This window comes from Streptomyces himalayensis subsp. himalayensis (assembly GCF_013778455.1).
GTDB classification, from domain to species: Bacteria; Actinomycetota; Actinomycetes; order Streptomycetales; family Streptomycetaceae; genus Streptomyces; species Streptomyces himalayensis.
This window is the reverse complement of sequence record NZ_JACEHE010000023.1, coordinates 1-57,671: the sequence shown is the minus strand read 5'-3', so window position 1 is coordinate 57,671 and position 57,671 is coordinate 1. Positions and strand designations below refer to the sequence as shown.

Below are 57,671 nucleotides of genomic sequence, written 5' to 3'. Positions count from 1 at the left end.
GTGACGCGGGGTGTCGACTCGTCGATGAAGGCACCTCCGCGGACAGGGGTACGTGCGTGAGCGCGCCCCTGCCGGCGCGGTGCGGGCGCGGCGACCGCGAGCTCCGCTCCGAACAGCGGCCGCACTCCAGCCCGCGCACACGCCTTGGCGAAGCGGACAGCGCCCGCCACGGTGTCCCGGTCGGTGAGCGCGAGGGCGTCCATGCCCCGCTCGGCGGCGCGCTCGGCCAGCCGCTCCGGGTGCGAGGCTCCGTACCGCACGGAGAACCCCGAAACGGTGTGCAGATGCGTGAACGCTGGCACACGCACCTCCTGATCACACTTGCTCTCGCCACCCCCAGCTCCACCATAGACCATTTTCGAACAGGCGTACGAGGCGACGCGCGGGCTCGGGCGGGCGCGGCCCGTGCAGAAGAGGCGAAGGGCATCCGCGCCCCGGCAGGCGAGGCTCGGGCAGACGAAACAGGCCGACCCGCCACAACGGCGGGCCGGCCCTCGTTCCGCGGCCCCTCACGACTTCGCGGGGGGACCGTCCGCGCCGTCAGCCGATCTCGGCCCCGTACGCGCTCAGCGCCTCCGTGACCGGCTGGAAGAACGTCTCGCCGCCCGAGGTGCAGTCGCCGCTGCCGCCCGAGGTGAGGCCGATCGCGGTGCTGCCGGAGAACAGCGAGCCGCCGGAGTCGCCGGGCTCGGCGCAGACCGTGGTCTGGATGAGCCCGTTGACGATGTCGCCGTTGCCGTAGTTCACGGTCGCGTCGAGCCCCGTGACCTCGCCGTCGTGCACCTGGGTCGTGGAGCCGCTGCGCGTCACCTGCATGCCGACGGTCGCCTCACCTGCCCCGGTGATCTCCTGTGCGCTGCCGTCGTAGAGGTTGACCTCGCTGGGGTGGTCGACGTCGGCGGTGTACTTGACCAGGCCGTAGTCGTTGTCCGGGAAGCTGGAGCCCTCGTTCTCACCGATCACGTTGCCGTCCGAGTCCGACCAGGTGGAGATCGACTCGGTGCAGTGCCCGGCGGTCAGGAAGTACGGCTCCCCGCCCTTGACCACGTTGAAGCCGAGCGAGCAGCGGCCGCCGCCTCCGGTGATCGCGTCGCCGCCGGCGATGAAGGGCTTGAACTCGCCCTTGGTGCGCTTGAGTTCGGCCGTGCCGCCCAGGCTCTCGACGACCTCGGTCAGCTTGTCCAGCTCCGCGCCCTCGACCGTGCGGTCCGCCGTGACGACGACCTTGTTGGACGCCGGGTCGACCGCCCAGGCGGTGCCGGGGATGGTCGCCTTGTCCTTCAGTGTGGTCCGGGCGTTCTTCAGCTCGGCCAGGGAGTTCTGGACGATTCTCGCCACGGCGCCGGCCGCCTCGGCGGTCCCCGCCGCGTCCTCGTCGAGGACGTTCACGACGAGGTGCTTGGCCTTCGCGTCGTAGTACGTGCCCGCCGCGTCGGCGCCGAGCTCCTCGGTGAGCGACGAGGCGAGCTTTCCGGCCGTCGCCACCGAGAGGGTTTCCGGGGTGAGAGTGGGGGTGTCCGTGCTCGCGTTCGCGGTCTGGAAGGTGACGCCCGCGGCGACCAGTGCGGCGATGCCCGCACCTGCCACGGCGGCACGCCGCCTGGGTATGCGTCGGTGCTTCAACTCACGTCCTCCTGTGGGGGGTGGGTCCCGGTTGCCGTGGGGACGCGCGGGACCGGAAGGCGTACGGGCATGGACCCGGCAGACACCAAAAAGCCGCGTCCATGCCAATCGTGACGCCCACTATTCCGAGGCCGTCGGGTAACACACAAGGTCGACTTCTGGACGCGCGCACAGCAAGCGGCCCCCGGTCCACGCGCGTTGAGCGCCGCCCGTATGAGGGGAGCGCCGCTGATCGCGGCACCTCCGCGCCGCGTCGGTTCCCGGTGCAAACACCGCGTGCAAGCGTCGGGTGGGCAGCGTGTGAGGACTAGTCCTGTCCGGATTCCGCTGTTGTCGCACCTCCGCGGTACGGACAAGGGCGAGCCCCCGCACGGCAGTTCCGTACGGGGGCTCTCCTGCTGCTGGCTGCAGGTCTTCCGGTGGTGCGTTGTGGTACGCGCGCGTGCGTGTCGTTACGTGTCGCCGGTGCGCGGGTCAGTAGACGCTGACTCCGTATGCGCTCAGTGCCTCGGTGACGGGCTGGAAGAAGGTCGTGCCGCCGGAGGAGCAGTTGCCACTGCCGCCGGAGGTCAGGCCGTAGGCGATGCCGCTGTTCGAGTAGAGCGGGCCGCCGGAGTCGCCGGGCTCGGCGCAGACCGTGGTCTGGATCATGCCGTAGACGATGTCGCCACCGCCGTAGTTGACGGTCGCGTTGAGGGCGGTGACGCGGCCGCTGTGGGTGCCGGTGGTGGAGCCGCGGCGGTAGACGGTCGTGCCGACGCTCGGGGTGGCGGCACTGGTGATGTCGACGCTGCCGACGGTGCCCGACTTGGCGATCGAGGTGTTGGTGTACCGCACGATGCCGTAGTCGTTGCCCGGGAAGCTGGATCCGGCGGTCGGGCCCAGGACCGTCGTTCGGCCGGAGTTGGAGTACCAGGTGCCGGCGCCGTCGGTGCAGTGACCGGCGGTCAGGAAGTAGTAGGTGCTGCCGCTGCGCACGTTGAAGCCGAGGGAGCAGCGCCAGCTACTCGCATAGACTGCGTCGCCGCCGGAGATCAGCTTGTTGAACTTGCCCGGGGTGCGCTTGATCTGGATGGCGCCGGCGGTGCTGCCCGCCGTCTCCTTGATCTTCGCGATCTCTGCCTGGGAGACCGTGCTGTCGACCGTGACGACAAGACGCTTCGTCTTCTGGTCGACCGCCCAGGCGGTGCCCGGCACATCGGCCTTGAGCACCGAGTCGCCCGCCTTGGTGAGTTGGGACGCGCTGTAGGTCTGGACTTCGCCCGCGTTCGCGGTGGGTACGGCGAAGCCTGCCACGGCCACGAGTCCGGTGGCCACGGCGATCAGCCGCGTCCGTCTCGCAATACCGCTGCGGGGGGTGGTGCGCTTGATCCTCACTGGTCGTTCCTCCCGAGGGGAAGTCGGGGGCCCCTGTGGGGTCGGGGCCCGTGAGGCGCAGCCAAAGAGCCCGGCTGTTCCGGATTCCGGACAAGCCGTGCCCCTGACAAGCGCTGCTCGGGAGTATTCGGCGCGAGGACTGCCCGGCACAAGGGCGCCTTTCGGCCGTCTGCGCATACACGTCAACCGGCCCCGGTAGCTCTGCGTTCCTGCAACAGGCCACCGGGGCTTGGTCATCGGCAACGGTTCTGACGTACGGGCGGCCGAAAGGGTTCCCGCCCGATCGAGTTTCGCTCGAAGGAGTGACCGTGCCTGATTGGGCGTCACCCGACCGGGTTCCACACGGCCAGAAGCACGCCTTTCAGCCGCCGGCGAGCCGCCGCTCCCCCGCTTCGATCGCGGCATCCAGCGCGTTGCCGGGCGGCGGGAAGGGGCACACGAAGTGGTCGGCGAAGGCGCAGGGCGGAAGCAGCGACCGGTTGAAGTCCACGGTCGTACGACCGTCGGGGTCGGGGGCCGTCGGCCGCAGGAACCGGAAGCGGTAGCTTCCGCTACCGCTGGTGGAGTCGGAGAACACCGCCCACAGCGAGCCGTCCTCCTCGACCGCCACCTGGAGGGTGTGGTCCTGTCCGTCGAGGTCGAAGGCCAGGATCCCGCCGAGCCCGAGGCCGCGCCGCCGCCCGTCGGCGTTCGTCACCAGGACGGTGCGGCTCTCTCCGTACGGGGTGAAGTGCCCCGGCACCGACCAGCGCTCGTCGTACTCGGTGACCTCGATGCCGTGGAAGTCACGCCGCGCCTGTGCGCCCGGGTCGAAGTCGCGTACGGCCCACAGCCCTTCGCGCACGATCACGACGAGCCGGCGTTCGCCGCGCCCGACCCTCGCGTCGGCCGCGGGACCGCCGTCCGCGGTGAGCCGTACCTCTCCGGCGAAGGAGTCTCCGTCGAGGGTGAGGCCGTCACCCTCGGTCGCTGTCAGGACGACCGCGTCGCCCTGCGGGGATACGGTCCAGTGACCGGGGATGGCCGGAATTCGACCTTCCGCATGGTCCGCGAGCCAGTACGTGCCGGTGAGTGAGAGCGGCCCGTAGGGCGCCGTCACGGACTCCGTGCGCCGGTCGCGCCAGAGCTTCCAGTCCCGCAGAGCCGCGCCGACGGCGTCCGGCGCGAACTCCTGCTGTGCGTCAGTACTCATGTCCGACATGTTTTCAGCCCTTTACTGCGGGTGCGTGCAGCCGAGAATCGACCGCGACGTCGCGCCGGGCCGACGTCAGCAGTCGCACCCGCAGTCTCAGCAGTCGCAGCCGCAGTCGCAGCCGTCGCAGCAGTTGCCGCAGCAGTCACAACAGTTGCAGCAGTCGCCGCACCCGCTGCAGTTGCCGTCGCACTGGCTGCAGAGCCCGCCCTTGGGTTCCCTGGTCCAGGGATCCTCGTACGTTCCGCAGCACATCTGGCACGTGCAGGCCAGACCCGCCCACACCAGGCACCCGGTGATCAGGCCTCGCCGGTTGCGGTGCGGGGGCTCGGGAGGAAGCGGCGGGCCGCCCGGCCCACTGGGGGCGTACGGTCCGCCGGGTGGTGGCCCGTACGCCTCTGCCTGGTGCGAGCAGCTGCTCGTACCGAAGGCCCGGTCCACGGAGAGTCGCAGCTCATGGGCGAGCAGCACATGCGCCAGCCTGCCATTCGTGAAGTCGACTTCACGCAGGGCGAGCCGTATGCCGTGCAGGGCGTCGTCGGCGAGGCGGCGCGCCTCGGCGAGATCCGTGCCGGTGGCGGTCAGGGGATTCCAGGCACCCGACGCGGCGTCAGCTTCCCTGTCCTCGACGGCGTCCAGCAGATGAGCGAGCCGGCCGAAGAGCCGGCCGGCCTCGGCGAGCGGCTCTGCGTTGCCCGGCCGGCCGGCGAGAACGGCGGTGTGCGCGAAGGCCGCCGCGGTGGCGGTCTCGGTCGGTTCGGTGACCGTCAACATGGGCGTGCCGGGCCCTGCGAGGGCCTCGATCCCGGTCTGCCGGTCGACGGCGTCGACGAGGACCGCCGTGTCGAAGCCGACCTCGGCGCCGGTGCGCTGCCCGGCCCGCCCCCAGTTCGCGGCGACGCGCTGCGCGGCGGCCGCCATCGGCCTCCGCGCCAACAGCCCGTCCCCGTCGGCAACGTGATCGCGCACCTTGGCCGAGGCGAGCACCAGCGAGACGGCCGCGGCAAGGCGGGCGCCCTCCCCCTGCGCGACGGAGGCGGTACGCATGCCGCGCAGCGGACACGGGCCGGCCGTTCGCCGCCATCCCGTGGTGCGCCCGGCCTGAGCCTCCGTCAGGACCGAGATGAGCAGGCCGTCGTAGTTCGTGACGACTCTGGCGAACTGCCCGTGATCACCGCGCAGCGCGAGACACAGCCCGCACAGATGCGCCATCCACTGCGTCTTCAGTCCCTCACCGAGACGATGTGCGCAGGGCCTGACTATGCCGAACACGAACGGTCCCCCCGTGAGCCGTACGAGCTGATTCGCCGCAGCCTACCGAACTGCGTCGTTCACCCGGACGCTCCGACCGTCACCCATACGCCGAGAAGAATATTATTTCACTCTCAGTCAGCAGCCTTACACAGCAAGACCCTTGGGAATCAAGGTCACCAACGGGTTTGCTGTGCACCAGAACCGTCACGAAAAACCCGCGCGGCGACTATCCCCTTGGCGCACAGTCAGCATCATGGACGACCATAGGGGTGCGGCACACAGAACGACCGCTGTGAAGACCGCTGTGAGAGGAGGCGTCCATGGGATCGGTGCGCAAGGCGAGTGCCTGGCTTGGCCTCGTCGACGACAACAATGACGAGCGTTACTACGACGGCTATGACGACGACTCGGCCGAGGGCCACGAGCCCGGAGACGTCTGGGTGACCGATCCTCGCGTGAAGGTGGCGACGGAGGAGGCCGAGGAGAAGGGCCGCCGGATCGGCACGATCACGCCGGACAACTTCCGTGACGCCCGTACCATCGGCGAGCTGTTCCGGGAGGGCGTCCCGGTCATCGTCAACCTCACGGCCATGGAGCCCGGCGACGCCAAGCGCATCGTGGACTTCGCGGCCGGGCTGATCTTCGGCCTGCGCGGCTCGATCGACCGCGTCGCACATCGCGTCTTCCTGCTCACCCCCGCGCACACGCAGATCGTCAGCGAGGCGGCCGGCCGCCCGGAGGATGGTTTCTTCAACCAGAGCTGAGGCAAGGCACGCCCGGCGTGCCTTGCCTTCGGCCCGGCCTCGACGTATACCTCGCAACGGCCGCGGCACGACCGGCCACAGGCCGGCAGTCGCGTACATGCCGAAGGTGACGTGCCGGGATGTGCGTCCGCTGGGGGTACCTACCAGGCAGTTGAGGCACTGGGGAGGCTGGCGCAATCGTTCGGCTCCGTCAACCACAAGGGCTCGGCGCCCAGACCGAGAACGTACGTTCCGGCGCGGCCCCGCCCCAGGTGGCCGCCGCCGGCCAGCGGCAGATGGCGCACCCGCCGGTCACCGACCCAGACCCGAGTGCGTATCCCGCATCGCCCTCGGGCTCGTCCTCGAACTCCCCCAGCCAACGCTGGGGATGCTCCCAGGAGGCGCCCCCTGACGGGCTGGAAATGCAGGCGCCCGTCAGCCCGCGGCTTCCGCGCCGATCCGTCCGGCCCTGGCCGTGTCCTGCGGCGACTGCACATTCCGGAGCGCCCTGTCGCGAGGCGCCGCGTCATGGGGCACCGCGTGGTGGGGTTCTGCATGATGGCGTGCCGAATGACGGGGTGTCGAACCACCCGGCGTCGCATCCCGGCGCGGCGCACCACCAGGCGCGGCCGCCGCAGGCGCCGCCGCCGAAGGCGCCGTATCCCGACGCGTCGCATCCCGCGCCGTCGGAACCTCCGCAGGGTTCCTCTCAGTGACCGCCGGGGGCTCCCCGCACTCCATGACCCGCGGCAGCCGCAGCGCCATCAGCGCACCGAGGAGCAGCAGACCCGCGCTGACCAGCAGCGTCACATGAAGACCGTGTACGAACGCGGTGCGCGCCGCCTCGCGCAGGGCCGGGCCCGCGGTGCCGCCGAGGTGGCCGGACACCTCGTACGCCTCGCCGAGCGAGTGGCTCGCGGCGCTGCTCGCCGCGGCCGGGACGCCCGGCACCGCGGAGAGCCCGGGCGCATACGCGGCGTTCATCACGCTGCCCAGCAGCGCTATGCCGATCCCGGCGCCCAGCTGGTACGACGTCTCGCCGATCGCGGCCGCCCCGCCCGCCTGCTCCTGCGGTGCCTCACTGAGCATGGACTCGTAGGCACCGAACAGCGTCGTCTCCAGGCCGAAGCCGAGCAGGACGAATCCTGCGAGCAGCAGCCCGGGGTTGTCGTGGCCGCCCATCGCGGTGAGGGTGATGACGGATGCCGCGGTGAGGCCGAAGCCGAAGCAGACCATCCGGCGCGGCCCGAAGCGGTGCAGCATCTTCGAGCCCGCGAGGCCCGCGGCCATCGCGGCGACGGTGAGCGGCAGCAGCCGCAGTCCCGTCTCCAGGGGGGTGAGGCCGAGGACGAGCTGCAGATACTGCGCGGCGATCAGCTCGAGTCCGACCAGGGCGAGCATCGCGAGGACGATGCAGCCGACGGAGGTGGAGAACGCGGGCCGGGCGAACATCTTCAGATCGACGAGCGGCTGTGTCCGCCGCCGCTGTCTGCGGACGAAGCCGACGAGCAGTGCGGCACCCACCAGCAGCGGCAGCACGGTCATCGGGCTGACCAGCGGCTCGCCGCCGCCCGCGCGCTTCACACCGAGCACGACGCCGAAGAGACCGACCGCCGCCATCAGCGCGCCCGCCACGTCCCATGGTCCCTTGCCGTCGCCGGTGGACTCCGGCAGCAGCCAGCGACCGACGGGCAGGCTGACTAGCATCAGCGGAATGTTGACGAGGAAGACCGAGCCCCACCAGAAGTGCTCGAGGAGGAAGCCGCCGAGCAGCGGTCCTACAGCGGCGCCCACGGCTGCCACCGCGCTCCAGATGCCGATCGCAAGGGCTCGCTCGCGACGGTCGGGGAAGACCTGGCGGAGGATCGACAGCGTGGCCGGCATGATCATGGCGCCGCCGACGCCGAGCAGCGCGCGGGCCGCTATGAGGATCTCCGGGGTGTGGGCGAGCGCTGCCGCCGCGGAGGCCACGCCGAACAGCGCGTACCCGAGGAGCAGGACGCGTCTGCGGCCGATACGGTCACCGAGCGTGCCGAAGAGGATCAGCAGCGAGGCGCAGACGAGCGGATAGATGTCGACTATCCAGAGCAGCTCTATGGCACCGGGTCTCAGGTCCTCTGTCACGGCCGGGACCGCGACATGCAGCACGGTCGCATCGACGGCGACCAACAGCAGGCTGACGCAGAGGACGACGAGGACGAGCCAGCGGTTGGTGTCCTGCGCCCGGCGGTGATGTCGGGGGGCGCCCGCGGGACCGCGCGCAGCGGCCGTGGTCGTCCCGGACATGGCGTACCTCCAATGTTCCCTCGCGCTCGGCGGGCCTGCGGGGTGGGGGACGGATCCCGCAGCTTCGGCACCGGAGGAGCGGCTCCCGGGCCCCGGCTACACAACACGAGTGAGCCGCCAGAGTACGCGAGATCCCACCGATGGCACGTGGCGGACCTCTCATGGATGTACACGACGGCATGTGGCGTACGCCACTCCTCTGTCTGTGCACCACGCCCCCAGCGGCGGCCCGGTTCCCCGAGTCCTCGATAATCGGGTTGATGACTCGATCTTGCTCCGCCCTCTCGCCGACCCGGATCCGCGCCACGCGGGCAGGCGTCCGCCGCGCATGCTGTGCGTACGCGGTCGGGGGCCGCTGACGCCCCTCCGGGCGCTCGCACACCCGGTGAGCGCCGGGGAAATTCCCCGCCAGCACCCGGTGAACAGAATTCGGCCCGTCATAAAACGGCCCCAGCACAGGCCTTGAGGGAATTGCGGGAGAAACGCCGGGCGGATTCCCCAAATGCACTGCATAAAACCCTCGTTGAGAGCAATCCCACATCACATCGTCATCACAAAAGCGAGGATTCGACCAGGTCGGCACCTCACTCGCTGTAACGTCGATTGGGTGCGTACCGAACAAAACCTGACCCGCGTGGACCGGGTCTTCGCCCGGCTCGACCGGGAGCCGGAACGGCCGGCCCATCTCGACATGCCGCATATGAGCCGGCACCGGGTCGTGCTGTTCGGGCTCACTCTGGCCTTCTACGCCGCCATCGTGTGGGCCGTGGTGACCACTTCGTGGCTGGTCCGGTTCGACTGGCAGGTCATGTTCTTCCGCCCGTACCAGCAGTGGCCGGAGATCCACGCCTTCCTCGACTACTACGTGGTCCTGGGCCAGCGCGGGCCGACCGCCGTCATGGTCGCCGCCTGGCTGGGCTGGCGCTCCTGGCGGCAGCACACGCTGCGTCCGCTGCTGACGCTCGGCGCGTCGCTGCTGCTGCTCAATGTGACCGTGGGTGCCGCCAAGCTCGGCATGGGCAGACTCGGCCCGCATTACGCGACGGCGATCGGCTCCAACGAGATGTGGCGGGGCGGCGATATATTTCCCTCCGGACACACCGCGAATGCCGTCGTTACCTGGGGAATCCTGGCCTATATGGCATCGACGCCGCGGGCCAGGCGCTGGCTGTCGGCCCTCTCCGCCGTGATCGCTCTCGGCGTCGGACTGACCACCGTCTACCTCGGTACGCACTGGCTGAGCGACGTCCTGCTCGGCTGGGCCGCGGGTCTGCTGATCCTGCTGGCGCTGCCCTGGTTCGAGCCGCTGATCAACCGGGTCGAGGCCTGGATCTTCGACCTGCGGGACACCTGGCGCAGTCGTCGGGCCGGCACGGCGCCCGTACCTGCCCCGGTCGGCGCCCCGAAGCCGGTCTCGCAGCGTCCCCAGCCGGACGAGGAGACGACGCCGATGCGCGACCCGGTCGCTTCCCCGCGTGTCGGCGCCCAGCGCGGCTCGGTCCACCTGGCGCCGGGACCGCACTCGGCACGGTCGGAGCGCACTCCGGTCACTCCGGTGGGCAGCCGACGCCCGCCCCACCCTGACCGGCCGACGCGCGGCGCGAGTTCGGCCCGCCCGTTGACGGGCAACTGACCGACAGCGGCGGAGTCCCGGTACGCACACCCGCTCCCCGCACCACGAAGGCCCCGGTTCCCGCCCTTTCGGGCAGGTACAGGGGCCTTCGCCATGTCGGCGGTAGTGGGGCTCAGCCCTTCCAGCAGCGGGTCACCGTGCCGTTCGTCACCTCGAAATTGAGACGTCCCGCGCGGTACTCCATGGTGATGATCGCGCCCGGCGGCAGCGACCTGACCGTGGACCAGCCGCGCGCGCGGGCGTGCCGCTCTGCGGACTCGGCGTCGAGGCCCACATACGAGTCGGGGCTGTCCTTGGGCTCTGCGGGCGGAGTGGGAATGGGTGCCATGCCCGCCACGTTAGGCGGCCCGACGCGCAGGCGAAAGGCCGTTCAGGATCACTCTCATAGGTGACCAGGCGTCACTCATTCCCCTCCTGTCACGCTTCTGTCACAGGATCACTACGGGTGTCTCCCTGAACTCCGTTACCCGCAGCGGCGGAATCCGCGTTACTCAGAGCTCGCCTCCGGGCTTCCCGTCGGCATAACCCCGGGGCCTCTTGGCACTGACGGAAATAGGCCATAGGAAAAGACGCCGAGAGCAAGCCGGCGGCCCGTTCCCTTTCCGTGTCAGGTGCTCTTCACGAGCATTTGACCGCTCACGGGAAATCGCGTACGCCGATCGGAACCGCGGAAGCCCTCTGTCGCAGCCGGATGGGGCGCGAGCATCATCTTCTGGACCGACTGGGCGCACCGTCCCGAGTACGCGGCGAGCCGGCGGGAGAGCCGGGCCGCTCCAGAGCCCGGTCGAGGCGGTCACGGAGCGTCCTGATGTGATCGGTGAGTCCGGCCGGTTCGACGACCTCGAAGTCGAAGCCCAGCATCATCACGTGGATCACCATCACGTCGAGGCTCGCGGCCCCGGTGCGCAGCAGGCACGTGCCTTCACTCTCGGCCTCCAGCACCCCGGCCGACGGTGAGATCCGGAGCCTGGCCTCCTCGACCGGTACGAGCAGTCTGATGACGGCATGCGCGGCGTACGCGCGCGTGGAGATGCCCTGGGAGACATAGGCGGCGAGGTCCGCGGCGGGCGGGGTGCGCGGCTCGAAGCGCGGTCCGTGGGGCGGCTTGGGCGTGATGCGATCGACGCGGAACGTACGCCAGTCGTCGCGGTCCAGGTCCCAGGCCACCAGGTACCAGAGCCGCTCGGTGCACACCAGCCGGAGCGGTTCGACGGTGCGCCGGGACGAGGAGCCGCCGTGGTCGCGGTACTCGAAGCGCAGCCGCTCGGAGTCCCGGCAGACAGCCGCCAGTTCTGTGAGGAGGGAGGGGTCCACTGCGGAGGTTCCCGGGCCGCGCAGCATGGGCACCGTGAAGGCGTTCAGCGCGCCGACGCGGCGGCGCAGCCGGCTGGGCAGCACCTGTTCGAGCTTGGCCAGGGCGCGTACCGAGGTCTCGCCGATGCCCTCGATGCCGTGACCGGCGGCGGTGCGCAGGCCCACCGCGACGGCCACGGCCTCGTCGTCGTCAAGCAGCAGCGGCGGCAGTTCCGCGCCCGCGCCGAGCTGGTAGCCGCCGCCGGTGCCGCGGCTCGCGTTGACGGGATAGCCGAGTTCGCGCAGCCGGTCCACGTCCCGCCGGACGGTGCGGGGCGTGACACCGAGGCGATCGGCCAGGTCGGCGCCGGACCATTCGCGGTGGGTCTGCAGGAGGGAGAGCAGACGCAGCAGTCGAGCCGAAGTCTCCAGCATGCGTCCGAGTCTGCCAGCCCTTGCGGACAACCACTGTCCGCAAGGGCTCTCAGCCGTCCTTGCCCGGCCCGGCCGCCCGCACGTGCACCGACAGATCGTTGTCCAGGGTGTAGTACGGGCCGGTCTCGACCGGTCCGTTCTCCGTCTCCATGCGCACGAACGGGTAGGTGAAGATCGCCTTCTTGTCCGGTACATCGTCCAGCAGTCGCGCGATCCGTACGCGCGGCCCGCTCTCACCGGCCGGGCGCAGCCACAGGTTCCACCGGCCTGGGCCGGTATCGGCCAGCATTCCGTGGTGGAGGACGACGGTGAAGTCCCTGCCTTCGACGGTGACTTGGGACCGCTGGACACGGTCAGGATCGGTGCGCGGGACCGCCTCGGCGTAGGCGTCCGGGGTAAGTGGGGTGCCGTATACGCGACCCCTGATGTCGAGCGACGCCTCGCTGATGAGGATCTCGCCCGCTTCGGCGTGCGGGGAGCGCAGCCAGCTGCGCACGGTGAGGTTGCCGTGCTTGGTCGCGTAGGGGATGCGCACGGCGATCTGTTCGCCGGTGCTGTCCGGGGCGCGGTCGACCAGCGAGCGCAGATCGTTGACGCCGGGCGCCAGACGCTGCGGCTCCTCGCCCGCCTGCTGGGCGTAGACGTCCCACCGGCCCTCCGCCAGCCGGACGCTGCTGGGCAGCGCGGCCCGCAGCCGGCAGTCCGCCGCCGGGGTCAGCGGCAGCCGTACCTCCTCGGCGGGATGACCGGAGTCCCGGCGGCGCAGCACCAGATGGACCGGGCCGGGCGTGCCCGGGTCGCTGATGTCGAAGGTCAGTCCACCCGCGGAGTCGGCCTGGCAGTCGACGCGGGGCGACGCGACGTGGTCCGCCTCGGAGTGCCGGTCCCCGGCGGAGTTGGGTGCCAGGGTGGTCATACGACGTGCCCTCTCTTCGGTGCCGGAGTGGTGGTCCGGGCCGTGCCGCTCACGCCGTACGCCCCTTCTTCAGCGCTGCTCGTCCGGCGTCCCGAACGGCGTACGCACCCCCGAGCAGCGCTCCACTGGCACGATGCAGCGAGCCGCGCATCCGGCCCGCGCCGCCCGCGCCGCCGCGTGCGACGAGCGCGGAGAACATCGCGTCGTACCGCTCGGCGATCCGGGCCGGGTCGAAGCGCTGCGAGTCCTCGAGGGCGGCATGGCCCATCTGCTGCCGCAGTTCGTCGTTGTTGATCAGTTCGAGTAAGCCGCCGGCGATGGCGTCGACATTGCCGACCTCGACGAGCCGTCCGTCTACTCCGTTGGCGATGATCTCGCCGGGCCCGTGCGGGCAGTCCGTGGAGACCACGGGCAGGCCGCAGCGCATCGCCTCGACGATGGTCATGCCGAAGGACTCCAGGCTGGAGGTGACGGCGGCGATGGAGCCCTTGGCCCACTCCGGCTCGATGGGGCTGGCGGGCCCCATCAGATAGACGTGGTTGTAGAGGCCGAGTTCGTCTATCAGGGCCCGCAGTGCCTCCTTCTGCTTGCCGCCGCCATAGATCCTCAGGCGCCAGTCGGGCCGCTGGTCGCGTACCTTGTCGAACGCTCTGATCAGCAGGTCGTAACGCTTCACCGGGGCGAGCCGGCCGGCTGCGACGATCCACTTGTGCGAGCCGTCCGCGGGCTCTATACCGGGTTCCGGCACGGGGTTCGGCAGGGCCTGGATGCGCACTCCGGGCAGCCGCATCCTGCGGCGGTACGCCCCCGCGTCCGCCTCCGTGGTCGTCGTCAGCGCGTCGAGCCGCGGATACACCCCACGCAGTCGCGCGCGCAGTGCCTTCGAGTGGCTGTCGAGCGTGAGGTGTTCCTGACCCACCCGCACGGGGCCGGGCCTGGTCTCCAGGGCGAGATGCACATTGAGCCCGGGCCGGGTGCCGACCACCACATCGGACTCGACCGCGGCGAGATGCCCGGCGATACGCCGGTCGGTCAGGGCGCTGTACTGCTCGTAACGGCCCTCCGCACGCGGAAAGGCGCGCGACGGACGCGCATGCTCGGGGTCGTCGCCGTCGTATCCCGGGGCGTCCTCACGAACGTCGACGAGGTGGCGGACACGGACTCCCTCCGCGGGCGTGAAGACCGGCTCGTCGCGGTGGCGGAAGACGGACACGATCTCCACGTCGTGCTGCTGGGCGAGGGCGCCCGCGAGGTTGTACGTCGTCCGGATCGTCCCTCCGATTCCGTAGGCGTTGTGAATCAGGAAAGAGATATGCATACAGCCCCGTATCCCACGCTTCCTCGCGGACAGTCCCGTCTCGTCCGCCTACCGCAGGGTTAGACCCGGGGCGTGGTGCGTGGGTTGGGCATCATCATCATGTTGTGCCCGAACAGTTGCGCCATCGAAAGCAGCATCGGGGAACCATTCGGCGACTTCGCGCATACGTGCAGGTGGAGCGCAGCTGAACAGCGCGTGACCCCGCCGGGCCGGAGCACCGGACGGGGCCACGCGCGCGTGCATCCGCACCAAGGAGGGTCAGAGGTCGAGCCGCTGCCCCGGCACGATCAGGTCCGGGTCGCCTCCGATGACCGCCTTGTTGGCGGCGTAGACCGCACGCCAGGACGTGCCGTGCTTCGCGGCGATGGAGCTCAGGGTGTCGCCGCGCTTGACGGTGTAGTCGGCGCGCGCGGAGCCCCGGTCCGTGTGGCCCGATGAGCGAACCGGCGCCTCCGACGGCTGCTTCGAGGGGGCTGCCTCGGTGGTGGCCGACGCCGCGGGGGCGCTTCCGGACGCCCCGGCGCGCGCCGAACAGGTGGGCCAGGCGCCCCATCCCTGTGCGCGCTGGACCTTCGTGGCGACAGCGATCTGCTGCGCCTTGGAGGCCTTGTCGGCGGTGGCCGCATAGGCCGTACCGCCGTACGCGCGCCACGTGCCGGCGGAGAACTGCAGTCCGCCGTAGTAACCGTTGCCGGTGTTGATGTGCCAGTTCCCGCCGCTCTCGCACTGCGCGATGCGGTCCCACACTCCGCTGTCCGCTGCCTGGGCGGCGCCCGTGGCGGCGGCGAGCAGTCCCAGCGGGGCGAGCAGTGCGGCCCCGACGAGAACTGCCGTCGTACGAGTGGACTCGGGACGTGCGGACATAGAGATCCCTCTCTACGGACCCGGGCTCCCCCAAGGCGGTTCGGCCGCCCGGCGCATACGGCGCCGGGCTGTGCCGCTCCACCCCGTCCGCCGACGGCCGGCTTGCGATCTGGCTGGTGCGGCCGGCGGACGTACCCGAGCGGTGCTCGATGCACACGGCGGAGGAATCTAGGCGGCTGTTCGCCCCGACATCAACCAACTCCTTGTCTTTCGAGGTCAGTTGCCCATTACCAGCGGTATCGGCAATTTTCGGCCACCCACTTCATTCGCCGATTTCCGGATTTGTCGACCTCACCCCACGAGGATCTGTGACTCACTTCACCGGCCCAACTCCCTTGCACATCCCGAGAGTTGGCATGGAGTGACCAATTCCGGGCACGACATCACGCTGCGCTTCGGATGGTTCGATTCCGTTCACATCCGGGCGTGACTCCGGCCACAGATCGTCCGTTGTTCATTCATGAGCCGGGAACCGCCCGGCTCAAGCCGGGAAGCGCCCGGTGTCCGTACCAAGCGAATTCCGAGGAGCCACCCGTGCCGCGCATGCTCGACGTCAGCGACGACGTACGCGCCGAGATCGGCGACGAAGAAGCGAACCGGCTGCTTGCCGGAGAGAACACCCCCGGCGGTTACGACTGCACGTCCTGCCGCACCCCGGGCAACTCGGAGCAGGAACGCACCAGCACCGTCCTGTTCGTCGGCGACGAGACCGCCGTGCTCGCCTTCGCCCACGCCACGTGTCTGCCCTCCCAGGTCGTCCAGGTCAGCGAGGAGCAGCTGCAGGGCGCCGTGCGCTCGATGGCCACAGGCGACGAACTCCTCGGCCCCCGCTCCGCGTCCGAGCCGGCCGTCCTCGGTGTGACCAGCGGTCTGGTCCTCATCGAGGGCGAGCTCCACCCGGCGCTCGTCGTCGAGCCGACCGGCCCCATCGCGCGCCCCGGCGCGACGGGTGGCGGTGACGACTTCCTGCCGCTGCTCATCGAGCAGGGCTTCATGCCGGTCTCCGAGGTGAACACCATGCCGCATGTGCAGCACGGCTGGTCGGTGCTGCTCGCCATGGGCCAGCTGCACGCCGTGCTCCAGCCGGGCGCGGGCGGCGGCTCCCCCGTCGCCTGGTGGCAGGCACACCAGCCGCTCCAGGTCACGGACGGCTGGCGGACGGCGGCCAACAAGCTCCAGCAGGTGCTGGTCTTCGCGGCCCCCGTCGGCACGATCGGCCGCCAGCCCCGCGAGGACCTGCTGCGCGAGGCTCTGGACCGGGCCGCGGCCGCGGGCAGGCTGGTCGCGGCGGCGATGCCTCTCGCCGGCACCTGAGCCTGCGCCGGCATACTTCGACTCCCGACCCGGGCGTCGCGGACGTCGAGTGTCCCTGAGCGACAGCTCTCGGGGGCACCGCGGCAACCATCAATTGAGGCACCACGACGACGAGCAACCAGGTCCGCGAGCGGGGGTACCCCCGGACGGAGTCTGGGGTAGGTGCCGGTTTAGGCATAAAAGGCAGTATCTGTTCGGGTAGGGAGTCGTTGGCACGTACGTGCACACTTACAACCCCTCCCGCCAGCCGTATCAGACCATCCCGTCCATGCGCCCCCCTCAGGACGGTGGGGGCACCTCCCATGCCCTTCAGGCAATGGGGGAGGTCAGCCACTCGGCCACGCCGATCTACGACACGCTGTACGCCGAGTACCGCAGGTCCTTCAGGACACTGCCGGGCGACCGCAGCGGCGAGGAGGACCTGGTGTTCACCGGTTTCGGGACGGGGTCGGGCGCCCGGCGCCATGACACCCGGGGCGCCGGCGGGCACGCCGGAACGACCAGCCCGACGACCGGCGTCTGGCAAGCAGTCGGGCGGCAGCGCGGCTTCGGGAGTCTCCTCCCAGCCGCGCTGCCGCCCGCTCCGCGCAGAGAGCGCTGACTCCGTTTCTCACGGAGAGCGCTGACTCCGTTTCGCGCGGAGAGCGCTGATCTCGGCGCCGCGCTCCCTGCGCTCTACTGCCTGTTTCTTCCGCCTACTTCTTCCTGCCGCGCTTCTCCCGCACCCGCACGGAGATGTGGATCGGCGTCCCCTCGAACCCGAACTCCTCGCGCAGCCGGCGCTCCACAAAGCGCCGGTAGCCGTGCTCGATGAAGCCGGAGGCGAAGAGCACGAACCGCGGCGGCTTGGTCCCGGCCTGCGTACCGAACAGGATGCGCGGCTGCTTGCCGCCGCGGATCGGGTGCGGGTGGGAGGCGACCAGCTCGCCGAGGAAGGCGTTCAGCCGGCCCGTCGGGACGCGGGTCTCCCAGCCCTCCAGCGCCGTCTCGATCGCCGGGACGAGCTTCTCCATATGACGGCCGGTGAGCGCCGAGACGTTGACCCGCGGCGCCCAGGCGACCTGACCGAGTTCGGTCTCGATCTCCCGCTCCAGGTAGTAGCGGCGCTCCTCGTCGAGGGTGTCCCACTTGTTGTACGCGAGGACGAGCGCGCGGCCCGCCTCGACGGCCATCGTGACGATGCGCTGGTCCTGGACGGAGATCGTCTCGGACGCGTCGATGAGGACGACGGCGACCTCGGCCTTCTCGACGGCGGCGGCCGTGCGCAGCGAGGCGTAGTAGTCGGCGCCCTGCTGAAGGTGGACGCGCTTGCGGATGCCCGCCGTGTCCACGAACTTCCAGGTCTTTCCGCCGAGTTCGATCATTTCGTCGACCGGGTCGCGGGTGGTGCCCGCGATCTCGTTGACGACCACGCGCTCCTCGTTCGCGACCTTGTTGAGCAGGGAGGACTTGCCGACGTTCGGGCGGCCGATGAGGGCGATGCGGCGGGGGCCGCCGATCGCGGTGCCGAAGGTCTGGGCCGGGGCCTCGGGCAGCGCCTCCAGGACGGCGTCCAGCATGTCGCCGGTGCCGCGGCCGTGCAGGGCGGAGACCGGGTGCGGCTCGCCGAGGCCGAGCGACCAGAGCGCAGCCGCGTCTGCCTCGCCGCTCGGTCCGTCGACCTTGTTGGCGCACAGCACTACGGGCTTGCCCGCCTTGCGCAGCAGCCGTACGACCGCCTCGTCCGTGTCCGTGGCGCCGACCGTCGAGTCGACGACGAACACGACCGCGTCGGCGGCCTCGATCGCGTACTCCGCCTGCGCGGCGACGGACGCGTCGATGCCGAGGACGTCCTGCTCCCAGCCGCCGGTGTCGACGACCTTGAAGCGGCGGCCCGCCCACTCGGCCTCGTACGTCACACGGTCTCGCGTGACGCCCGGCTTGTCCTCGACGACGGCCTCGCGACGGCCGATGATGCGGTTCACCAGGGTCGACTTGCCGACATTCGGGCGGCCGATGACGGCGAGGACCGGCAGTGGGCCGTGTCCGGCGGCCTCGATCGCGCCTTCGACATCCTCGATGTCGAAGCCCTCTTCCGCGGCGAGCTCCATGAATTCCGCGTACTCGGCGTCGCCAAGCGCCCCGTGCTCGTGCTCCGCCGAGCCCTCGGGCTGGATGTGGTCGTTCATGAAGTCCGTACCTCGTCGTTCATCGTGGTGATCGGTGGACTCCCCGTGGGGTGAACCATGGGTGATCCACTACTCAAGTGTCGCCTAGCGTCCGGTCAGACGCCTGGCGTTTTCCAGGTGGGCGGTGAGCTGTCCCTGGATGCGCACGGTCGCCTCGTCGAGCGCCTTGCGCGTACGCCTGCCGCTGCCGTCGCCCGCCTCGAACGGGTCGCCGAAGACGACGTCGACTCGGCTGCGCAGCGGGGGCAGCCCCCGTATCAACCGTCCGGGCCTCTCGTCGCTTCCCAGCACCGCGACCGGCACGATCGGCGCACCGCTGCGCACCGCGAAGTACGCCAGGCCGGCGCGCAGCGAGGCGAAGTCGCCGCTGCCCCGCGTGCCCTCCGGGAAGATGCCGAGGACTCCGCCGCTCTCGAGGACTCCGAGGGCCTGGGTGATCGCCGTGCGGTCGGTGCTCGTGCGGTCGACCTTCAGCTGGCCGATACCGCGCAGAAACGGGTCGAGTGGACCGACGAACGCCTCTTTCTTGATCAGGAAGTGCGTGGGCCTGGGCGCGACGCCCATGACCATCGGGCCGTCGATGTTGTGGGAGTGGTTCACAGCCAGGATCGCCGGGCCGGTCGCGGGGACCTTCCAGGCACCGAGGACGCGCGGCTTCCACAAGCCGTACATGAGTCCGACGCCGATACGGCGCCCGACCTCGGCCCCCTGCCGGGACGGCATCGCGCTCACCGCCGTGGTCACTTCGCGGCCCGCTTCTCCTCGATGAGGGTGACGACGCACTCGATGACCTGCTGCAGCGTGAGGTCGGAGGTGTCCACCTCGATCGCGTCGTCCGCCTTGGCGAGCGGAGATGTCTTGCGGCTGGAGTCGGCCGCGTCCCGCTTGATCAGCGCCGCCTTGGTGGCGGCGAGGTCGGCGGCCTCCTTGCCCTTGAGCTCACCGTTGCGGCGGGCGGCGCGGGCCTCGGGAGAGGCGGTGAGGAACACCTTGAGGTCCGCGTCGGGCAGCACGGTCGTGCCGATGTCACGGCCCTCGACGACGATGCCCTTCTCGGCGGCGGCGGCGATGGACCGCTGCAGCTCGGTGATGCGGGCGCGCACCTCCGGGACCGCGCTGACCGCGCTCACCTTGGAGGTGACCTCCTGGGTGCGGATGGGACCGGCGACGTCGGTGCCGTCGACGGAGATCGTCGGCGCGGACGGATCCGTACCCGAGATGATGTCGGGCTTGCCGGCCACGGCGGCTATCGCGCCGGGGTCGGTGATGTCGATCCCGTTGTTCACCATCCACCAGGTGATCGCCCGGTACTGGGCGCCGGTGTCCAGATAGCTGAGGCCGAGCTGGGCGGCGACGGCCTTGGACGTGCTCGACTTGCCCGTGCCGGAGGGGCCGTCGATGGCGACGATCACTGCCTGGGCAGTCCGGGCGGCGGTTTCCACGGCGAAGGACACCTTCCTGGTACGGGGTGGTGGGCTGATGCGGGACACGATCGTGCCCCGCACAAGGTTACTGGCTCCCTGGACCCGCCATTACGGACCGGCCTGGGAGCCCGCTCACCCCTGCCGGGGCCCGCGGCTGCTGTGCCGCCGCTGTGGGCAGCCGGCGGCGGGGGCGGCCGGGACGGCGTCCCCGCTGTGGGCAGCTGGGCGGCTGAGGCCGCCGGGACACAGCCGCCGCTGGGGGGCAGTCGTGCCGCCACGCCCCACCGGGACGCAGCCGCTGGCACCGCCGCTGTGGGCATTCGTGCCGCTAAGGGCGGCACGGGTGGGCACAGCGGCACCCCTCAGCTTCGGGCAACCCCACAGGCCGCAGGCACCCCGGTCGCCGAGCCAGGCCGCCGACCGAAGCCAAGCGCCAAGGCCCACGCCCACCGGGACCAGCCCGTGGTGCGGGTCCACAGGCCAGGGCGCCGGCCGCCAGGCCCAGGGCCGCCAGGCCGGGCACCGCCAGGCCGGAGCCTGGCGGGCCTAGGCCCTGTCGTCAAACTCCCGCCGTCCGCCCCAAGGGCGGGCCCCGCGGCGTCTGGTGCGTGCGATCGCAAGGCGCCGGAAAGTCCTCGATGGGGGTACCCCCATGCCCTTAAGGCTATGGGGGAGGAGCTACTAGGGCTTTTCGGCAACGCGGCGTGGGGGCACCTCCCAACGTTAGCTGGGGGAGTGCGTGCCAGGCGTCGCGGGGCTGGGGGCACCTCCCAGCGGTAGCTGGGGGAGGGAGTTTGACGACAGGGCCTAGGGCCGGCTACTGGCGGATCGCCCACCCTCGCTCCCGCAGCGCGGCCGTAAGCACAGGCGCCGCCTTCGGCTCCACCATCAGCTGCACCAGGCCCGCCTGCTGGCCCGTCGCGTGCTCGATGCGGACGTCCTCGATGTTGACCCCGGCCATCCCGGCGTCCGCGAAGATCCGGGCCAGCTGGCCGGGCTGGTCGCTGATCATGACGACGACGCTCTCGTACACGGTCGGGGCGGCGCCGTGCTTGCCCGGGACGCGGATCTGGCCGGTGTTGCCGCGGCGCAGGACGTCCTCGATCCCCGTGACGCCCTCGCGGCGCTTGGCCTCGTCCGAGGACTGGAGTGCGCGCAGCGCCTGCACCGTCTCGTCGAGGTCGGCGGCCACGTCCGCGAGCAGATCGGCGACCGGCCCGGGGTTCGCGGACAGGATGTCGATCCACATCCGGGGATCGGACGCGGCGATGCGCGTCACGTCGCGAATGCCCTGGCCGCACAGGCGTACCGCGGCCTCCTCGGCGTGCTCCAGGCGGGCCGCGACCATGCTGGACACCAGGTGGGGCATGTGCGAGACGAGCGCGACCGCCCGGTCGTGGGAGTCGGCGTCCATGACCACCGGGACGGCGCGGCAGAGCGCGACCAGCTCCAGGGCGAGGTTGAGCACCTCGGTGTCGGTGTCGCGGGTGGGCGTCAGCACCCAGGGGCGCCCCTCGAAGAGGTCGCCGGTGGCGGCGAGCGGCCCGGACTTCTCGCGGCCTGACATGGGGTGCGTACCGATGTACGCGGACAGGTCCAGGCCCAGCGCCTCCAGCTCGCGCCGCGGTCCGCCCTTGACGCTGGCCACGTCGAGGTAGCCGCGGGCCACGCCCCGGCGCATCACGTCGGCGAGCGTCGCGGCGACATGCGCGGGCGGTACGGCCACGATCGCGAGGTCGACGGGGCCCTCGGGAGCGTCGTCCGTACCGGCGCCCAGCGCGGCGGCCGTACGGGCCTGCTCGGGATCGTGGTCGACGAGATGGACGGTGACGCCGCGGCCCGCGAGCGCGAGGCCGGCGGAGGTGCCGATCAGGCCGGTTCCGATGACGAGGGCGGTTCTCACTGGGCGATGTCCTTGCGGAGTGCGGCCGCGGCGCCGAGGTAGACGTGCGCGATCTCGGACCTGGGCTTGTCGGATTCGATGTGCGCGAGGACACGGACGACGCGGGGCATGGCCCCGTCGATGTCGAGCTCCTGCGCACAGATCAGCGGCACGTCCACGATGCCCAGCTTGCGGGCGGCGGCTGCCGGGAAGTCGCTGTGCAGATCCGGGGTGGCCGTGAACCAGACGCTGATCAGATCGTCGGCGGTCAGTCCGTTCCGCTCCAGGATGGCGGTGAGCAGCTCACTGACCTGCTCGTCCATGTGCCCGGCCTCGTCCCGCTCGAGTTGGACGGCGCCCCGGACCGCTCGTACCGCCACGGTGTTGCTCCTTGCTCGCGTACGTACTGCATGCCACGTGCTGCATGCCCGATGCCACCTGCATGCCGTCTGCTGCATGCCTGTGCAGCCAGCCTAGTCAGCGCGGTACGCGCGCGTGCGCGGCGCCCGCGTGCCGAGACGGGCGCGTGCCGAGACGGGCGCGTCCCGAGACGGGCGCGTCCCGAGACGGCGCGGCGCGCTGACCGATGGTCCTACGCACGCGGACGTACGCGGGGTTCGGCGTGTTCCGGACCGGGCCCGGCCCGCTCTGGACGCGGTGGCCGGGGTCCGGTTGCATGGATGAGGTCGCGCACGGTGCGCCTCGGGGGAGGCTGGGATGAAGCGCTCCGGACCCCTTTTCACACTGTTCGCGGGGCTGTTGCTCGCCCTGTTCATGCTGTCGCTCAACGAGACGACGGGGGCGGGGACTTCGTCGTACGGGGGCGCGTCGCCCGGCACGGCGTCGCCGAGCCCGTCCGGCACTCCGCCGTCGCCCTCGGAGACACCGCCCTCCCAGCCGCCGTCGGGAGGGCCCTCCGAGAGCCCGTCGGCGAGCCCCTCCAAGAGCGCCCCGCCGAACGCCGACTACGCGGGCCGTACCGAGGACGACTCCTCGGCGGTCGCCGTCTCGCTGCGGGACGGCAAGGCCATCGCGTACTTCTGCGACGGGCGCGACCAGGAGTCCTGGCTGAAGGGCGATGTCGAGGACGACGGCAGCATGAGGCTGACCGGCAAGCACGGCGCCAAGCTCGAGGGCACCCTGAGCGGCAGGGAGATCCGCGGCACCGTAGAGATCGACAAGCAGCGCTGGACCTTCACGGCCGACAAGGCGATCAAGCCGTCGGGGCTCTACCGCGCGACGGCCGAGGTGCGCGGCGCGCAGATCGACGGCGGCTGGATCGTGCTGCCCGGCGGCCGCCAGGTCGGCATCCTCAAGCGCGACGGCGAGCCCACGCCGGCTCCCGAGATCGACCCGGAGACCGGTGCCGTGACGGTCGACGGACAGCGCCTCACCGCCCGCCCGGTGGTCCCCTGATCTGCCAACTGACCGATCTGTCCCCTTGATCCCCCCGCCCCCGCCCTTCGTCCCCACCGACCCAGGGAGCCGGCATGACCGTCGACCCCAATGCCGTCACACAGGACTTCCCCTCGCCCCATCAGGGGACAGGTCACCGGCGCCCGCACGCGGCGCGTTATCTCGTACCGACGCTGGTCGCCGCGGCGGTCGCGGTGGGCCTCGGGGTGTACGGAAAGGTGCACGACCCGCAGGGCACGGCCTTCAATCTGGCCGGGTTCAGCAGCACAGGTGCGGTCAAGTCATGGCTGGCGACGACGGCGTTCGCCTTCGCGTTGCTGCAGGTCGTGTCGGCGTTCATGGTGTACGGACGACTGCCGGGGCCGTCCTGGGCTCCTGCCCTGCACCGCTGGTCGGGCCGGATCGCGTTCCTGGTCTCCGTGCCCGTCGCCGTGCACTGCCTCTACGCGCTCGGCTACCAGTCGCACGAGCCGCGCGTGCTGTGGCACTCGCTGCTGGGCTGCCTCTTCTTCGGGGCATTCAGCGCCAAGATGCTGCTGCTGCGCTCGGAACGGCTGCCGGGCTGGCTGCTGCCGGTCGTCGGCGGCCTCGTCTTCACCGTGCTGACGGCGGTCTGGCTGACATCGGCGCTGTGGTTCTTCCGGACGTTCGGGGTGACGACATGACGTCGGCACGCGCGCGTGCGTCGCGACGTACCGTCCTCGCGACGGGAGCGCTGGCGGTGGTCACGGCCGGATGCAGCAAGTACGGCGACGAGGGCGGCGGTTCCGGAGCCGACGGCGGCGCGTCGGCCGAGGCCCCGGCCACGTCGCAGGCGCCCGGCCCGTCGCAGCAGAGCCCGCAGCCGTCCGGCGCCTCCCCGTCCGGGCAGCAGTCGGGCGGCGGACAACCGGGGAACAATGCGCCCGACGGAGAGGCACTCGCCAGGACCACCGACATCCCGGTCGGCGGCGGCAAGGTCTTCGCCGACCGGAAGATCGTCGTGACGCAGCCGAGCGAGGGCGACTTCAGGGCCTTCTCGGCGGTCTGCACCCACCAGGGGTGCACGGTCCGCGACGTGACGGGAGGCACCATCAACTGCCCCTGCCATGCCAGCAGGTTCCGCGTCGAGGACGCCTCGGTGGCGGGCGGCCCCGCGCCGAGTCCGCTGGAGCCGCGGAAGATCACGGTGTCGGGAAATTCGATCCACCTCGCGTAGCGGTCGCGCGTACGCTCGCGGGCATGCTCCCCGAGGACCTCGTACGCCACCACACGGTCTACGCCTGTGTGATGGGCTCGCGCGCCTTCGGCCTGGCCACTGACACCAGTGACACGGACCGCCGCGGGGTCTTCCTCGCGCCGACCCGGCTGTTCTGGCGCTTCGAGAAGCCGCCGACGCACGTCGACGGCCCGGCGGAGGAGCAGTTCTCATGGGAGCTGGAGCGTTTCTGCGAGCTCGCGCTGCGCGCCAACCCGAACATCCTGGAGTGCCTGCACTCGCCGCTCGTCGCGTACGCGGACGAGACCGGCCGCGAGCTGCTGTCCCTCCGCGGTGCATTCCTCTCCCGCCGGGCCCACGAGACGTTCACCCGTTATGCCCTCGGCCAGCGCAAGAAGCTCGAGGCGGACGTACGACAGCACGGGGGACCTCGCTGGAAGCACGCGATGCACCTGCTCCGCCTGCTCATGAGCTGCCGCGATCTCCTCCGCACGGGTCAGTTGACCATCGACGTCGGCGCCGAGCGCGATCCTCTGCTCGCGGTGAAGCGCGGCGAGGTCCCGTGGCAGGAGGTCGAGTCCCGCATGGCCCGCCTGGCCGCCGAGGCGGACGAGGCCGCCACCCGCAGCCCGCTCCCGGCGGAGCCGGACCGGGCCAGGGTGGAGGACTTCCTGATACGCGTGCGCCGCGCCTCAGCCCTCCGGACGGACCCGGACGACGAGTTGGTGCGGGGCGTCGTACGCACTCGGCCGTCCGGCAGCGCTGACGCGGCCTGAGCCTCGTCAGGCACCGCGTGCAGCACCTTCTCGAAGAGCCGCCACTGCGTGGCCGCGATCATGCGTCCCAGAGCGCGCCGAGGGTCACCAGTTCGCTCCGGTACTCGATCCGGTCCGCCCACTCCGCCGGCCACGCCTCGGCGCCCAGGTGCGCGCCCGCGAAGGCGCCGGCCAGACAGGCGATCGAGTCGGAGTCGCCGGACGTGCAGGCGGCCCGGCGCAGCGCGGTGACCGGCTCGTCGACGAAGAGCAGGAAGCACAGCAGGCCGGTGGCGAGCGCCTCTTCGGCGATCCAGCCCTCTCCGGTGGCCAGGCACGGGTCCGTCTCGGGCGAGGGGCTGCGCAGGGCGTGCTGGAGGCGTTCCAGGGCCGTCAGGCACTCGTCCCAGCCGCGCGCGATGAAGTGTTCGGGGCTGGGGTCCTGGCTCCGGGTCCACAGTCCGCCGAGCCAGCGCTCGTGGTAGCGGGTGCGGTTCTCGTAGGCGTACGAGCGCAGCAGGCCCACCAGGCCCGTCGGCTCGGCTCCCTGCGCCAGCAGCCGTACGGCGTGCGCGGTGAGGTCGGACGCGGCGAGCGCCGTGGGGTGGCCGTGGGTGAGGGCCGACTGCAACTGGGCGGCGCCCGCGCGCTGTTCGTCGCTGAGCCCCGGTATGAGCCCGAGAGGAGCGACCCGCATGTTGGCACCGCAGCCCTTGGAGTGGATCTGGCTCGCCTCTTGCCAGATACGGTCGCCCGCCCCCAGCAGGCCGCAGGCGACCAGGCACGTGTTGCCCGGGGCGCGGTTGTTCTCCGGCGACCGGTACCAGTCCACGAACTCCTCGCGCACCAGCCGCTCCATCCGCTGCGGAGCGAGCGGGCCGCTGTCCATGGCGGTGCGCAGGCCGCGCCCGAGCGCCAGCGTCATCTGAGTGTCGTCGGTGACGATCGCGGGCTTCGGCAGTTCCATCTCCCGCCAGGGCCCGCATTTGGCGAGGATCGACGGCACGTCGTTGAACTCCGTCGGGAAGCCGAGCGCGTCCCCGAGGGCGAGCCCGATGAGGGACCCGGTCGCGGCGCGCTTCATACCGGTCCTCCGTATCGAGGGGATGGCTGAGGTCATGAAGATCGTCCTTCCGGTCGCAGAAGCGGAGGATGAAGGGTGGTGGCGGCGCCCGCGCGGTAGAGCGCGGCAGGTTTGCCGCGGCCTCCCGTCAGCCGTGCCGCACCGGGGACCGGCTCCACGAAGCCGGGTGTGGCAAGGACTTTGCGCCGGAAGTTGGGCCGGTCGAGCGCGGTGCCCCAGACCGTCTCGTAGATCTGCTGCAGCTCGCCGAGCGTGAACTCGGGTGGGCAGAACGACGTGGCGAGGCATGTGTACTCGAGCTTGGCGCCGACGCGCTCGCGGGCGTCGGCGAGGATCCGGTCGTGGTCGAAGGCGAGCGCCCCGGCGCCGCCATACGGCAGCCACCGGGCCTGCGCCGCGTCACCGCCGCCGCGCGGCTCCGGCAGGTCCGGGACGAGCGCGGTGAAGGCGACCGAGACCACCCGCATCCGGGGATCGCGGCCGGGCTCGCTGTACGTACGCAGCTGCTCAAGATGGAGCCCGGAGACGTCCACGATGCCGGTCTCCTCGGCGAGCTCGCGCCGGGCGGCCGTCTCGGCGGACTCATGGGGCAGTACGAAGCCGCCGGGCAGCGCCCACCGGCCCGCGTACGGGGCCTGTCCGCGCTCGACGAGCAGCACCTGGAGCTCGCCCGCGCGGACGGTGAAGACGGCGAGGTCGACGGTGACGGCGAACGGTTCGAAGGCGTACTTGTCGTAGCCGCGCATCCACCCGCCTCCTTAATAGTCGTAATGACTATAAACAGCGGGGCCGTGCGGGCACAAGAAGGCGGCCGGTTCCCGTCACCACGGGAACCGGCCGCCACATGACCGCAGGAGAAGGACCTACAGGTCGACTTCCTTCATCAGCATGCCGACCTCGGTGTTCGACAGGCGGCGCAGCCAGCCCGACTTCTGGTCGCCCAGCGTGATGGGCCCGAAGGCGACGCGTACGAGCTTGTCGACGGGGAATCCCGCCTCGGCGAGCATGCGGCGCACGATGTGCTTGCGGCCCTCGTGGAGGGTCACCTCGACCAGGTAGTTCTTGCCGGTCTGCTCGACGACGCGGAAGTGGTCCGCGCGCGCGTACCCGTCCTCCAGCTGGATGCCGTCCTTGAGCTGCTTGCCCAGGTCACGCGGGATCGGACCCACGATGTGCGCCAGGTAGGTCTTCTTCACGCCGTACTTCGGGTGCGTGAGTCGGTGGGCCAGCTCGCCGTGGTTGGTGAGCAGGATGACGCCCTCGGTCTCGGTGTCGAGCCGTCCGACGTGGAAGAGTCGCGTCTCGCGGTTGGTGACGTAGTCCCCGAGGCACTGACGGCCCTCCGGGTCCTCCATCGTCGACACGACACCGGCGGGCTTGTTGAGCGAGAAGAACTGGTACGACTGCGTGGCCACGGTCAGCCCGTCGACCTTGATCTCGTCGTGCTCCGGGTCGACGCGCAGGCCCTGCTCGAGGACGATCTCGCCGTTGACCTCGACGCGCGCCTGCTCGATCAGCTCCTCACACGCGCGCCGCGAGCCGTAGCCCGCCCGCGCGAGGACCTTCTGCAGCCGCTCGCCCTCCTGCTCGGCGCCCGGGAAGGTCTTGGGCAGCTTGATGTCCTTCTTGCCCGCGTACCGCTCCCGGTTGCGCTCCTCGGCACGGGTCTCGTACTCACGGGAGCGCGCCGGAGCCGTACGGCCGCCGCGCTGCGGCTGACCCTGCTTGGGGCCGCCCTTGGCGCCTCCGCGGGCCGCCGCGCCCCGGCCCTTCTTGGGCCCGTCGCCGCCCGCGCCGCCGGAACCGCCGGAACCGCCCACGTCGTAGCGGCGCTCCTCGGGACGGGGGCGGCCCGCGCGCTTCTGGTTGTCGTCGCGCTGTCCCCCAGTCTCCGACCGGGAGGTGCCCCCACCGGCCCCCCGGTAGTTGCCGCGTCCCCTGCTGTTACTGCCGCTGCTTCGCATCAAAGTTCCGTCGTCGTCGTGTCGCGTGAGTCTGATTCCGGATCCGGTGCATCCGGATCGAACGACGGGACCCCTTCCTGCGTCTCGGCCTCGATCGCCTCCGCCTCCGGGAGGAAGGGCGCGAGCTCCGGGAGCTCGTCCAGGCCGCGCAGGCCCATCCGCTCCAGAAAGTAGTTCGTCGTCCTGTACAGGATCGCACCTGTTTCGGGTTCCGTGCCCGCCTCCTCGACCAGACCCCGTTGGAGCAGGGTCCGCATCACGCCGTCACAGTTCACGCCGCGGACCGCGGAGACCCGGGAACGGCTGACCGGCTGGCGGTACGCGACGACGGCGAGCGTCTCCAGCGCGGCCTGCGTGAGCCGCGCCTGCTGGCCGTCCAGGACGAAGCCCTCGACGGCCGCGGCGTACTCGGGGCGCGTGTAGAACCGCCAGCCGCCCGCCACCAGCCGCAGCTCGAAGCCTCGGCGCTGCACGGTGTACTCGTCGGCGAGCTCACGCAGCGCGTCGGCGACGGCCCGCCGGGGCCGCTCCAGGATCTTGGCCAGGTGCTCCTCGGTCGCGGGCTCGTCGACGACCATGAGGACGGCCTCGAGGGCGGGCTTGAGATCGAGATCCGCGACGGTGCGCAGGCCGGCCGGGCTCTCGGTCGTCTCCTCGCTCACGTCTTCTCCTCCTTGGCTTCCTCGTCCCCGGCTCGCAGGCCCTTGGCTTCTGCGCCCTTGGCTTCCGCGTCCTTGTCTTTCTCGGGCGGGCGGTCGAACTCGTCCGTCACCCTCGGCTGCTCGTCGCCGTCCCCACCGGTCCAGCGCACCAGCAGCTCCCCGAGGGCGGTCTCCTGTTCCAGCGCCACGGCTTTCTCCCGGTACAGCTCCAGCAGGGCCAGAAAGCGCGCGACGACGGTGAGCGTGTCGTCGGTGTCCTCCACGAGGCTACGGAAGCTGGCCTCGCCGAGCTCCCGCAGCCGCGCCACGACGATCCCGGCCTGCTCCTGCACGCTCACCAGCGGGGCGTGGATGTGGTCGACGTACACCTGCGGCTTGGGCTTGGGCTGCATCGCCTTCACAGCGAGCTTGGCGAAGCCCTCGGCGCCGATGCTGATGACGACGTCGGGCAGCAGCTCGGCGTGGTGCGGCTCGAGGCCGACGGTACGCGGATAGCGCCGCGCCTCGTCGTCGAGCCGCCCGCTGAAGATGTCCGCGATCTGCTTGTACGCGCGGTACTGCAGCAGCCGCGCGAACAGCAGGTCACGAGCCTCGAGCAGTGCGAGGTCGGCCTCGTCCTCGACCTCGGCTGCGGGCAGCAGCCGTGCCGCCTTCAGATCGAGCAGTGTGGCCGCCACGACGAGGAACTCGGTCGTCTGGTCGAGATCCCAGTCCGGCCCCATGGCCCGGATGTGCGCCATGAATTCATCGGTCACCTTGGACAGCGCGACCTCGGTGACATCGAGCTTGTGCTTGGCGATCAACTGCAGAAGCAGATCAAAGGGCCCCTCGAAGTTCGCCAGCCGAACTTTGAACTTCCCGTCCGACGGCTCACTGACGGGAGCCGCAGGAGTGTCGGCGGGCGCCGTGTGGTTGTGGGCAGGCGTTCCGCTGGGCGATGGGGGTACCCCCTGCTCGAGCGAAGCCGAGAGCTTGGGGGAGGGTGGGCACAACCCGCCACGGTCCGCACCGGACCCAGGAACTTCAGCCACAGCCGGACTCTCCGCCGAAGGCGGCGCAGCCTCCGCAGGAGACGCAGCAGCCTCCGTAGGAGGAGCCAAAGGCTCATCAGCTGGAGGCGCCGCCCCCGGCCCACGCCCCAGCATCCGCCTACGGGCAGCCCGAGGCGACGAAACAGAGTCGTCAGAGGTCGGCGGCATTACGGTCCAGGTAAGGGGGTGCGAGGGAAGCGCGGGCCAAGGCCCGCGTACGAGCTCGCAGGCTACCGCGTACCGCCTACCGCCCCCGAAGCCGCCGCACAAGAATGCTGGCGTCCCCGCGCGACTCAAGGTCTGCAAGGACGACGGCGACAGCCTCCCGCACGATCCGCCCGCGGTCCACCGCAAGACCGTGCTCCCCACGCAGCACGAGCCGCGCATGCTCGAGGTCCATCAGCTCCTCGGCGGAGACGTACACCGTGATCTTCTCGTCGTGGCGCTCGCGCCCACTGGGCCTGCGCGCCGCGGCCCGCCCGCGCCGCCGCGCAGCGGCAGACCCGGAAGACGCCCCGGACGCACCCGATCCGGCAGATGTGCCCGCCGCCGACCCGGCAGCCCCCGGAGCGCCGGAACCCGACCCCTCCTTGAGCGCCCGGCGGCGCCCCGCCGCCCTCTCGCCCTCCGCGGCAGCCGACCGGCTGCGGGACTCGCCCGCCTCGGACTCGGCGTCCGCGGCGGCGTGCTCGGCGCTCTCGCGGTCATCGCCGCCCTGCGCCGCCGTACCAGCGGACTGCGCCGACGCGTCCTCCGCGGCGACGGCATCGCTCTCGCCCGCCGGACCAGGAACCCTGGCCTCGCCGTTGACCGGGCGCCTCGGGGTGGACGCCTGGAGCGCCATTCCCCCGGTCGTACGGAACAGTTCGTCGGCCCCGGGCAGACTCACTCGGCGTGACACCGGGCGAGCACCTCCCTGGCGAGCTGGCGGTAGGCGGCGGCACCGACGGAGTTGGAGGCGTACGTGGTGATCGGCTCACCGGCGACCGTGGTCTCCGGGAAGCGGACCGTGCGCCCGATGACCGTGTGGTACACGTGATCGTCGAAGGCCTCGACCACCCGGGCCAGGACCTCGCGGCTGTGCACCGTGCGCGAGTCGTACATCGTGGCGAGGATGCCGTCGAGCTCCAGCTCGGGGTTGAGCCGCTCCTGGACCTTCTCGATGGTCTCGGTGAGCAGCGCGACCCCGCGCAACGCGAAGAACTCGCACTCGAGCGGCACGATCACCTTGTGGGCCGCGGTCAGCGCGTTCACGGTCAGCAGACCGAGCGAGGGCTGGCAGTCGATCACGATGTAGTCGTAGTCGGCCATGAGCGGCTTCAGGGCGCGCTGGAGCGTCGACTCGCGCGCGACCTCGCTCACCAGCTGCACCTCGGCGGCCGAGAGGTCGATATTGCTCGGCAGCAGGTCCATGTTGGGGACCGCCGTCTTCAGCAGGACCTCGTCCGCGGCCATTCCCCGCTCCATGAGCAGGTTGTAGACCGTCAGGTCGAGCTCCATCGGGTTCACGCCGAGACCCACGGACAGCGCGCCCTGCGGGTCGAAGTCGACGAGCAGCACCCGGCGTCCGTACTCCGCGAGCGCGGCGCCCAGGTTGATGGTCGACGTCGTCTTGCCGACGCCGCCCTTCTGGTTGCACATCGCGATGATCTTCGCGGGACCGTGGTCGGTCAGCGGGCCCGGGATCGGGAAGTAAGGCAGCGGGCGGCCGGTCGGGCCGATGCGCTCGCGGCGCTGGCGTGCGGCGTCGGGCGCGAGCGTGGCCGCGTACTCGGGGTCGGGCTCGTACTCGGCGTCGGGGTCGTAGAAGTGCCCCTCGGGCAGTTCGTCGTAGTCGGCGAAGTGGTCGCGGTTCTCGCCACTTCCGTTGCCGGCCATGGCGTTCACGTGATGGCCATCCATGCTCTGGTGTGCTGTCTGAGTCATCCGGGGACTCTGATGGGCTGCGAAGGTACGGACAGCGACGGAGCCGACAGCCTCGAGCCCCGTGGGCCCTGGGCCCTGCGCAGGCATTCCTGGTTGACCACCCCCGGGAGTAAATGTCGACTCATTCACAAGTCGTCTTACCTCCTTGGTGACCAGGAAATTTCTAGATAGGTCAGCGTGGCACCATGCCGACGATTGGCGACTCTATGGCGTGTCACCGGTCCGCAGCAACACAATCCACCGGACCCGGCCCGATGTGTCGGCAACTGAACACCCCTCTGTCAAGGGCGTACAGCAGTCATTGGCCGCGTTTCACTGGTGTACGAATCGGTTGAAGCGCTACGTTCGAGGCAAGTTGAGCGAGTCTCGCAAAGTGAGCCGACACACATCCGGCCGGACCTTGTTGGGCAAGGTCCGGCCGGGGGCGCGGTGTTGACGACCGGTGTTGACGGTCAGCCGAGCAAGGACTCGAGTTCGACGTGGTCCAGGCCGTGCGCCTCGGCGACCTCGCGGTAAACGACCTTGCCGTCATGCGTGTTGAGGCCCCTGGCCAGCGCCGCGTCACGGCGCAGCGCCTCGGCCCAGCCGCGGTTCGCGACCTCCACGATGTACGGCAGCGTGGCGTTGGTCAGCGCGTACGTCGAAGTGTTCGGGACGGCGCCGGGCATGTTGGCGACGCAGTAGAACACCGAGTTGTGCACCCGGAAGGTCGGCTCGGCGTGCGTGGTCGGACGCGAGTCCTCGAAGCAGCCGCCCTGGTCGATCGCGATGTCGACAAGGACACTTCCCGGCTTCATGCGCGAGACCAGCTCGTTGGTGACCAGCTTCGGCGCCTTGGCACCCGGGATGAGCACGGCACCGATGACGAGGTCGGCGTCGAGGCAGGCCTTCTCGAGCTCGAAGGCGTTGGAGACGACGGTCTGGATCTTCGTACCGAAGATCTTGTCGGCCTCCTTGAGCTTGTTGATGTCCTTGTCGAGCAGGGTCACGTGGAAGCCCATGCCGATGGCGATCTGCGCGGCGTTCCAGCCGGAGACGCCACCGCCGATGACGACGGCCTTGGCGGCCGGCACTCCCGGGACGCCGCCCGGCAGCACGCCGCGGCCGCCGTTCGCGGCCATCAGGTGGTAGGCGCCGACCTGCGGAGCGAGACGGCCCGCGACCTCGGACATCGGGGCGAGCAGCGGCAGCGCACGGCTGGGCAGCTCGACGGTCTCGTACGCGATCGCGGTGGTGCCCGACTCGAGGAGCGCGTCGGTGCACTCCTTGGACGCGGCGAGGTGCAGGTAGGTGAAGAGCGTCTGGTCCTTGCGGAGGCGGTGGTACTCCTCCGCGATGGGCTCCTTGACCTTGAGCAGCAGGTCCGCGGCGGCCCAGACCTCGTCTGCGGTCTCCAGGATCTGCGCGCCGGCCGCCACGTACTCGTCGTCCGGGATCGACGAGCCGACACCGGCGTTCCGCTCGACGACGACCTGGTGGCCGTTGCGCACGAGCTCATGCACGCCGGCCGGGGTGATGGCCACGCGGAACTCGTTGTTCTTGACCTCGCGGGGGATGCCGACCTTCATCGTCGATCACGGTCCTTGGCTCTGGGGATTTCTCGGGCAATGCAACACATACCCGGATGCACAGGAGCGCATCGGGAGACACCGCAAAAGTACACGGCAGAGCCAGTCTAATGAAGGGTTTCCGGCTGTCTAGCCTTTCAATGCATCAATCTCTCGCGGATGTACTACGGATTTCGTAGGCGTAAGAGGTCTGTTCCATTGATGCGTCGGCCTGGCGGGTGTTCAGCCCCTCGTCCTGCAGGCCTCCTGCCCCGCGTGCTGGGGGTCTGCTTGGCGCGCCCCGACTGCCCGCCCTTGCCCGTCCTGGTCCTCGGTATCCGCAGGGCTGTCGTCGACCGCGGTATCCGCAGGGCTGTCGTCGACCTCGGTATCCGCAGGGCTGTCGTCGACCTCGGGATCCGCAGGGCTGCCCTCGGGGATCCGGGTGTCCTCGTGTGCCGGGTTGTGGTCCGAGCGGACCTCCTGGCGGCTGGCGCCCTCCTGGATGCGGTCCGGGCCCTCGCGCCGTGTCCGGCCGCTGCCCTCGCTCTCCGTCCCCAGCATCCGCTCGGCCACGCCCCGGTGCAGCCGGGCCGCGGCGGGATCTCCGAGGCGCTCCAGCGTGTCGGCGAGCCGGAGCTGCAGCGCGCACTGAAGCCGCAGGTCGCGGGCTTGCCGAGCCTGTTCCACGGCCTCCTGGCAGGTACGCAGCGACTCCTCAGGCCGCCCCGCGTACTCCTGCACCCGTGCCATCTCGCTCAAAGCCCTGGCCAGGGCGGGCACGTCGCCCGCCCTGCGGTACGCGGCGACCGCCGACCGCCAGTTGCGCAGCGCCTCGCCGTAGCGGCCCGCGTAGGTGTGCACGGTGCCGAGGCGCCCGTACAGCCGGGCCGCGTCGGCCCGCTCGCCGTTGGTGAGCCGCTGCGCCAGGGCTCGTCCGTACCAGTCGGCGGCCCGGTGCCAGTCCCCCAGCTCCTGGTAGGCACCGCCTACGGATTCCATCGCGCGGCCCGTCGCATACGGGTCGTTCGCCTGCCGTCCGGCGTCCAGGGCCGCCCGGTAGCGTGCCAGCGCCTGCTCCGTACGGCCTGTCCGTGCGTCGAGATCCGCGAGGTTCAGCAGCGCCGCGGCCTTCTCGCGGTGAAGATCACGGCGCTCGGCGACATCGAGGACGAGCCCGTGGATGCCGTACAGCTCGGGGGCGGCCGCCTCCGTGCCGCGGTGGGCGACCAGCGCGCGCACCAGCGCCGCCATCAGTCGCCGCGCGAGCGTGTCCAGCTCGCCGTCGGCGACCGCGAGCCGGGCCGCGGCGAACAGCGCCGGCTGTCGGACCCGCAGCCACTCGGCGGCGGCCGCGGGGCTCGGGAAGCGCAGGGCGCGGGGCAGTCCGGCGAGCTTCTTGCGGGCGAGTGAGCCTTCGGGTTCGGTGGTGGCACGGCAGGACTGCAGCAGGCGTACGGTTCGCTCCAGCATCCGGGCGCGGGCCAGCTGGACCTCGGCAGAGCGGTCCAGTGTCTCGGTGAGCCCGCGCAGCAGCGGAACCAGACAGCCCGGCACCTCGTACTGCGGCAGCGGCGAGTCGACGGGCCGTACCAGTCCGAGGGTGGCGAACTCGTCGAGCCTCGCCTGTGCCGTGGAGACCGAGCAGCCCGCGAGCGCGGACGCGGTGTGCGGGTCGACGACGCCGGCGGGGGCGAGCGAGAGCAGGCGCAGCGTCCGCGCGGCGACCGACGGGAGGGCCACGTACGCGTGCCGGAAGACCCTTTCCAGCGCCGGGCCCTCGTCGGTATCGCCGGACAGCCATTTGGCCAGGTCGGCCACCGATGCCTGGGGACGCGCCGCGAGCCAGCCCCCGGCGAGGAGCAGCGCCGCGGGTTGCCCCCCGCACTGCTCGACGAGAGTTTCGGCGGCGTGCGGGTCGCAGGTGATACGAACCGACCCCGTGAACCGGCCGAGGAGTTCGACCGCGGACTTGGCGTCGAGCCCGCCGAGTGTGCAGGGCCGTACGTCCGGGATGCCGGTCAGCGGCCCTCCGGAGACCGCAACGACGAGGCAGTCGGGGTTGTCCGGCAGCAGCGCGTCGACCTGCTCCGCGTTCGCGGCGTCGTCGAGGAGCAGCAGGACGCGGCGGTCGGCGAGGGCGTCGCGCAGCGCTTCCGTGAGGTCGTCCTCCGCCGCTCCGGGCGGGGCGGGCAGATCGAGCGCGCCGAGGAGTTCGCGGGCCGTGCGCTCGGCTGGCACCGGTGTGCCGCCCGGCTCGGTCAGCCGGGCACGCAGGACGCCGTCCGGGTAACGGTCGGCGACCTGTCGTACGAGCTCCTCGGCGAGCGCCGTGCGGCCTGAGCCGGGCTTTCCGGCGATCAGCAGCACGCGCGCGCGGGGGGCTTTGCGACCCGCGATGGTGTCGAGGCCGGCGCGTTCGATGTCCGCCCGGAGTTCCTTCAACTCCCTTGTGCGGCCAAAGAACTGACTGACCGTGGGATTCGCCGCAGGAGTCTCAGGGGGCTTCGCGGGACTCTCCGCAGGAGCGGACCCGGCAGCCGGTTGCTGCCCCTCCCCCGGCACTTCCGCGCCGTCGGTGTCCACCGCCTGATCCGCCACGGGCCACGCTCCCGTCACACTGCACACGATCCCGCCGGGACTCCGTCGGGGCGTTTCCAGAGGGTAGTTCACTCTCTGCAACGATCCCCTGGGAGCAGGGCGGGGAGGTCCCTCGATCGGATCAGCGGATCTTCGGATCGGCGGCGGGACGGGCTGTTTGCGGCCCGTCTGGGGGCACCTCCTGGGGCAGCCCCAGCGTTAGCTGGGGGAGCCGGCGCAGCCGCCGGCAACGGCGTCGCCCGTCAGGCCTCGAACGGCCGCGCCGGCCAAGGCGCCTCGGCCGGGCGCAGGCTGTCCAGGCCGTCGCCGTTCAGCGCCGCGGTAAGCGAAAGCGCGCCCACGACGAGGCAGTTGTTGTGCAGCTCGCCGGCGAGGACACCACGTACCAGCTCGTCGAGCGGTACCCGGGCCAGCTCCATGTCGGCCTCTTCGTGCTCCACCTCGAAGCGGTCCCCGTCGGCCTCGGACAGCTCGCGGGCGAGGAAGATGCGGACGGCCTCGTCGCAGCCGCCGGGCGTCGTGTAGACGTCGGTCAGCACCCGCCAGTCCTCGGCCTTGACGTGCGCCTCCTCGTAGAGCTCGCGCTGCGCGGCGTGCAGGGGGTTCTCGCCGGGTACGTCGAGGAGCCCGGCGGGGATCTCCCAGAGCTTCTGCCGCACGGGGTGCCGGTACTGGCGCAGGACCAGGACGCGGTTCTGCTCGTCGAGCGCGAGAACGGCCACGGAGCCGGGGTGGACCTGGTAGTCGCGGCGGGCGACCGTTCCGTCGGGCATGACGACGTCGTCGGCGCGGACGGACGTCTTGTTCCCCACGAACGGGGTCTCCGTCGCCCGGACCTCCCACTCCTCGGCGGTGTCCTTGATCGTCATGTCGACCTGCCTCCTCAACGCGTACGGCCAAACAGCACGCGCAAACACAGAACAAATACAGAAACCGGGGCACGTCGCTCAAAAGCGCGTACCCCGGCAACCGTATCGCCCTTGTGTTACTTCCCGGTCTTGCCCGTCTTGCCAGCGGCCTTCTGGCGCTCGACGGCCGCCTTGACGAGGCCGGCGAAGAGCGGGTGCGGCCGGGTCGGACGGGAGCGCAGCTCGGGGTGCGCCTGGGTCGCGACCAGGTACGGGTGGACGTCGCGCGCGTACTCGACGTACTCGACGAGCTTGCCGTCCGGCGAGGTGCCGGAGAACTGCAGGCCGGCCTTCTTCTCCAGCTCCGCGCGGTAGGCGTTGTTCACCTCGTAGCGGTGGCGGTGACGCTCCTCGACGTACTCCTTGCCGCCGTACACCTCGCGCACGATCGAGCCCTCGGCGAGCTTCGCCGGGTACATGCCGAGCCGCATGGTGCCGCCCATGTCGCCCTCACCGGCGACGATGTCGAGCTGCTCCGCCATGGTGGAGATCACCGGGTGGCCGGTCGCCGCGTCGAACTCGGTGGAGTTGGCGTCGGGGATGTCCGCGAGGTTGCGGGCGGCCTCGATCACGATGCACTGCAGGCCGAGGCAGAGGCCGAGCAGCGGGATCTTGTTCTCGCGGGCGTACCGGATGGCGCCGACCTTGCCGCTGACACCGCGGTCGCCGAAGCCGCCGGGGACGCAGATCGCGTCGACGTCCGAGAGCTGCTCGGCGGCGCCCGCCGGGGTCTTGCAGTCGTCCGAGGTGACCCACTTGATCTTGACGCGGGTCTTGTTGGCGAAGCCGCCCGCCCGCAGCGCCTCGGTGACCGACAGATAGGCGTCGGGCAGGTCGATGTACTTGCCGACGAGCGCGAGCGACACCTCGTGCTCGGGCTTGTGGACGCGGTCGAGCAGGTCGTCCCAGGTCGACCAGTCGACATCGCGGAACGGCAGGTCGAGCTTGCGCACGACGTAGGCGTCCAGGCCTTCGGTGTGCAGCACCTTCGGGATGTCGTAGATCGACTTGGCGTCGACGCAGGCCACGACCGCGGTCTCGTCGACGTCGCACATCAGCGAGATCTTGCGCTTGATGGAGGTGGGCACGTCGCGGTCGGCGCGCAGCACGATGGCGTCGGGCTGGATACCGATGTTGCGCAGGGCCGCGACCGAGTGCTGGGTCGGCTTGGTCTTCAGCTCGCCGGACGGGCCGATGTAGGGCAGCAGCGAGATGTGCACCACGAAGACGTTGTCGCGGCCCACCTCGTGGCGGACCTGGCGGACGGTCTCCAGGAACGGCAGCGACTCGATGTCGCCGACCGTGCCGCCGACCTCGGTGATCACGACGTCGACGTCGTCCGTGGCCATACGGCGGATGCGGTGCTTGATCTCGTTGGTGATGTGCGGGATGACCTGCACGGTGTCGCCCAGGTACTCGCCGCGGCGCTCCTTGGCGATCACCGTCGAGTAGACCTGACCGGTGGTGACGTTGGCTGAGCCGTCGAGGTCGACGTCCAGGAAGCGCTCGTAGTGACCGATGTCCAGGTCGGTCTCGGCGCCGTCGTTCGTGACGAACACCTCACCGTGCTGGAAGGGGTTCATCGTGCCGGGGTCGACGTTGATGTACGGGTCGAGCTTCTGCATCGTGACCCGAAGCCCACGCGCCTTGAGCAGCGCGCCCAGGCTGGAGGCGGTGAGGCCCTTGCCGAGGGAGGAGGCGACGCCCCCGGTGACGAAGATGTGCTTGGTCGTCGAGGGTGACGAGGATCGATTCGGCATGGCCAAGGCGGAACTCCCGTGGTCGCGGTCTGAATTGCGTGCCGGCTTTCTCGGATTCCGGGAGATCGGAATTCCGGGGTGCCGTCGCTGCGGTTCGGGGGTCTCGCAACGCCGGAGAATGCCCACCGGTCCACGGGCTACCAGGGTATCAGCGGCGCGGCGTGACTGCTCCCGGCCACGCTCCGCACACCGTTCGCACACGGTCCGCCACAGACTCACCCCGCGCCCACTCTTTCGGCTCATTACGGTTGACCAGTGCGGCACGCGGAGACCTACCGTGCGTCGTATCCTGCTCGGACATTCGCTGCCGAGTCAGCCCGGCAAACGGCACACCCCAGCCCGTCGCCCGGAACAAGAGCTCGTCAGTCAGTTGTTGAAGATCGGTTTCCCCCTTCACCGCACAGCGAGCGCCCCCTGAGGGCGCTGTGGCCGTTTGACTGGAGACGTACGTGGCCGGGCGCATCGAGGACTACGCACTAATCGGAGACATGCAGACCGCCGCCCTGGTCTGCCGGGACGGCACGGTCGACTGGCTGTGCCTGCCCCGCTTCGATTCGCATGCCATCTTCGCGGGCCTGCTCGGCACGGAGGAACACGGTTTCTGGCGTCTCGGACCGGCGGTCCCGGCAGGCGCCGAGCCCCCGACCGCGAACCGTCGCACCTACCGCGGCGACTCGCTGATCCTCGATTCCGAGTGGGACACACCGCGCGGCACGGTCCGTGTGACCGATTTCATGCCCCCTCGTGACGGAGCCCCGCAGGTGATCCGCATCGTCGAGGGCGTCAGCGGCCGCGTCCCGATGCGCTCGGCCCTGCGCATGCGGTTCTCGTACGGGCGCATCACTCCCTGGGTGCACAAGATCGACGGCCGTACGGTCGCCGTCGCGGGCCCCGACTCGGTCTGGTTCGACACCCCCGTCGATACGTACGGCAAGGACCTCACGACGTACTGCGACTTCACGGTGGCCCCCGGTGAGCGTGTCGCCTTCACCATCTCCTGGCAGCCCTCCCACAAGGAGCCGCCGGGCCTGCCGGAGCCCGAGCAGTCGCTGGAGGCGGCCGAGGAGTTCTGGAAGGAGTGGGTGGCGCACTGTACGTACCACGGTCCGTACCGTGAGGCCGTCGTCCGCTCCCTGATCACCCTGAAGGCCCTGACGTACGCGCCGACCGGCGGCATCGTCGCGGCGCCGACGACCTCCCTCCCGGAGCACATCGGCGGCGTCCGCAACTGGGACTACCGCTACACCTGGCTGCGGGACGCGGCGATCACCCTCTCCTCACTGCTGCGCACCGGCTACCGCGAGGAGGCGCGCGCCTGGCGCGAGTGGCTGCTGCGCGCGGTCGCGGGCGACCCCGAGAACCTGCAGATCATGTACGGCATCGCGGGCGAGCGCGAGCTCGGCGAGGCCGAGCTCGACTGGCTCCCCGGATACGAGAACTCCGCCCCGGTCCGGGTCGGCAACGGCGCCGCGAACCAGCTGCAGCTCGACGTCTACGGCGAGGTCACCGAGGCCCTGCACCTGGCCCATATGACGGGCCTGTCCCGCAACGACTACGCGTCCCTGCTCCAGCTCAAGCTGATCCACTACCTCGAGGACCACTGGGACGAGCCGGACGAGGGCATCTGGGAGGTGCGCGGCCCGCGCCGCCACTTCGTGCACTCCAAGGTGATGGCGTGGGTCGCCGTCGACCGCACGATCAAGCTCATCGAGTCGGGCGACGTGGACGGCCCGGTGGACAAGTGGCGGGAGCTGCGCGACGACATCCACCGCGACGTCTGCGAGAAGGGCTACGACAAGGAGCGCAACACCTTCACCCAGTCCTATGGCTCGCAGGAGCTCGACGCCTCGCTGCTCCTGATTCCCCAGATGGGCTTCCTGCCCCCCGACGACAAGCGGGTCATCGGCACCATCGAGGCCATCCAGCGCGAGCTGTCGACCCCCGACGGCTTCATCCTGCGCTACCCCACCGCGGGCGACGACGCGGGCGTGGACGGCCTGGCGGGCGACGAGGGCGCCTTCCTCGCCTGCTCCTTCTGGATGGCGGACGACCTGGCGATGATCGGCCGCGTGGACGAGGCACGCCGCCTCTTCGAGAAGCTGCTGTCCCTGCGGAACGACCTGGGCCTGCTGGCGGAGGAGTGGGACCCGAAGCTGCAGCGGCAGGTCGGCAACTTCCCGCAGGCGTTCAGCCACGTGCCTTTGATCGACACGGCGCTGCGGCTGACGGCTTCCGGGGCGTACGGGGGCTGAGGACGGCGCCCGTATGACGAATGCCACAAGCGACACGAGGTCGCGGTTTCCCGCGCGCGGATGACGAGTTGCCGCACGGAAAGGCCTGGTGCGGCCCGGTGCAACGAGGGGGAGATGTCCTCGGAACTCGAGCCCGGGTAACGTCCGGCAAATGGAGACGCAGGGCGGTATCACCGTGCAGCGGGCACTCGAGCTGCCGGGGCTGCGCAGCGGGCTTCCGGAGGTCCTCGCCGGAGCCGACCGGCTGCAGCGCACCGTCCGCTGGGTGCACGCGGGCGAGGCACCCAACATCGCCTCGCTGCTCAAGGGAGGCGAGCTCCTGCTGACCACGGGGCTCGGGCTCGGCAGCCGCCCCGCCGAACAGCGCGGTTTCGTACGGCGGCTCGCCGAGCGCGGCATCGCGGCGCTCGTCGTCGAACTCGGCCCCCGCTTCACGCGCCTCCCCGCGGCCGTCGTGGAGACCGCGCGGGCGGTCGGTCTGCCCTTGGTGCAGCTGCATCGCGAAGTGCCGTTCGTGGCGGTCACCGAAGAGGTCCACACCGAGATCGTCAACTTCCACTACGCGCTGCACCAGCAGGCCGAGGAGGTGCACCGGCGGTGCACCGAGGCGCTGCTGGGCGGCGGCGGGGTCCCCCAGGTGCTGAGCATCCTGGCGGAGTTCAGCGGCAACCCGGTGTTCCTGGAGACGCCGGAGGGGCAGCTCCTGTACGCAGCCGGGACCGGGCCCGCGGGGACGGATCCGCTGCAGGTGTGGGACGGGCTGCGGGGCGGCCGGGCGGCTCGTGAGGCCGCCCGGGAGCAGGGGCCGCCTGCCAGTGCCGTGATCGTCGACGTGCCGGGAGCCGGCCCCGGCGGCGGAGGGCTGGGCAGCGCGGGTCTGGGGACCGGCCCGGGCGGCAGCGGCCTGGGCGGCAGCGGCCTGGGAGCCGGGCCCGGGGGTGGTGGTCCCGGCGGTGTGCCGGTCACGACCGGCTCGGTGCGGGCCCGGCTCGTGATGCTCGCGGTCGCCAACCCGACCGCGCCCGTACACCGGATCGCGGCGGAGCGCGCCGCGGGCATCCTCGCCGTCGTCCTGATGCAGGCCCGGCAGGAGGAGGAGCTGGCCGCGCGCGGCCGCGGCGACTTCCTCACCGATCTCGCGGAGGGCCGCATCGCGGCCGAGGACGCCCCGGCGCAGGCGAGGGTGCTGGGATTCAAGCCCGGCGAGGCGCCGCTGCTCCCTGTGGTGATGCGGTTCCCGGACGGGCATGCCGGGCTCTCGCCCGGCGGCGGCTGGGCGGTCCTGGCGCGTGCCGTCGCGGAGGAACTGGCGTCGGTGGGCGTGCCGGTGCTGCTCGGTGTGCGTCCGGTCGAGGGGCGTGTGCCGCTGCTGCTGGCTCTGCGCTCCGAGTCCGAACGCACGGCCGTCGCGGACCGGGTCGCGGCGGCGCTGCGGGCCGGCGTGGAGCGGGCGGGCATGCAGCGGGCCGGCGGGCAGCCGCCGGTCGTGGTGGTCGGGGTTGCAGGCGGCTGGGCGGCCGCCTCGGCGGGGCTGCGGCATGCCGCGGAGACGGCGACGGCGGCGCAGGGCCTGCCCGACCGCCCGTGGTACGACGCGCGGCGTCTGGACATCGACCTGCTGCTGTGGCGTCTGCGCGACCACCCGGACCTCGCGGCCTTCGTCGACCGCGCGATCGGGCCCCTGCGCGACCACGACCGCCGCTCGAAGCCGCCGCTCCTGCCGACGCTGGAGACCTATCTGGCCCATGCGGGCCGCAAGGCGGAGACGGCCCGCGAACTCCACCTCAACCGGCAGACCCTCTACAACCGTCTGGCCCGTATCGGCGAACTCCTCGGCACGGACCTGGACGATCCGCAGACGGTGCTGGCTCTGAGCCTGGCGCTGCGGGCCCGGAGGTATGCGCCATGACCGCCGTTGGGCCGAACCCTTCGCCGGCCGATGCTCGCTATGTCGTCAGCGTCCCCGTCAACTCGTCATAGACGCTGAGGACCTGAGCGACCGTCTCGTCCTCCGTCGGCCACGTCGCCGCCTGGGCCTCGCCCAGCGCCCTGAGCTGCTCCCTTCGCTCGGGGTCGGCGAGGAGGCATACGACGGCGTCCGCGAGCGCCTCCGCGTCGCCGGGCGGGACGAGTTCCGCGGCGTCCCCGACCAGATCGGGCACGCCGCCCACGGCTGTCGCGACAAGCGGCACGCGCGCGTGGAGAGCCTCCTGGGCGAGGACGGAGCGTGCCTCCCAAGGGCTGGGCAGCAGGGCGATGTCGGCGGCCGCGAGCAGTTCCGGTACGTCGTCGCGCCGGCCGAGGATGCGTACGGGCAGCCCCTCGTCCTCGATACGCCCCTGCAGCGCGCCCCTCAGCTGCCCCTCTCCGGCGATGATCACAAGCGGTACGGGGTCGAGGTGCCGCCACGCGCGCGTGGCGTCCAGCAGCGTCTCGTAGCCCCGGTGTCGTTCGAGCGCGCCGACGGCCATGAGCAACGGCCGGTCGACGGCGCCGAGTTCGGCGCGTGCCTTGTGAAGCGGCCGGTCGGCGTCCTCCTCTACACCCGCCGAGCCCTCCGCCCGCCGGGGCCCGGGGAACGCGACGGCCGCGAGCCGTGCGTCACGGGCACCCCTGCGGCGGGCCCGGTCGACGAGGTCCGACGACGTGCCGAGCACGACCGAAGCCGACCTGGCGACCCGGCGTTCGAGCAGGCGCAGAAGGTGGGCGCGCGCCCCCTCGGCGTGTGTGCGGGTGTGCCAGGTGACGACGAGCGGGGTGCGGCGGCCGCTGAGGGCGAGGGCGGCACGGACGGCCGCGTTCAGCCCGTGTGCATGCACCAGGTCGGCATCCGCGCAGGCCAGGCGCAGTGCGGCCACGGACGCCGGGTCGCTGCGGCGCGGTACGGGGATGTGCTGGGCGCCGACGTCCCGGAAACCGAGCCCTCGTGCGACCTCGGTGGGGGCGCACACGGTGACCCGCACGCCCCTGGCGACAAGGCCGGCGGCGAGTGAGCGGACGTGGACGCTGCTGCCCCCGCTGCCCCCGCCGAGCACCTGCACGGTGCGCAGCGGCGAGTTGCCGTGCGGTGTGTGGCTGCTCACAGTGGCCGGGCTCCTGGGGCGGCGTGGGACGGCGGTGAAAGGTCGTACTGCCTGAGTGGCGGGGCGTGATGGGTTGACGTACAGCCTCAAGGATGCCAGCCCGTACGGACGTTCCGGCACCGACCGATGACCACCACCGTGTCGGAGCGGGCAACACGCCGCTATTGGATCACCCAATTGGGCGACGGCGTGGCCGCTTTGGTCTGAAAACCGGAACAACCCACTACCGTCGGCGCCCCGTCCACGTTCTCTGATCCGTCTCTCCCACCTGCCGCGCAAGCTCGCTCACCTTGTCGCCGTACACCGCCGCCGCGACCAGCCCGGCCGCATGCGCCGCGAGGCCCGCGCGGTCGTTGCCCGCGACGATCGCGGTACCCAGCGCGGCGCCCAGTGCATGCGCTCCGGCATCGCCGATCATCGTGCGCTCGGCGACGTCGTCGGGAAGCACGGCGGCGGCCGCCCCGACGGACGCCGCGGACAGCACCCCGGCCGGCCCCTTCCTGAGCAGTCCTGGTGCGCCCAGGGTGAGTACCGCGGCAGTGGCCCTTCCAGGCCGCACGTCCACGAGATTGACGAAGTGTGCGGTGCCGGCGATCACCATGCCCGCCAGGAACCGGTCCACGGGCCGCTCCTTGAGCAGCGCCCCGGCGGCGAGCCCGGCCGCCGCGATACCGAACAGCTTGACGGCGCCGCTGGTCACCTCACCGTCGCGGAGCGCGGACAGATGGGCACGGAACCCGCGCCGGGGGTCCCCGGCGCCGACGACGTCGTCGTACGCCCCGCATGCCCCGGCCGCCAGTACGGCCAACGCGGCGGCGCCCCTCGTACGGGAAGGCAGCGCGCCGAGAGCGGCCCCCACGGCAACCGCAGGCCCGGCTCCCAGATGCACGGTGCGCCCGGCGTAGTTCGTACGCTCCCACCACGACGCACCCCCGGGCGAACGTCGCAGCAACTCCCCGTAGACAGCGCGCGTGGCTCCCGCGCCAAGCCCGAACGCGACAGCCCTGCCGAACTTCCTGATCATGCCCGCCAGCTTACGGAGACCGGCGTGCCGACCGGCGACGCGGGCATAGGGCGCGCACCAACGCGGCGGTGCCCTGCGAAGACTGCCCGGCTAACCGTCCGCCCGCGCCGTGGCCAGCAGCTCCTCGGCATGCGCCCGAGCCGTCTCCGAGTCCTCCTGGCCGGCCAGCATCCGGGAGAGTTCGCGGATGCGGTCCTCGCCCTCCAGGACCTTGACCCCCGACCGGGTCACGGAACCGTCGTTCGTCTTCTCCACGAGCAGTTGGCGATCCGCGAAGGCGGCCACCTGGGGCAGATGCGTGACGACCACGACCTGGGCGGACTTGGCGAGCTTGGCGAGCCGGCGGCCGATCTCGACCGCGGCCTTGCCGCCGACACCCGCGTCGACCTCGTCGAAGAGGTACGTCGGCACGGGGTCGGTGCCCGCGAAGACCACCTCGACAGCGAGCATCACGCGCGACAGCTCACCACCCGATGCGCCCTTGGCGATGGGCCGCGGCGGCGCGCCCGGGTGCGGGGCGAGCAGCAGTTCGACCTCGTCGACGCCCGTGGGCCCGTACGCGACGGTCCGCCCACCGACCTCGACGCCGTCCCCGTCCTCGGCCACCTCGGTCTGCCGGATGTCGATCGTCACGCGCGCGTGCGGCATCGCGAGGGAGGCGAGCTCGGCGGTGACCGCGGCGCCGAACCGCTCGGCGGCCTCCGCGCGGGCCTCCGTCAACGCCTCGGCGAGCCCGGCCAGTTCGTCGCGCAGAGCATCCCGCTCCGCCGTCAGCTCACCGATCCGCTCGTCGTCACCCTCGAGTTCGGTGAGCCGGACGGCGCTCTGCTCGGCCCAGGCGAGCACCGCGTCGATGTTCTCGCCGTACTTGCGCGTGAGCTGGGTGAGTGCGGCTCGCCGCTCCTCCACGGCGGCGAGCCGCAGCGGGTCGGCGTCGAGGTCGTCGGCGTACCCGGCGAGCTCCCCCGCCACATCGCCCAGCAGGATCCCGATCTCGCCGATCCGCTCGGCGAGCCCGGCGAGAGAGGCGTCGTGGGAACGAACGGCCTCCAGCGCCCGGTGAGCGCCCGCGACGAGCGTCGTGGCGTCGACGCCCTCCGGGTCCTCGGGATTGCCCGCGAGCGCGGCGTGTGCGGCCGTGGCGGCGGAGGCGAGGGCCTCCGCGTGGCCCAGCCGCTCCGCCTCGGCGGCAAGCTCGGTGTCCTCGCCGGCGCGCGGCTCGACACCCGCGATCTCGTCGAGGCCGAAGCGCAGCATGTCGGCTTCCTGCGCACGCTCCCGCGCGCGCGTGGTGATCTCGTCGAGTTCCGCGGTGACGGCACGCAGCCTGCGGTACGCCGCCGTGTACTTGGCAAGCGGCACGGCGACCGCGTCGCCCGCGTACCGGTCGAGCGCCTGCCGCTGCCGGGACAGCTTGAGCAACCCCTGCTGATCGGTCTGGCCGTGCACGGCGACGAGCTCGTCGGCGAGTTCGGCCAGCACCCCCACGGGCACGGAGCGCCCGCCCAGATGCGCCCGCGACCGCCCCTCGGCGGAGACCGTACGGCTGATCAGCAGCGCACCGTCGTCGAGCTCGGCGCCCGCCTCCTCGGCCCGCACGAGGGCGGACGAGTCCGCGGGTACGGTGACCCGCCCCTCGACGACCGCCGCCTTGGCGCCGATCCGCACGAGGGCAGGGTCCGCGCGCCCGCCGAGCAGCAGGCCGAGGCTGGTGACCACCATCGTCTTGCCCGCACCGGTCTCGCCCGTCACGGCGGTGAAACCGGGCGACAGCTCGACGACCGCGTCGTCGATGACTCCGAGCGACCGTATCCGCATCTCCTCCAACACGGACAAGACCTTACGAGGTCGGAGGGCAACTGTGCGACGGCCCCTGCCCTGCTTCCGAGAACCCGCAGGTAATGAGGGCCCACATCACCCGCTGGTGGCATTGTGGGCAATCGTTCCGCTGGGCTGGGGGCACCTCCCAGCGTTAGCTGGGGGAGGGTGGGCACAGCCCACGACGGCGGGTGCCCCGCAAAAGTACGGCGCCCCACAAACGCGTAAGGCGGCCCGCAGGGCTAGTGCGGCGCCCCCCGCCACCCAGAAACCGGCAAAGCGAACTTCGCGACCAACCGGTCGGTGAACGAAGCATGGTGCAACCGAGCCAACCGCACCGGCACCGCCCCCCGGCTCACCACAACCCGCGCCCCCGGCGGCAGTTCCAGCGTCCTCCGCCCGTCACACCACAGCACCCCGTGCGGCGTATGCGTCTGCACCTCGACGGCAAGCACCGAATCCGGCGAGGTCACGAGCGGCTTGGCGAACAGCGCGTGCGCACTGATCGGCACCATCAGCAGCGCCTCGACCTCCGGCCACACCACGGGCCCGCCGGCCGAGAACGCGTACGCCGTCGACCCGGTGGGTGTCGCGCACACGATGCCGTCGCAGCCGAAGCCCGTCACCGGCCGCCCGTCGATCTCGAGGACGACCTCGAGCATCCGCTCCGCCGACATCTTCTGCACGGCGGCCTCGTTGAGCGCCCAGTCCGTATGCACGATGTCGCCGTTGCTCTGCACGACGACGTCGACGGTCATGCGCTCCTCGACCTCGTACTCCTTCGTCACCACGCGGTCGACCACCTTCTCCAGGTCGTCCCGCTCGGCCTCCGCGAGGAACCCGACGCGCCCGAGGTTGACGCCGAGCATCGGCACACCCGAGGCCCGGGCGAACTCGGCGCCGCGCAGCAGCGTCCCGTCGCCGCCGAGCACGATCAGCAGCTCACAGCCGTCGAGGGCCTCGGGCGTGGCCTCCGGCACCAGCTCGACGGAGGGCGGGAGCGGCGGCAGGTCGGCGGCCTCCGACTCCAGTACGCGCACGCCCAGGCCGCAGCGCTGCAGCCCCTTCACGACGAGTTCGGCGCTGCGGATGGCCGCGGGCCGCCCCGTGTGGGCGAGCAGGAACACCGTACGTCCGGTCACCGCGGCCCCTCCGCCACTGCTCGGTCGACATCGGCCGGGTCGAGGTCGGGCGCCCCGGCACGCAGCCACAGAAAGTACTCGACGTTTCCCGAAGGACCCGGCAGCGGACTCGCCGTGACGCCCCGCACGCCGAGCCCGAGCTTGGCGGCCTGCCGCGCCACGCCGCGTACCGCTTCGGCCCGCAGCTCGGGACTGCGTACGACGCCTCCGCTGCCCAGCCGCTCCTTGCCGACCTCGAACTGCGGCTTGACCATCAGCACCAGGTCCGCGTCGGGCGCCGCGCACCGCACCAGCGCGGGCAGCACCAGGCCGAGCGGGATGAACGACAGATCTCCGACCACCAGGTCCACGGGCTCCTCATCGATCGCGTCCAGCGTCAACTCGCGTACGTTCGTACGGTCCTTGACGATGACGCGTTCATCGCTCTGGAGCGACCAGGCAAGTTGTCCGTAGCCGACGTCGACGGCGACGACCTGTGCCGCCCCCGACCGCAGCAGGACATCGGTGAAGCCGCCCGTCGACGCACCGGCGTCCAGCGCGCGCCGCCCCTCCACCTCCAGGCCGAGCGGTACGAAGGCCTTCAGCGCGCCCGCGAGCTTGTGGCCGCCGCGCGAGACGTAGTCGGGGTCGCTGTCGTCCTTCGCCACGACGATGGCCGCGGCCGTCTCCACCTGTGTGGCGGGCTTGGTCGCGGTGTTGCCGCCGACCGTCACGCGCCCGGCGGCGATCAGCTGGCTCGCATGTTCGCGTGAGCGGGCGAGCTTGCGGCGCACCAGCTCGGCGTCGAGGCGGCGGCGTGCGACTCCTGCCACGTTCGGTTCAGCTCCTGTGTCCGTAGGTATTGCCGTAGGAGGCCGGGGATCCATGGGGCTCCTCCCTGCTCGAGCGAAGCCGAGAGCTTGGGGGAGGTCCCGAGGGCCCGCGCGGTCCCGGTGGTGGTCCGGGCGGCCCGGGAAGTCCCGGGCGCGCGTCGAGCGCGGTCAGCGCGTCGCGCAGCCCGCGGTGTACATCCTCGTACACCTCGACGTGGCCGTCCGTGGCGAGGTGGTCGGCGTCGGCCAGCCGCTCCAGCTGCGCGTCGACGTCGGCGTTGCCGGTGGGGGTGCGGGGAACGCCGAGGGCGGCGGGACCGGACGGCTCGTACGTCTCTGCCGGAACCGCCTCATCGGCCACATGAGTCTCATGCGTCTCATGGGTTACGTCGCCGTGTGTCTCAGGCGTCACGTCGGTGGCCCCCGGCACTGAGTCGTTCATGCCCTGACGCTACCGCGAAGCGCTGGGGTACCGTCGATCGCGATGGCCACGAAAGAGGAGTGCCTCAGCGCGCTCGAGAAGCTCTCCGACAACATGGCGGGCGCCGATGGTGCCGTACGCAAGGCGGCGGAGCTGGACCGCTCGCTGAGCTGCCATATCACCGACCTCGACATCACCTTCACCGGCCGCCTCAAGGGCGGCCGGATCGAGGTGCTGGACACGCTGCAGGGCCCGCCACCGGAGAAGGCTCAGATCCGGCTCGCCATGACCGGCGACGACCTGGTCGCCCTCGTCAACGGCGAGCTGAACTTCGCGAAGGCCTGGGGGTCCGGCAGGGTGAAGCTGGAGGCGGGCCTGTTCGACCTGTTCCGCCTCAGGAGCCTGTTGTAACCGCACCGCCGCTCGTCGCGGTTGCCCGCCGCCTCCGTGCCGCCGGCACCACCAGCGGCGTACCGGTCTCCGGGTCGTCGATGACCTGGCACCGCATCCCGAACACCCGCTCGACGAGGTCCGCGGTCACGATGTCGGACGGCGCACCCTCCGCGATGACCTCGCCGCCCCGCAGGGCGATGAGGTGGGTGGCGTACCGGGCCGCGTGGTTGAGGTCGTGCAGCACCGCGACGAGCGTCCGCCCCTGCTCCTCGTGGAGTTCTGCGCAGAGGTCGAGTACATCGATCTGGTGCTGGATGTCCAGGTATGTCGTCGGCTCGTCCAGAAGCAGCAGAGGCGTCTGCTGGGCGAGTGCCATGGCGATCCAGACGCGCTGACGCTGACCGCCGGACAGTTCGTCGACATAGCGGTCCGCCAGATCGGCGACGCCCGTCGACTCCATCGACTCACGCACGATCCGCTCGTCGTCGGACGACCACTGACGCAGCAGGCCCTGGTGCGGGTAGCGCCCCCGCGCGACCAGGTCGCCGACCGTGATCCCGTCCGGCGCGATCGACGACTGCGGCAGCAGACCGAGCGTACGGGCCACCTTCTTCGCGGGCATCGACTGGATGACCTGCCCGTCCAGAAGCACCCGGCCGTGCGCCGGCTTGAGCATCCGTGACAGCGCCCGCAGCAGGGTGGACTTGCCGCAGGCGTTCGGCCCGACGATGACGGTGAACGAGTTGTCGGGTATCTCCACCGACAGCTTCTCCGCGATGACGCGCTGGTCGTAGCCGAGGGTGACGTCGTCGGCGATGAGCCGGTTCACTGAGGCACTCCTAGAGGTGGTCTTCATGTCCGTCGGCCGGGATACGAGGGGCCGGGATGCCGACTGCCGGGAAACCGGCTGCCGGGAGACCGGCAGCGGGGAGACCGGCTGCCCGGGCGGCGCGCTCGTCATATCCGTCCCGCCTTACGCTCCGTGACGAGCAGCCACAGCAGATAGACACCGCCGACCACCCCCGTCACCACGCCGACGGGCAGCTGGTCCGCGCCGAACGCCCGCTGCGAGGCCCAGTCCGCGACGATCAGCAGGGCGGCGCCCATGCACATCGCGGGCACCAGGTTGGGGCCGGGCGAGCGCGTCAGGCGCCTCGAGAGCTGCGGCGCGGTGAGCGCGACGAAGCTCACGGGCCCCGCGGCGGCGGTCGCGGACGCGGTGAGCAGCACCGCGGACAGCATGAGCAGCATCCGCGTACGTTCGACGCGCACCCCGAGCGCGTACGCGACGTCGTCGCCCATCTCCAGCATGCGCAGCGGTCGCGCGTTGACGAGGACGAGCGGTACGAGCACGGCGCACAGCGTGAGGAGTGGCCAGACCTGTTCCCAGCCACGGCCGTTGAGGGAGCCGGTCATCCATACGACGGCCCGGGCCGCGTCGACGAGATCGGCCTTCGTGAGCAGATAGCCGTTGACGGCCGTGACGACGGCCGACACACCGATGCCGACCAGGACCAGCCGGTAGCCGTGCACCCCTCGCTTCCAGGCGAGCACATAGATGGCAAGACCGGTCAGAAGGCCGCCGACGAGCGATCCCCCGGCGACCTGGAACGCGCTGCCCTTGAACAGGACGATCATGATGAGCGCCCCCGCGGTCGACCCCTGTCCGAGGCCGAGCACGTCCGGACTGCCCAGCGGGTTGCGGGAGATGGACTGGAACAGCGCCCCGCCGAGCCCGAGCGCGGCACCCACGAGCAGCCCCACGAGGACGCGCGGCAGCCGCAGTTCGTTGACGATGAACTCCTGTCCGGCGTCGCCGTTTCCCATGAGCGTACGGATCACATCGGCGGCGGGTATGGGGAAGTCGCCGGTGCCGATGAGCACGACGCTCGCCACGAGTGCGGCCACGATCAGCAGCACGACGACCGTGAGCGCGCGGATGTCCAGCCGGACGGAGAGCCCGCGGGAACGAACTGCCCGGATGCGCAGCGGCTGCGCGGATGCGGCCCCTCTGGACCCTCGAGCTGGGGAACCGCTGTGCCCGCCGGCTGCGGACCCGGTGACCTGGCTACGTGTGGGCTTCACAGCTGCGCCGTCCTCCGCCGTCGTACGAGATAGATGAAGACCGGGCCGCCGATGACCGCGGTGACGATGCCGACCTGAAGCTCGGCGGGCCGTGCGATGATCCGGCCCATCACATCGGCACCGAGCAGCAGCACGGGCGAGAGGACGGCCGCGTACGGCAGGATCCAGCGCAGATCGGGCCCGGTGAAGGAGCGCACCGCGTGCGGCACCATCAGTCCGACGAACGCGATCGGACCGCAGGCAGCCGTCGCGGCCCCGCAGAGCAGCGTTGCGGCGATCATGGACAGCGCGCGAGTCCGGGTCAGATGTGCACCCAGCGCACGGGCGGTGTCGTCACCCATGGCCACGGCGTTGAGCGGCCGGGCGAGGCCCAGCGCGAGCACCGTACCCACGGCGAGGAACGGCAGGACCTGCATGATGGTCGCGTTGGTGGCCGAGCCCAGCGAACCGACCGTCCAGAAGCGCATCTTGCCGAGCGCCGCATTGTCCATGATCATGACGGCCTGCAGATAGCCGCTGAGCGCCGCGGTGAGCGCGGTGCCGGCGAGCGCGAGCCGCACGGGCGTGGCACTGCGGCTGCCGCCCAGCGAGTAGACCAGCACGCCGACGATCGCGGCCCCGGCGAAGGCGAACCACACATAGCCGGTCAGCGAGGTGACGCCGAAGAAGGTGATGGCGGTGACGACCGCGGCCGAGGCCCCCACATTGATGCCTAGCAGCCCGGGATCCGCCAGCGGATTACGGGTGAGCGCCTGCAGCACGGCCCCGGCCAGACCGAGCGCCGCCCCGACGAGCAGGCCCAGGACGGTACGCGACAGCCGCTCGCGGACGACGACGTCGCTGTACGTCCCCGAGTCCTGGAACAGACCGTGCCATACCTGGTCCACCGGCAGGTGTTTGGCGCCTATCGCGATGCTCGCCACGGCGACGGCCAGCAGCACACCGAGCGAGACGAGAAGCCCGGCGGCACGTATCGCCCGGCGATTGGGGGGCGCGGGAGCGGTCTCCGCGCGCTGTTCGGGAGGACTGTCGACCAACACCCGGTTAGGTTAGCCTACCCTGCTATTCCTCTCGATCCTCTGTCCCCTCTCAACTCACCCTCGGCGCTTGGACTTGCTCAAAGCCCCAGCCGCGCCAGCGCCTTCGCCCCGTCCAGACGGCAAGCTCCGTCCCCGGCCACCGTCCAGGCCGCCGCACACAGCGCCCGCAGCCCGTCGAGGGGCTCGCCGCCACCGTCCAGCTCCAGCTGCTCCTCCCCCGCCGTCGCCGTCCAGCCGCCGCAGCGGAACCCTGCACCGTCCGCGACGACCTCCGGCTGCCCCGTGAGCAGCCCCCGGAGATCGGCGTCGACAAACGTCGGCCGGTGCTCCGGCACAGCGGCCAGCAGCTGGGCGCCGTCCGTCACCCCGGTCAGGACGAGCAGCGAGTCCACACCGCCGTTGAACGCGCCCTCGATGTCCGTGTCCAGCCGGTCGCCCACGACGAGCGGCCGCTCGGCCCCCGTCCGCAGGATGGTCTCCCTGTGCATGGGCGGCAGCGGCTTGCCGGCGACCTGGGGCTCCGCACCCGTGGCGATCCGTACGACCTCGACCGCCGCCCCGTTGCCCGGCGCGATGCCGCGGGCGCTCGGGATGGTGAGATCGGTGTTGGACGCGAACCACGGCACGCCGCGCGCGACCGCGTAACAGGCCTCCGCGAACCGCCCCCAGGGCAGCTCAGGTCCCCCGTACCCCTGCACCACCGCAACCGGATCGTCGTCCGCCGACTCCACCGGCTCAAGACCCCGCTCCCGCAGCGCGACCCGCAGCCCGTCACCGCCGACCACCAGGACCCGCGCGCCCTGGGGCACCTGATCGCTGATGAGCCGGGCCACGGCCTGCGCCGACGTGATGACGTCCGAGGCCACCGCCGGAATCCCCAGCTCCGTCAGATGCGCGGCCACGGCGTCCGGCGTACGCAGCGCGTTGTTGGTCACGTACGCGAGGTGCATCCCGCCGTCACGCGCACGGCCCAGCGACTCCACCGCGTGGACGATCGCGTGCCCGCCCGCGTACACCACCCCGTCCAGGTCGAGCAGGGCCGTGTCGTACGCCTCGCTCAGCGCCCGCGCGCTTCCCTCGGGCCGCGTCCTGGGGGTCGGGACGGTCTGGCTCATTACGCATCTCTCCTCGTTCGGTCCCACTCCCCCGATCATCCCGCATGCCACTGACACACTTACGATGCAGCAATGAACATTGCAGGCCACGCGGCACCTCCAGCAGCGGGCGGCCTCGACCTGATCCCCTTCCGGGGCGTGCGGTATGTCCCCGATCGGGTCCGCAGCCTGGCCGCCGTCACCTCACCGCCGTACGACGTGGTCGTCCGGCCCGACGGCCTGCACCACCTGGAGTCCGCCGACCCGCACAACATCGTCCGGCTGATCCTTCCCCAGAACGGCCCTGAGACCCGCAACGAGCAGGCCGCCGACACCCTCGCCCGCTGGCTGTCGGAAGGCATCCTCGCACCCGACCCCGAGCCCGGCCTGTACGTCTACGAGCAGCACAGCGGAGACGTGCTGCAGCGCGGCGTCATCGGCGCGCTGCGCCTGACGGAAGCGGCGGAAGGCATCGTCCTCCCGCACGAGGACGTCATGCCGCACATCGTCGCGGACCGCGCGGCCCTGATGCGCGCGACGGCCGCCAATCTGGAGCCGCTGCTGCTGACGTACCGCGGCAACGGCACCGCGCAGGGCACGACAGGCGTCAACGGAAACGGCAGCACCTCCGCCGTCGTCGAGCGCACCGTCCTGAGCCCGCCACTGCTCGCCACGACCACCGAGGACGGCTTCAGCCACCGCCTGTGGGCCGTGACCGACCCGGCCGACGTGGGCCAAATCCGGTCGGATCTCGCCCGTCACCAGGCCGTGATCGCGGACGGCCACCACCGCTGGGCGACGTACCTGCGGCTGCGCGCCGAACACCCGTCCCCGGGCCCCTGGGACTTCGGCCTGGTCCTGCTGGTGGACACGGCGCGCTACCCGCTGCGCGTCCGGGCGATCCACCGCCTCCTGCACCGTCTGCCGCTCTCCGAGGCGCTCACCGCCCTCGACAGCCACTCGGACTCTGTTCGCGTACGCACGGTCGAGGGCCCCCTGCCGTACGCACTGGACGCCCTGGCGGAGGCCGCGAGCGAGGGCAACGCGTTCCTCCTGGCAGGCGAGGGTGCGGGCCTGACGACAGGCGCCGAAAGCGGCCGCTTCCACCTCGTCGACCGCCTGTCTCCCGAACTCCTGGACGCGACGGTCCCACGGAACCGCCCCAAAGCCTGGCGCGCCCTCGACGCGACGGTCCTGCACTCGACCCTGCTCGACCACATCTGGCAGATCCCGGACACCCCGGAACACATCGCGTACATACACGACACGACAGCCACGATCGCCAAGGCGGAACGCGACGGCGGAACGGCCGTCCTAATGCATCCGGTCCGCGAGGACGTCGTACGCGATCTCGCCCAGCAGGGCGTCACGATGCCGCGCAAGTCCACGTCGTTCGGGCCGAAACCGGCGACGGGGCTGGTGCTGCGCAGCTTGACGCACTGAGGCGCGTACTCGGCGTCGCGCGCACACAGCCGAAGGGCGGGACCCCTACCGGGATCCCGCCCTTACGAGCTGCGCTCCGTCAGACCTGTTCGCCCTTTGAGTCGGCCTCCGGGCTGCCCACCGTCTTCTCGTCGTCCTCGTCGTCCTGCGACTCGGGAAGGGTCTCGGGCGCGGCCTCGGGCGTGACCTCGTCCTGGGGCTCGTCCGAGTCACCCACGCCCTCGTACTCGCGCTCGACGACCTCGTCCGCCTCCTCGTCAAGAGCATCGACGAACTCCACGCCGTCCAGCTCGGCCAGCCGGTCGGAGGCGTCCGTGCTGCCGTCCTTGTCCGATTCGACGGCCTTCGCGAACCACTCGCGCGCCTCGGACTCGCGGCCGGCAGCGAGCAGCGCGTCGGCGTACGCGTAGCGCAGACGCGCGGTCCACGGCTGCACGGAGTTGGAGGCCAGCTCGGGGCTCTGCAGCGTGACAATGGCCGCGTCGAGCTGCCCCATGTCGCGCCGCGCACCGGCTGCCACGAGCCGCATCTCGACCTGGCCGGCCTTGTCGAGCTTGTGCACCTCGGGCGCACCAGCCATGTCGAGCGCCTTCTCGGGCCGCCCGAGACCACGCTCGCAGTCGGCCATCACGGGCCAGAGCTCCACGTGGCCGGTCATCCTGCGCGCGGCCCGGAACTCGGCGAGCGCCTCGCTGTACTTCTGGTTCGCGTACGCGGCGAAGCCGGCGGCCTCGCGTACGGCGGCGACGCGCGAGGCGAGCCGCAGCGCGACCTTGGAGTACGCGTAGGCGCCCTCGGGGTCCTCGTCGATGAGCCGGGCCACCATCACCAGGTTCCTGGCGACGTCCTCCGCAAGGGTTTTGGGCAGGCTCTGCAGCTCCTGCCGTACGTCCTTGTCGATCTCGTCGCCCGTGACGTCCTCGGGGATCGGCAGCCGCTTGATGGGCTCGCGGTCACGGTCCCTGTCGCGGTCCCGGCCGCGCTCGTCACGGCCGCGCTCGTCACGGAACCGGCCGCCGCCGCGCCGGTCGTCACGGCGGTCGTCCCTGCGATCGTCGCGACGGAAGCCACCGGGGCGGCCGCGACTGTCGTCCCGACGCGGGCCACGTCCGCGGTCGTCACGTCCGCGGTCGTCACGGCCTCGCTCGTCACGGCCTCGCTCGTCGCGTCCGCGGTAACCGCCTCCGCGGCTGTCGTCGCGACGGAACCCACCACGGTCGCCACGCTGCTCGCCACGCTCGCCGTCACGACGGTCATCACGCCGAACGTCACGGCGGTCATCACGCCGGAACCCACCGCGGTCGTCATCGCGCCGGAAGCCTCCACGCTCGCCGTCGCGCCGGTCATCACGCCGGTCATCACGGCCCCGGAAACCACCACGGTCGCCGTCACGCCGATCGTCACGGCGGAAACCGCCACGGTCACCGTCGCGCCGATCGTCACGGCGGAAACCGCCACGGTCACCGTCGCGCCGATCGTCACGGCGGAAACCGCCACGATCACCACGGTCGCCCTCGCGCCGGTCGTCCCTGCGGTCGTCACGGCGGAAGCCGCCACGATCACCGCGATAACCCTCACGCCGGTCGTCCCGCCGGTCATCGCGACGGAAGCCCTGCCGGTCACCGTCCCTGCGGACGCCGCCCTCACGGTCGTCACGACGCTCCTCACGACGCGGCACACCAGGCCGGTCGTCACGACGGAACGCAGGACGTCCACCGCGGTCGTCCCTCCGGTCGTCACGGGTGCGGTAACCGCCTCCGCGGCTGTCGTCGCGACGGAACCCACCACGGTCGCCACGCTGCTCGCCACGCTCGCCGTCACGACGGTCATCACGCCGATCGTCACGGCGGTCATCACGCCGGAACCCACCGCGGTCGTCATCGCGCCGGAAACCGCCGCGTCGGTCGTCCCGCCGGTCGTCACGGCGGAAGCCGCCACGATCACCGCGGTCGCCCTCGCGCCGGTCGTCCCTGCGGTCGTCGCCGCGCTCACCGAAGCGCCGGCCGCCACGGTCGCGGTCGTCACGGCGGCCATAGCCCCCGCGGTCTCCATAGCCACCACGATCACCGTCGCGGCGCGGTTCCCCGCGGTATCCGCCGCGGTCACCACTGTCCCGGCGGCGCTGGTCGCGCTCCGGTCGATCGTCGGGAGAGTTGGTGGACATCGGTGACTCCTGTCTGCGGTACCGCATTCATTCTTGCGCACCCGACTACTCAGTGCGCGTTCGGGAAAAACAAAAAAGGACCTCTGGTCCCAGCATGAACGCTGGGACCAGAGGTCCTCCAAAGATTGTTCGGCGGCGTCCTACTCTCCCACAGGGTCCCCCCTGCAGTACCATCGGCGCTGAAAGGCTTAGCTTCCGGGTTCGGAATGTAACCGGGCGTTTCCCTCACGCTATGACCACCGAAACCCTATTGGTTTCGAGCGAACAAGCACACTCTTCAGTTGGATGTTCTGCTCAAAGCCGGCAACGGTCGTTGCCTCAGAACT

50 protein-coding genes and 1 rRNA gene (1 of these 51 running past the window's edge) are annotated in these 57,671 nt (G+C 71.1%); 12 read left to right on the top strand and 39 right to left on the bottom strand.

The features are described from left to right. The 5 genes from H1D24_RS30215 to H1D24_RS30195 all read right to left on the bottom strand — a co-directional run. Positions 1-302 carry the 5' end (the start) of a DNA polymerase III subunit alpha gene (locus H1D24_RS30215; protein ID WP_181660903.1) on the bottom strand. 3,256 nt of this gene lie to the left of the window's left edge, so only the first 302 of its 3,558 coding nucleotides appear in the window; the start codon lies at positions 300-302; its stop codon lies beyond the left edge, outside the window. A 238-nt stretch (positions 303-540) separates the two neighbouring features. After that, positions 541-1,623 (bottom strand): S1 family peptidase, encoded by a 1,083-nt coding sequence (locus tag H1D24_RS30210; RefSeq protein WP_181660902.1) that lies wholly within the window; start codon positions 1,621-1,623, stop codon positions 541-543. Between the two features lie 474 nt (positions 1,624-2,097). Then, on the bottom strand, positions 2,098-3,000 hold the full coding sequence (locus H1D24_RS30205) for a S1 family peptidase (protein ID WP_181660901.1): 903 nt from the start codon (positions 2,998-3,000) through the stop codon (positions 2,098-2,100). A 361-nt stretch (positions 3,001-3,361) separates the two neighbouring features. After that, positions 3,362-4,192, bottom strand: coding sequence for a DUF1684 domain-containing protein (locus tag H1D24_RS30200; RefSeq protein ID WP_181660900.1), 831 nt, complete (start codon positions 4,190-4,192; stop codon positions 3,362-3,364). A 96-nt stretch (positions 4,193-4,288) separates the two neighbouring features. Next, on the bottom strand, positions 4,289-5,464 hold the full coding sequence (locus H1D24_RS30195) for a DUF5685 family protein (protein WP_181660899.1): 1,176 nt from the start codon (positions 5,462-5,464) through the stop codon (positions 4,289-4,291). Between the two features lie 302 nt (positions 5,465-5,766). Here H1D24_RS30195 and H1D24_RS30190 point away from each other — a divergent pair, with 302 nt between their 5' ends. Next, positions 5,767-6,210 (top strand): cell division protein SepF, encoded by a 444-nt coding sequence (locus H1D24_RS30190; RefSeq protein WP_181660898.1) that lies wholly within the window; start codon positions 5,767-5,769, stop codon positions 6,208-6,210. A gap of 414 nt (positions 6,211-6,624) precedes the next feature. Here the strand turns inward: H1D24_RS30190 and H1D24_RS30185 are convergent, their stop codons facing one another. Then, positions 6,625-8,475, bottom strand: a complete 1,851-nt coding sequence (locus H1D24_RS30185; RefSeq protein WP_258564417.1) for an MFS transporter — start codon at positions 8,473-8,475, stop codon at positions 6,625-6,627. A 607-nt stretch (positions 8,476-9,082) separates the two neighbouring features. On the opposite strand from H1D24_RS30185, the gene H1D24_RS30180 reads away from it, so the two are divergent. After that, positions 9,083-10,108, top strand: a complete 1,026-nt coding sequence (locus H1D24_RS30180; RefSeq protein ID WP_181660897.1) for a phosphatase PAP2 family protein — start codon at positions 9,083-9,085, stop codon at positions 10,106-10,108. A gap of 112 nt (positions 10,109-10,220) precedes the next feature. Here the strand turns inward: H1D24_RS30180 and H1D24_RS30175 are convergent, their stop codons facing one another. The 5 genes from H1D24_RS30175 to H1D24_RS30155 all read right to left on the bottom strand — a co-directional run bounded on the left by H1D24_RS30175 (position 10,221) and on the right by H1D24_RS30155 (position 14,934). Next, positions 10,221-10,436 (bottom strand): I78 family peptidase inhibitor, encoded by a 216-nt coding sequence (locus H1D24_RS30175; protein WP_181660896.1) that lies wholly within the window; start codon positions 10,434-10,436, stop codon positions 10,221-10,223. Between the two features lie 377 nt (positions 10,437-10,813). Further along, complete coding sequence (locus tag H1D24_RS30170) at positions 10,814-11,836, bottom strand: helix-turn-helix transcriptional regulator (RefSeq protein ID WP_181660895.1); 1,023 nt, start codon at positions 11,834-11,836, stop codon at positions 10,814-10,816. 49 nt (positions 11,837-11,885) lie between these two features. Further along, entirely contained in the window at positions 11,886-12,752 is an 867-nt protein-coding gene (locus H1D24_RS30165) for a hypothetical protein (RefSeq protein WP_258564416.1), read from the bottom strand. A gap of 49 nt (positions 12,753-12,801) precedes the next feature. After that, positions 12,802-14,070 (bottom strand): glycosyltransferase family 4 protein, encoded by a 1,269-nt coding sequence (locus tag H1D24_RS30160; RefSeq protein WP_181660894.1) that lies wholly within the window; start codon positions 14,068-14,070, stop codon positions 12,802-12,804. 258 nt (positions 14,071-14,328) lie between these two features. Next, complete coding sequence (locus tag H1D24_RS30155) at positions 14,329-14,934, bottom strand: LysM peptidoglycan-binding domain-containing protein (protein ID WP_181660893.1); 606 nt, start codon at positions 14,932-14,934, stop codon at positions 14,329-14,331. Positions 14,935-15,468: 534 nt separating this feature from the next. Between H1D24_RS30155 and H1D24_RS30150 the strand changes: the two genes are divergently transcribed. Next, entirely contained in the window at positions 15,469-16,248 is a 780-nt protein-coding gene (locus H1D24_RS30150; RefSeq protein ID WP_181660892.1) for a DUF8842 C-terminal domain-containing protein, read from the top strand. Between the two features lie 316 nt (positions 16,249-16,564). Continuing rightward, positions 16,565-16,849: a hypothetical protein gene (locus H1D24_RS30145; RefSeq protein WP_309484493.1), complete on the top strand. Its 285-nt coding sequence runs from the start codon at positions 16,565-16,567 to the stop codon at positions 16,847-16,849. Positions 16,850-16,943: 94 nt separating this feature from the next. Here H1D24_RS30145 and der read toward each other — a convergent pair whose 3' ends face one another. The 5 genes from der to aroH all read right to left on the bottom strand — a co-directional run bounded on the left by der (position 16,944) and on the right by aroH (position 22,102). Then, entirely contained in the window at positions 16,944-18,416 is a 1,473-nt protein-coding gene (gene der, locus H1D24_RS30140) for a ribosome biogenesis GTPase Der (RefSeq protein WP_181660890.1), read from the bottom strand. Between the two features lie 84 nt (positions 18,417-18,500). Then, on the bottom strand, positions 18,501-19,139 hold the full coding sequence (locus H1D24_RS30135) for a lysophospholipid acyltransferase family protein (RefSeq protein ID WP_181660953.1): 639 nt from the start codon (positions 19,137-19,139) through the stop codon (positions 18,501-18,503). A gap of 17 nt (positions 19,140-19,156) precedes the next feature. Further along, entirely contained in the window at positions 19,157-19,858 is a 702-nt protein-coding gene (cmk, locus tag H1D24_RS30130; RefSeq protein WP_181660889.1) for a (d)CMP kinase, read from the bottom strand. A 799-nt stretch (positions 19,859-20,657) separates the two neighbouring features. Then, positions 20,658-21,743 carry a prephenate dehydrogenase gene (locus H1D24_RS30125; protein WP_181660888.1) on the bottom strand — a complete coding sequence of 362 codons (1,086 nt, stop codon included), beginning with the start codon at positions 21,741-21,743 and terminating at the stop codon, positions 20,658-20,660. Then, a complete protein-coding gene (gene aroH / locus H1D24_RS30120) occupies positions 21,740-22,102 on the bottom strand; it encodes a chorismate mutase (RefSeq protein ID WP_181660887.1) in 363 nt (120 codons plus the stop codon). Before aroH ends, H1D24_RS30125 begins: the two co-directional genes overlap by 4 nt. Before the next feature lie 337 nt (positions 22,103-22,439). Between aroH and H1D24_RS30115 the strand changes: the two genes are divergently transcribed. From H1D24_RS30115 to H1D24_RS30100, 4 genes are all read left to right on the top strand, one after another. Then, entirely contained in the window at positions 22,440-23,138 is a 699-nt protein-coding gene (locus H1D24_RS30115; RefSeq protein WP_181660886.1) for a hypothetical protein, read from the top strand. Between the two features lie 74 nt (positions 23,139-23,212). Beyond that, positions 23,213-23,803, top strand: coding sequence for a DUF6529 family protein (locus H1D24_RS30110; protein WP_181660885.1), 591 nt, complete (start codon positions 23,213-23,215; stop codon positions 23,801-23,803). Continuing rightward, positions 23,800-24,336: a Rieske (2Fe-2S) protein gene (locus H1D24_RS30105; RefSeq protein ID WP_181660884.1), complete on the top strand. Its 537-nt coding sequence runs from the start codon at positions 23,800-23,802 to the stop codon at positions 24,334-24,336. The genes H1D24_RS30110 and H1D24_RS30105 overlap by 4 nt, the downstream gene beginning before the upstream one ends. 23 nt (positions 24,337-24,359) lie before the next feature. Beyond that, positions 24,360-25,112 carry a nucleotidyltransferase domain-containing protein gene (locus H1D24_RS30100; protein WP_181660883.1) on the top strand — a complete coding sequence of 251 codons (753 nt, stop codon included), beginning with the start codon at positions 24,360-24,362 and terminating at the stop codon, positions 25,110-25,112. 58 nt (positions 25,113-25,170) lie between these two features. Here H1D24_RS30100 and H1D24_RS30095 read toward each other — a convergent pair whose 3' ends face one another. The 11 genes from H1D24_RS30095 to pyrG all read right to left on the bottom strand — a co-directional run bounded on the left by H1D24_RS30095 (position 25,171) and on the right by pyrG (position 38,574). Beyond that, positions 25,171-26,211 (bottom strand): ADP-ribosylglycohydrolase family protein, encoded by a 1,041-nt coding sequence (locus H1D24_RS30095; RefSeq protein WP_181660882.1) that lies wholly within the window; start codon positions 26,209-26,211, stop codon positions 25,171-25,173. Beyond that, positions 26,208-26,921 carry an NUDIX hydrolase gene (locus tag H1D24_RS30090; protein WP_181660881.1) on the bottom strand — a complete coding sequence of 238 codons (714 nt, stop codon included), beginning with the start codon at positions 26,919-26,921 and terminating at the stop codon, positions 26,208-26,210. Before H1D24_RS30090 ends, H1D24_RS30095 begins: the two co-directional genes overlap by 4 nt. A 117-nt stretch (positions 26,922-27,038) precedes the next feature. Further along, the gene (locus H1D24_RS30085) at positions 27,039-28,139 is read right to left on the bottom strand and encodes a pseudouridine synthase (protein ID WP_181660880.1); all 1,101 of its coding nucleotides are present in this window, start codon (positions 28,137-28,139) and stop codon (positions 27,039-27,041) included. Beyond that, entirely contained in the window at positions 28,139-28,801 is a 663-nt protein-coding gene (scpB, locus tag H1D24_RS30080; RefSeq protein WP_181660879.1) for an SMC-Scp complex subunit ScpB, read from the bottom strand. Before scpB ends, H1D24_RS30085 begins: the two co-directional genes overlap by 1 nt. Further along, positions 28,798-30,000 (bottom strand): segregation and condensation protein A, encoded by a 1,203-nt coding sequence (locus tag H1D24_RS30075; RefSeq protein ID WP_181660878.1) that lies wholly within the window; start codon positions 29,998-30,000, stop codon positions 28,798-28,800. The genes scpB and H1D24_RS30075 overlap by 4 nt, the downstream gene beginning before the upstream one ends. Before the next feature lie 76 nt (positions 30,001-30,076). Continuing rightward, positions 30,077-30,733, bottom strand: coding sequence for a hypothetical protein (locus H1D24_RS30070; RefSeq protein ID WP_181660877.1), 657 nt, complete (start codon positions 30,731-30,733; stop codon positions 30,077-30,079). Further along, complete coding sequence (locus H1D24_RS30065; protein WP_181660876.1) at positions 30,718-31,845, bottom strand: ParA family protein; 1,128 nt, start codon at positions 31,843-31,845, stop codon at positions 30,718-30,720. Before H1D24_RS30065 ends, H1D24_RS30070 begins: the two co-directional genes overlap by 16 nt. A gap of 365 nt (positions 31,846-32,210) precedes the next feature. Then, positions 32,211-33,326: an alanine dehydrogenase gene (gene ald, locus H1D24_RS30060; protein WP_181660875.1), complete on the bottom strand. Its 1,116-nt coding sequence runs from the start codon at positions 33,324-33,326 to the stop codon at positions 32,211-32,213. Between the two features lie 222 nt (positions 33,327-33,548). Next, positions 33,549-35,750 (bottom strand): tetratricopeptide repeat protein, encoded by a 2,202-nt coding sequence (locus H1D24_RS30055; protein WP_258564415.1) that lies wholly within the window; start codon positions 35,748-35,750, stop codon positions 33,549-33,551. A gap of 398 nt (positions 35,751-36,148) precedes the next feature. After that, positions 36,149-36,775 (bottom strand): NUDIX domain-containing protein, encoded by a 627-nt coding sequence (locus H1D24_RS30050; protein WP_181660874.1) that lies wholly within the window; start codon positions 36,773-36,775, stop codon positions 36,149-36,151. A gap of 116 nt (positions 36,776-36,891) precedes the next feature. Continuing rightward, positions 36,892-38,574: a CTP synthase gene (pyrG, locus tag H1D24_RS30045; protein ID WP_181660873.1), complete on the bottom strand. Its 1,683-nt coding sequence runs from the start codon at positions 38,572-38,574 to the stop codon at positions 36,892-36,894. Positions 38,575-39,062: 488 nt separating this feature from the next. On the opposite strand from pyrG, the gene H1D24_RS30040 reads away from it, so the two are divergent. Both H1D24_RS30040 and H1D24_RS30035 read left to right on the top strand, forming a co-directional pair. Then, positions 39,063-40,826, top strand: a complete 1,764-nt coding sequence (locus tag H1D24_RS30040) for a glycoside hydrolase family 15 protein (protein WP_220137411.1) — start codon at positions 39,063-39,065, stop codon at positions 40,824-40,826. 151 nt (positions 40,827-40,977) lie between these two features. After that, a complete protein-coding gene (locus tag H1D24_RS30035; protein ID WP_181660871.1) occupies positions 40,978-42,735 on the top strand; it encodes a PucR family transcriptional regulator in 1,758 nt (585 codons plus the stop codon). A 37-nt stretch (positions 42,736-42,772) separates the two neighbouring features. On the opposite strand, the gene H1D24_RS30030 is transcribed toward H1D24_RS30035, so the two are convergent. From H1D24_RS30030 to H1D24_RS30005, 6 genes are all read right to left on the bottom strand, one after another. Beyond that, positions 42,773-43,909 (bottom strand): glycosyltransferase family 4 protein, encoded by a 1,137-nt coding sequence (locus tag H1D24_RS30030; RefSeq protein ID WP_181660870.1) that lies wholly within the window; start codon positions 43,907-43,909, stop codon positions 42,773-42,775. Positions 43,910-44,132: 223 nt separating this feature from the next. Beyond that, positions 44,133-44,933 carry a hypothetical protein gene (locus H1D24_RS30025; RefSeq protein WP_181660869.1) on the bottom strand — a complete coding sequence of 267 codons (801 nt, stop codon included), beginning with the start codon at positions 44,931-44,933 and terminating at the stop codon, positions 44,133-44,135. Between the two features lie 90 nt (positions 44,934-45,023). Beyond that, positions 45,024-46,751 (bottom strand): DNA repair protein RecN, encoded by a 1,728-nt coding sequence (gene recN, locus H1D24_RS30020; protein WP_181660952.1) that lies wholly within the window; start codon positions 46,749-46,751, stop codon positions 45,024-45,026. 242 nt (positions 46,752-46,993) lie between these two features. Further along, positions 46,994-47,893, bottom strand: a complete 900-nt coding sequence (locus tag H1D24_RS30015) for an NAD kinase (protein ID WP_181660868.1) — start codon at positions 47,891-47,893, stop codon at positions 46,994-46,996. Further along, the gene (locus H1D24_RS30010; protein ID WP_181660867.1) at positions 47,890-48,705 is read right to left on the bottom strand and encodes a TlyA family RNA methyltransferase; all 816 of its coding nucleotides are present in this window, start codon (positions 48,703-48,705) and stop codon (positions 47,890-47,892) included. Before H1D24_RS30010 ends, H1D24_RS30015 begins: the two co-directional genes overlap by 4 nt. Before the next feature lie 7 nt (positions 48,706-48,712). Beyond that, positions 48,713-49,147 carry a hypothetical protein gene (locus H1D24_RS30005; protein ID WP_258564414.1) on the bottom strand — a complete coding sequence of 145 codons (435 nt, stop codon included), beginning with the start codon at positions 49,145-49,147 and terminating at the stop codon, positions 48,713-48,715. 42 nt (positions 49,148-49,189) lie between these two features. Here H1D24_RS30005 and H1D24_RS30000 point away from each other — a divergent pair, with 42 nt between their 5' ends. Further along, a complete protein-coding gene (locus H1D24_RS30000) occupies positions 49,190-49,537 on the top strand; it encodes an SCP2 sterol-binding domain-containing protein (protein WP_181660866.1) in 348 nt (115 codons plus the stop codon). On the opposite strand, the gene H1D24_RS29995 is transcribed toward H1D24_RS30000, so the two are convergent. The 4 genes from H1D24_RS29995 to H1D24_RS29980 form a co-directional block, all read right to left on the bottom strand. Then, positions 49,521-50,375: an ABC transporter ATP-binding protein gene (locus H1D24_RS29995; protein ID WP_181660950.1), complete on the bottom strand. Its 855-nt coding sequence runs from the start codon at positions 50,373-50,375 to the stop codon at positions 49,521-49,523. The genes H1D24_RS30000 and H1D24_RS29995 overlap by 17 nt on opposite strands. 101 nt (positions 50,376-50,476) lie before the next feature. Beyond that, positions 50,477-51,508: a FecCD family ABC transporter permease gene (locus H1D24_RS29990; protein WP_181660949.1), complete on the bottom strand. Its 1,032-nt coding sequence runs from the start codon at positions 51,506-51,508 to the stop codon at positions 50,477-50,479. A 92-nt stretch (positions 51,509-51,600) separates the two neighbouring features. Then, the gene (locus tag H1D24_RS29985; RefSeq protein ID WP_181660865.1) at positions 51,601-52,644 is read right to left on the bottom strand and encodes a FecCD family ABC transporter permease; all 1,044 of its coding nucleotides are present in this window, start codon (positions 52,642-52,644) and stop codon (positions 51,601-51,603) included. Between the two features lie 77 nt (positions 52,645-52,721). Further along, positions 52,722-53,759: an HAD hydrolase-like protein gene (locus H1D24_RS29980; protein WP_181660864.1), complete on the bottom strand. Its 1,038-nt coding sequence runs from the start codon at positions 53,757-53,759 to the stop codon at positions 52,722-52,724. 72 nt (positions 53,760-53,831) lie between these two features. Between H1D24_RS29980 and H1D24_RS29975 the strand changes: the two genes are divergently transcribed. Continuing rightward, on the top strand, positions 53,832-55,181 hold the full coding sequence (locus H1D24_RS29975; protein ID WP_181660863.1) for a DUF1015 family protein: 1,350 nt from the start codon (positions 53,832-53,834) through the stop codon (positions 55,179-55,181). 79 nt (positions 55,182-55,260) lie between these two features. Here H1D24_RS29975 and H1D24_RS41805 read toward each other — a convergent pair whose 3' ends face one another. Both H1D24_RS41805 and rrf read right to left on the bottom strand, forming a co-directional pair. Beyond that, entirely contained in the window at positions 55,261-56,115 is an 855-nt protein-coding gene (locus H1D24_RS41805) for a tetratricopeptide repeat protein (protein WP_220137407.1), read from the bottom strand. Positions 56,116-57,472: 1,357 nt separating this feature from the next. Beyond that, positions 57,473-57,589 (bottom strand): 5S ribosomal RNA (rrf, locus tag H1D24_RS29965). Positions 57,590-57,671 lie beyond the last annotated feature (82 nt).

Excerpts from the sequence above, each read along its gene's own strand:
- H1D24_RS30145 (WP_309484493.1), top strand. The coding sequence starts at position 16,565 with ATGGGGGAGGTCAGCCACTCGGCCACGCCGATCTACGACACGCTGTAC.
- H1D24_RS30105 (WP_181660884.1), top strand. The coding sequence starts at position 23,800 with ATGACGTCGGCACGCGCGCGTGCGTCGCGACGTACCGTCCTCGCGACG.
- H1D24_RS30075 (WP_181660878.1), bottom strand. The coding sequence starts at position 30,000 with ATGCCGCCGACCTCTGACGACTCTGTTTCGTCGCCTCGGGCTGCCCGT.
- H1D24_RS30085 (WP_181660880.1), bottom strand. The coding sequence starts at position 28,139 with ATGCGAAGCAGCGGCAGTAACAGCAGGGGACGCGGCAACTACCGGGGG.
- H1D24_RS30185 (WP_258564417.1), bottom strand. The coding sequence starts at position 8,475 with ATGTCCGGGACGACCACGGCCGCTGCGCGCGGTCCCGCGGGCGCCCCC.
- H1D24_RS30100 (WP_181660883.1), top strand. The coding sequence starts at position 24,360 with ATGCTCCCCGAGGACCTCGTACGCCACCACACGGTCTACGCCTGTGTG.
- der (WP_181660890.1), bottom strand. The coding sequence starts at position 18,416 with ATGAACGACCACATCCAGCCCGAGGGCTCGGCGGAGCACGAGCACGGG.
- H1D24_RS30090 (WP_181660881.1), bottom strand. The coding sequence starts at position 26,921 with ATGCGCGGCTACGACAAGTACGCCTTCGAACCGTTCGCCGTCACCGTC.
- H1D24_RS30175 (WP_181660896.1), bottom strand. The coding sequence starts at position 10,436 with ATGGCACCCATTCCCACTCCGCCCGCAGAGCCCAAGGACAGCCCCGAC.
- H1D24_RS30110 (WP_181660885.1), top strand. The coding sequence starts at position 23,213 with ATGACCGTCGACCCCAATGCCGTCACACAGGACTTCCCCTCGCCCCAT.
- H1D24_RS30165 (WP_258564416.1), bottom strand. The coding sequence starts at position 12,752 with ATGACCACCCTGGCACCCAACTCCGCCGGGGACCGGCACTCCGAGGCG.
- H1D24_RS29980 (WP_181660864.1), bottom strand. The coding sequence starts at position 53,759 with ATGAGCCAGACCGTCCCGACCCCCAGGACGCGGCCCGAGGGAAGCGCG.
- H1D24_RS30200 (WP_181660900.1), bottom strand. The coding sequence starts at position 4,192 with ATGAGTACTGACGCACAGCAGGAGTTCGCGCCGGACGCCGTCGGCGCG.
- H1D24_RS30095 (WP_181660882.1), bottom strand. The coding sequence starts at position 26,211 with ATGACCTCAGCCATCCCCTCGATACGGAGGACCGGTATGAAGCGCGCC.
- H1D24_RS30170 (WP_181660895.1), bottom strand. The coding sequence starts at position 11,836 with ATGCTGGAGACTTCGGCTCGACTGCTGCGTCTGCTCTCCCTCCTGCAG.
- recN (WP_181660952.1), bottom strand. The coding sequence starts at position 46,751 with ATGCGGATACGGTCGCTCGGAGTCATCGACGACGCGGTCGTCGAGCTG.
- H1D24_RS30005 (WP_258564414.1), bottom strand. The coding sequence starts at position 49,147 with ATGAACGACTCAGTGCCGGGGGCCACCGACGTGACGCCTGAGACACAC.
- pyrG (WP_181660873.1), bottom strand. The coding sequence starts at position 38,574 with ATGCCGAATCGATCCTCGTCACCCTCGACGACCAAGCACATCTTCGTC.
- H1D24_RS30155 (WP_181660893.1), bottom strand. The coding sequence starts at position 14,934 with ATGTCCGCACGTCCCGAGTCCACTCGTACGACGGCAGTTCTCGTCGGG.
- ald (WP_181660875.1), bottom strand. The coding sequence starts at position 33,326 with ATGAAGGTCGGCATCCCCCGCGAGGTCAAGAACAACGAGTTCCGCGTG.
- H1D24_RS30050 (WP_181660874.1), bottom strand. The coding sequence starts at position 36,775 with ATGACGATCAAGGACACCGCCGAGGAGTGGGAGGTCCGGGCGACGGAG.
- H1D24_RS30025 (WP_181660869.1), bottom strand. The coding sequence starts at position 44,933 with ATGATCAGGAAGTTCGGCAGGGCTGTCGCGTTCGGGCTTGGCGCGGGA.
- H1D24_RS30065 (WP_181660876.1), bottom strand. The coding sequence starts at position 31,845 with ATGCCTGCGCAGGGCCCAGGGCCCACGGGGCTCGAGGCTGTCGGCTCC.
- H1D24_RS30160 (WP_181660894.1), bottom strand. The coding sequence starts at position 14,070 with ATGCATATCTCTTTCCTGATTCACAACGCCTACGGAATCGGAGGGACG.
- H1D24_RS30190 (WP_181660898.1), top strand. The coding sequence starts at position 5,767 with ATGGGATCGGTGCGCAAGGCGAGTGCCTGGCTTGGCCTCGTCGACGAC.
- H1D24_RS30035 (WP_181660871.1), top strand. The coding sequence starts at position 40,978 with ATGGAGACGCAGGGCGGTATCACCGTGCAGCGGGCACTCGAGCTGCCG.
- H1D24_RS30135 (WP_181660953.1), bottom strand. The coding sequence starts at position 19,139 with ATGCCGTCCCGGCAGGGGGCCGAGGTCGGGCGCCGTATCGGCGTCGGA.
- H1D24_RS29975 (WP_181660863.1), top strand. The coding sequence starts at position 53,832 with ATGAACATTGCAGGCCACGCGGCACCTCCAGCAGCGGGCGGCCTCGAC.
- H1D24_RS30040 (WP_220137411.1), top strand. The coding sequence starts at position 39,063 with ATGCAGACCGCCGCCCTGGTCTGCCGGGACGGCACGGTCGACTGGCTG.
- H1D24_RS30000 (WP_181660866.1), top strand. The coding sequence starts at position 49,190 with ATGGCCACGAAAGAGGAGTGCCTCAGCGCGCTCGAGAAGCTCTCCGAC.
- H1D24_RS29995 (WP_181660950.1), bottom strand. The coding sequence starts at position 50,375 with ATGAAGACCACCTCTAGGAGTGCCTCAGTGAACCGGCTCATCGCCGAC.
- H1D24_RS30115 (WP_181660886.1), top strand. The coding sequence starts at position 22,440 with ATGAAGCGCTCCGGACCCCTTTTCACACTGTTCGCGGGGCTGTTGCTC.